48 protein-coding genes (2 of these 48 running past the window's edge) are annotated in these 57,358 nt (G+C 61.5%); 25 read left to right on the top strand and 23 right to left on the bottom strand.

What is annotated here, in order from left to right; translation table 11 throughout:
- Positions 1-608, top strand: the 3' portion of a protein-coding gene (locus HNR55_RS02600; RefSeq protein ID WP_166110878.1) for an aldo/keto reductase. It extends 247 nt beyond the left edge of the window; 608 of the gene's 855 nt are visible here — the last part of the coding sequence; its start codon lies off the left edge, out of view; it ends in the stop codon at positions 606-608.
- A 41-nt stretch (positions 609-649) separates the two neighbouring features.
- Here the strand turns inward: HNR55_RS02600 and HNR55_RS02595 are convergent, their stop codons facing one another.
- Entirely contained in the window at positions 650-1,768 is a 1,119-nt protein-coding gene (locus tag HNR55_RS02595) for a S1C family serine protease (RefSeq protein WP_166110875.1), read from the bottom strand.
- A gap of 209 nt (positions 1,769-1,977) precedes the next feature.
- Between HNR55_RS02595 and HNR55_RS02590 the strand changes: the two genes are divergently transcribed.
- Complete coding sequence (locus tag HNR55_RS02590; protein WP_242005386.1) at positions 1,978-2,655, top strand: Crp/Fnr family transcriptional regulator; 678 nt, start codon at positions 1,978-1,980, stop codon at positions 2,653-2,655.
- Positions 2,656-2,743: 88 nt separating this feature from the next.
- The gene (gene cowN / locus HNR55_RS02585) at positions 2,744-3,019 is read left to right on the top strand and encodes a N(2)-fixation sustaining protein CowN (RefSeq protein WP_166110872.1); all 276 of its coding nucleotides are present in this window, start codon (positions 2,744-2,746) and stop codon (positions 3,017-3,019) included.
- 35 nt (positions 3,020-3,054) lie between these two features.
- Here the strand turns inward: cowN and hrpB are convergent, their stop codons facing one another.
- The 6 genes from hrpB to HNR55_RS02555 form a co-directional block, all read right to left on the bottom strand.
- The gene (hrpB, locus tag HNR55_RS02580; RefSeq protein WP_166110869.1) at positions 3,055-5,634 is read right to left on the bottom strand and encodes an ATP-dependent helicase HrpB; all 2,580 of its coding nucleotides are present in this window, start codon (positions 5,632-5,634) and stop codon (positions 3,055-3,057) included.
- A gap of 105 nt (positions 5,635-5,739) precedes the next feature.
- Positions 5,740-6,690, bottom strand: coding sequence for a hypothetical protein (locus tag HNR55_RS02575; protein ID WP_166110866.1), 951 nt, complete (start codon positions 6,688-6,690; stop codon positions 5,740-5,742).
- An 86-nt stretch (positions 6,691-6,776) separates the two neighbouring features.
- Positions 6,777-7,745 carry an Hsp33 family molecular chaperone HslO gene (hslO, locus tag HNR55_RS02570; protein ID WP_166110863.1) on the bottom strand — a complete coding sequence of 323 codons (969 nt, stop codon included), beginning with the start codon at positions 7,743-7,745 and terminating at the stop codon, positions 6,777-6,779.
- An 89-nt stretch (positions 7,746-7,834) separates the two neighbouring features.
- Positions 7,835-8,152: a hypothetical protein gene (locus HNR55_RS02565; protein ID WP_166110860.1), complete on the bottom strand. Its 318-nt coding sequence runs from the start codon at positions 8,150-8,152 to the stop codon at positions 7,835-7,837.
- Positions 8,153-8,156: 4 nt separating this feature from the next.
- The gene (gene argF / locus HNR55_RS02560; protein ID WP_166110857.1) at positions 8,157-9,155 is read right to left on the bottom strand and encodes an ornithine carbamoyltransferase; all 999 of its coding nucleotides are present in this window, start codon (positions 9,153-9,155) and stop codon (positions 8,157-8,159) included.
- Positions 9,152-10,366, bottom strand: coding sequence for an aspartate aminotransferase family protein (locus HNR55_RS02555; protein WP_166110854.1), 1,215 nt, complete (start codon positions 10,364-10,366; stop codon positions 9,152-9,154). The genes argF and HNR55_RS02555 overlap by 4 nt, the downstream gene beginning before the upstream one ends.
- 231 nt (positions 10,367-10,597) lie before the next feature.
- On the opposite strand from HNR55_RS02555, the gene HNR55_RS02550 reads away from it, so the two are divergent.
- The 12 genes from HNR55_RS02550 (at position 10,598) to HNR55_RS02495 (ending at position 22,679) form a co-directional block, all read left to right on the top strand.
- A complete protein-coding gene (locus HNR55_RS02550; protein ID WP_373318127.1) occupies positions 10,598-11,260 on the top strand; it encodes a regulatory protein RecX in 663 nt (220 codons plus the stop codon).
- Entirely contained in the window at positions 11,257-11,715 is a 459-nt protein-coding gene (locus HNR55_RS02545; protein WP_166111274.1) for a CHAP domain-containing protein, read from the top strand. The genes HNR55_RS02550 and HNR55_RS02545 overlap by 4 nt, the downstream gene beginning before the upstream one ends.
- 127 nt (positions 11,716-11,842) lie before the next feature.
- The gene (locus HNR55_RS02540) at positions 11,843-12,094 is read left to right on the top strand and encodes a twin-arginine translocase TatA/TatE family subunit (RefSeq protein WP_166110851.1); all 252 of its coding nucleotides are present in this window, start codon (positions 11,843-11,845) and stop codon (positions 12,092-12,094) included.
- 27 nt (positions 12,095-12,121) lie between these two features.
- Positions 12,122-12,745 carry a methylthioribulose 1-phosphate dehydratase gene (locus HNR55_RS02535; protein WP_166110849.1) on the top strand — a complete coding sequence of 208 codons (624 nt, stop codon included), beginning with the start codon at positions 12,122-12,124 and terminating at the stop codon, positions 12,743-12,745.
- Positions 12,742-13,287, top strand: coding sequence for a 1,2-dihydroxy-3-keto-5-methylthiopentene dioxygenase (locus tag HNR55_RS02530; RefSeq protein WP_166110846.1), 546 nt, complete (start codon positions 12,742-12,744; stop codon positions 13,285-13,287). The genes HNR55_RS02535 and HNR55_RS02530 overlap by 4 nt, the downstream gene beginning before the upstream one ends.
- Positions 13,288-13,303: 16 nt before the next feature.
- Positions 13,304-14,014, top strand: coding sequence for an acireductone synthase (gene mtnC, locus HNR55_RS02525; protein WP_166110843.1), 711 nt, complete (start codon positions 13,304-13,306; stop codon positions 14,012-14,014).
- A 7-nt stretch (positions 14,015-14,021) separates the two neighbouring features.
- Positions 14,022-14,966 carry a bifunctional riboflavin kinase/FAD synthetase gene (locus tag HNR55_RS02520; RefSeq protein WP_166110841.1) on the top strand — a complete coding sequence of 315 codons (945 nt, stop codon included), beginning with the start codon at positions 14,022-14,024 and terminating at the stop codon, positions 14,964-14,966.
- Positions 14,967-15,122: 156 nt separating this feature from the next.
- Entirely contained in the window at positions 15,123-18,041 is a 2,919-nt protein-coding gene (gene ileS / locus HNR55_RS02515; protein WP_166110838.1) for an isoleucine--tRNA ligase, read from the top strand.
- Positions 18,038-18,535, top strand: a complete 498-nt coding sequence (lspA, locus tag HNR55_RS02510; RefSeq protein WP_166110835.1) for a signal peptidase II — start codon at positions 18,038-18,040, stop codon at positions 18,533-18,535. The genes ileS and lspA overlap by 4 nt, the downstream gene beginning before the upstream one ends.
- 56 nt (positions 18,536-18,591) lie before the next feature.
- Entirely contained in the window at positions 18,592-19,113 is a 522-nt protein-coding gene (locus HNR55_RS02505; protein WP_166111271.1) for a DUF3035 domain-containing protein, read from the top strand.
- 15 nt (positions 19,114-19,128) lie between these two features.
- Positions 19,129-21,042, top strand: a complete 1,914-nt coding sequence (mutL, locus tag HNR55_RS02500; protein ID WP_242005385.1) for a DNA mismatch repair endonuclease MutL — start codon at positions 19,129-19,131, stop codon at positions 21,040-21,042.
- Between the two features lie 116 nt (positions 21,043-21,158).
- Positions 21,159-22,679: a complex I subunit 4 family protein gene (locus tag HNR55_RS02495; protein ID WP_166110832.1), complete on the top strand. Its 1,521-nt coding sequence runs from the start codon at positions 21,159-21,161 to the stop codon at positions 22,677-22,679.
- A 19-nt stretch (positions 22,680-22,698) separates the two neighbouring features.
- Here the strand turns inward: HNR55_RS02495 and HNR55_RS02490 are convergent, their stop codons facing one another.
- From HNR55_RS02490 to HNR55_RS02480, 3 genes are all read right to left on the bottom strand, one after another.
- The gene (locus tag HNR55_RS02490) at positions 22,699-23,598 is read right to left on the bottom strand and encodes an EamA family transporter (RefSeq protein WP_166110829.1); all 900 of its coding nucleotides are present in this window, start codon (positions 23,596-23,598) and stop codon (positions 22,699-22,701) included.
- Positions 23,599-23,609: 11 nt separating this feature from the next.
- Positions 23,610-25,634 carry a DNA topoisomerase IV subunit B gene (gene parE, locus HNR55_RS02485; protein ID WP_166110825.1) on the bottom strand — a complete coding sequence of 675 codons (2,025 nt, stop codon included), beginning with the start codon at positions 25,632-25,634 and terminating at the stop codon, positions 23,610-23,612.
- 94 nt (positions 25,635-25,728) lie between these two features.
- Complete coding sequence (locus HNR55_RS02480) at positions 25,729-26,247, bottom strand: hypothetical protein (RefSeq protein WP_166110822.1); 519 nt, start codon at positions 26,245-26,247, stop codon at positions 25,729-25,731.
- Between the two features lie 390 nt (positions 26,248-26,637).
- Here HNR55_RS02480 and HNR55_RS02475 point away from each other — a divergent pair, with 390 nt between their 5' ends.
- Entirely contained in the window at positions 26,638-27,183 is a 546-nt protein-coding gene (locus tag HNR55_RS02475) for an Ig-like domain-containing protein (RefSeq protein WP_253545049.1), read from the top strand.
- Between the two features lie 84 nt (positions 27,184-27,267).
- Here the strand turns inward: HNR55_RS02475 and HNR55_RS02470 are convergent, their stop codons facing one another.
- A complete protein-coding gene (locus tag HNR55_RS02470; RefSeq protein ID WP_166110819.1) occupies positions 27,268-27,717 on the bottom strand; it encodes an RrF2 family transcriptional regulator in 450 nt (149 codons plus the stop codon).
- 152 nt (positions 27,718-27,869) lie between these two features.
- On the opposite strand from HNR55_RS02470, the gene cysK reads away from it, so the two are divergent.
- Positions 27,870-28,856, top strand: a complete 987-nt coding sequence (gene cysK, locus HNR55_RS02465; RefSeq protein ID WP_166110816.1) for a cysteine synthase A — start codon at positions 27,870-27,872, stop codon at positions 28,854-28,856.
- Between the two features lie 93 nt (positions 28,857-28,949).
- On the opposite strand, the gene HNR55_RS02460 is transcribed toward cysK, so the two are convergent.
- The 10 genes from HNR55_RS02460 to gltX form a co-directional block, all read right to left on the bottom strand.
- Positions 28,950-30,182 (bottom strand): OmpA family protein, encoded by a 1,233-nt coding sequence (locus HNR55_RS02460; protein WP_184382524.1) that lies wholly within the window; start codon positions 30,180-30,182, stop codon positions 28,950-28,952.
- Between the two features lie 130 nt (positions 30,183-30,312).
- The gene (locus HNR55_RS02455) at positions 30,313-30,654 is read right to left on the bottom strand and encodes a DUF1491 family protein (protein ID WP_166110810.1); all 342 of its coding nucleotides are present in this window, start codon (positions 30,652-30,654) and stop codon (positions 30,313-30,315) included.
- A gap of 8 nt (positions 30,655-30,662) precedes the next feature.
- Positions 30,663-32,357 carry a S41 family peptidase gene (locus tag HNR55_RS02450; protein ID WP_242005420.1) on the bottom strand — a complete coding sequence of 565 codons (1,695 nt, stop codon included), beginning with the start codon at positions 32,355-32,357 and terminating at the stop codon, positions 30,663-30,665.
- Between the two features lie 61 nt (positions 32,358-32,418).
- Positions 32,419-34,473, bottom strand: a complete 2,055-nt coding sequence (locus HNR55_RS02445; protein WP_166110804.1) for an RNB domain-containing ribonuclease — start codon at positions 34,471-34,473, stop codon at positions 32,419-32,421.
- 3 nt (positions 34,474-34,476) lie between these two features.
- Positions 34,477-37,224, bottom strand: coding sequence for a type I DNA topoisomerase (topA, locus tag HNR55_RS02440; RefSeq protein WP_166110801.1), 2,748 nt, complete (start codon positions 37,222-37,224; stop codon positions 34,477-34,479).
- 29 nt (positions 37,225-37,253) lie between these two features.
- A complete protein-coding gene (dprA, locus tag HNR55_RS02435; RefSeq protein WP_166110798.1) occupies positions 37,254-38,468 on the bottom strand; it encodes a DNA-processing protein DprA in 1,215 nt (404 codons plus the stop codon).
- 33 nt (positions 38,469-38,501) lie between these two features.
- Positions 38,502-39,146, bottom strand: coding sequence for a glycerol-3-phosphate 1-O-acyltransferase PlsY (gene plsY / locus HNR55_RS02430; RefSeq protein WP_166110795.1), 645 nt, complete (start codon positions 39,144-39,146; stop codon positions 38,502-38,504).
- Positions 39,143-40,435: a dihydroorotase gene (locus HNR55_RS02425; RefSeq protein WP_086645282.1), complete on the bottom strand. Its 1,293-nt coding sequence runs from the start codon at positions 40,433-40,435 to the stop codon at positions 39,143-39,145. Before HNR55_RS02425 ends, plsY begins: the two co-directional genes overlap by 4 nt.
- Positions 40,432-41,373 carry an aspartate carbamoyltransferase catalytic subunit gene (locus HNR55_RS02420; protein WP_166110792.1) on the bottom strand — a complete coding sequence of 314 codons (942 nt, stop codon included), beginning with the start codon at positions 41,371-41,373 and terminating at the stop codon, positions 40,432-40,434. Before HNR55_RS02420 ends, HNR55_RS02425 begins: the two co-directional genes overlap by 4 nt.
- Entirely contained in the window at positions 41,366-42,772 is a 1,407-nt protein-coding gene (gene gltX / locus HNR55_RS02415; RefSeq protein WP_166110789.1) for a glutamate--tRNA ligase, read from the bottom strand. Before gltX ends, HNR55_RS02420 begins: the two co-directional genes overlap by 8 nt.
- Positions 42,773-42,810: 38 nt before the next feature.
- Here gltX and HNR55_RS02410 point away from each other — a divergent pair, with 38 nt between their 5' ends.
- Positions 42,811-45,006, top strand: a complete 2,196-nt coding sequence (locus HNR55_RS02410; protein WP_166110786.1) for a ComEC/Rec2 family competence protein — start codon at positions 42,811-42,813, stop codon at positions 45,004-45,006.
- 46 nt (positions 45,007-45,052) lie between these two features.
- Here the strand turns inward: HNR55_RS02410 and HNR55_RS02405 are convergent, their stop codons facing one another.
- On the bottom strand, positions 45,053-45,391 hold the full coding sequence (locus HNR55_RS02405; protein ID WP_166110783.1) for a carboxymuconolactone decarboxylase family protein: 339 nt from the start codon (positions 45,389-45,391) through the stop codon (positions 45,053-45,055).
- An 87-nt stretch (positions 45,392-45,478) separates the two neighbouring features.
- On the opposite strand from HNR55_RS02405, the gene zapE reads away from it, so the two are divergent.
- The 5 genes from zapE (at position 45,479) to HNR55_RS02380 (ending at position 54,059) form a co-directional block, all read left to right on the top strand.
- On the top strand, positions 45,479-46,744 hold the full coding sequence (gene zapE, locus HNR55_RS02400) for a cell division protein ZapE (protein ID WP_242005384.1): 1,266 nt from the start codon (positions 45,479-45,481) through the stop codon (positions 46,742-46,744).
- Between the two features lie 203 nt (positions 46,745-46,947).
- Positions 46,948-49,815, top strand: a complete 2,868-nt coding sequence (locus tag HNR55_RS02395) for a 2-oxoglutarate dehydrogenase E1 component (protein ID WP_166110777.1) — start codon at positions 46,948-46,950, stop codon at positions 49,813-49,815.
- 109 nt (positions 49,816-49,924) lie between these two features.
- On the top strand, positions 49,925-51,148 hold the full coding sequence (gene odhB, locus HNR55_RS02390) for a 2-oxoglutarate dehydrogenase complex dihydrolipoyllysine-residue succinyltransferase (RefSeq protein ID WP_165925099.1): 1,224 nt from the start codon (positions 49,925-49,927) through the stop codon (positions 51,146-51,148).
- Between the two features lie 89 nt (positions 51,149-51,237).
- The gene (lpdA, locus tag HNR55_RS02385) at positions 51,238-52,950 is read left to right on the top strand and encodes a dihydrolipoyl dehydrogenase (protein ID WP_166111265.1); all 1,713 of its coding nucleotides are present in this window, start codon (positions 51,238-51,240) and stop codon (positions 52,948-52,950) included.
- Positions 52,951-53,018: 68 nt separating this feature from the next.
- Positions 53,019-54,059 carry a L,D-transpeptidase gene (locus HNR55_RS02380; RefSeq protein ID WP_242005383.1) on the top strand — a complete coding sequence of 347 codons (1,041 nt, stop codon included), beginning with the start codon at positions 53,019-53,021 and terminating at the stop codon, positions 54,057-54,059.
- A 176-nt stretch (positions 54,060-54,235) separates the two neighbouring features.
- Here the strand turns inward: HNR55_RS02380 and ahcY are convergent, their stop codons facing one another.
- On the bottom strand, positions 54,236-55,525 hold the full coding sequence (gene ahcY, locus HNR55_RS02375) for an adenosylhomocysteinase (RefSeq protein WP_166110774.1): 1,290 nt from the start codon (positions 55,523-55,525) through the stop codon (positions 54,236-54,238).
- Between the two features lie 183 nt (positions 55,526-55,708).
- Here ahcY and HNR55_RS02370 point away from each other — a divergent pair, with 183 nt between their 5' ends.
- Together HNR55_RS02370 and HNR55_RS02365 are read left to right on the top strand one after the other, a co-directional pair.
- Positions 55,709-56,413, top strand: coding sequence for a lysophospholipid acyltransferase family protein (locus tag HNR55_RS02370; RefSeq protein WP_166110771.1), 705 nt, complete (start codon positions 55,709-55,711; stop codon positions 56,411-56,413).
- A 350-nt stretch (positions 56,414-56,763) separates the two neighbouring features.
- A protein-coding gene (locus HNR55_RS02365; RefSeq protein ID WP_166110768.1) for a DUF2125 domain-containing protein crosses the window boundary here: on the top strand, positions 56,764-57,358 show its 5' portion. 467 nt of this gene lie beyond the right edge of the window; 595 of the gene's 1,062 nt are visible here — the first part of the coding sequence; it begins with the start codon at positions 56,764-56,766; the stop codon falls past the right edge of the window.

Raw genomic sequence — 57,358 nt, 5'->3', positions numbered from 1 at the left:
GCAATGCTTCCGCCCAAGGGGTTGCGCAAAGCTGCCGCCGTTCGCTCACACATCTGGGCACAGACAGGCTGGACCTGTACCTCCTGCACTGGCGCGGCAGCGTGCCACTGGCCGAAACCGTGGAGGCCTTCCGCACCCTCCAGCGTGAAGGGCTGATCCGCTACTGGGGCGTTTCCAACTTTGATACCGACGATATGCGCGACCTTGAAGGCTGCTCCGGACCCGGGGAGTGCGCGGCCAATCAGGTGCTGTACAGTCTGGAACACCGGGGCGTGGAGTATGACCTGCTACAGGCGGACAGGCAGCGCAAGGTTGTCACCATGGCTTATTCCCCCATAGGGCAGGGGGGTGCGCTGCTGGCCCATCCTGCGCTGGCGCGGGTGGCGGCGCGGCATACAACATCACTTGGTGCGGCAACGCCTGCGCAGGTTGCACTGGCCTGGGTGCTGCGCCAGCCCAATGTGCTCGCCATTCCCAAGGCAGGCAGCCCTGCGCATATGCGCCTGAATGTGGCTGTGGCGGACCTCAGGCTGGAGCCGCAGGATCTGGCGGAACTGGATGCCGCCTTTGCGCCCCCTGCCAGCAAGGAGCCACTGGCCATGATCTGACGATCATGCCCAACCCTGTGCTGCACGGCCTGATTGCGGGTCTAGTGGAACCCGCCATCCTCTGACAAAGGGCGCAGGCCGACATGGATGGTCAGCGTTTGCGGGCGGGTATTGCGCATGATGGCCAAGGCGGCCTCGCTCCCCGGTCTGGCGGCAGCAATGGCGCGGATCATGGCGCGGGCGGTATCCACATGCTCCCCGTTGAGCATGGTAATAACATCGCCTTTGCGGAGCCCGCCATGCGCTGCGGGGCTGTTGCGGTCCACCTCGGTAACCTTGGCGCCATTATGGGTCAGAACATCATCCAGCGTTGCGCCCAGCCAGCCGCGGTCTATGTGCCCGGTCTGGCGCAGGGTTTCCACAATGGGAATCACAATTTCGGACGGAATGGAAAACCCGAGCCCCACAGACCCCCCGGTGGGGGAAACAATGGCGGTGTTGAGTGCGACAACCTGCCCCGCAAGGTTAAAGGTCGGGCCGCCGGAATTGCCGGGGTTTATGGGCGCATCAAGCTGTAAAAAGTCATCAAACGGGCTGCTGCCTATATCGCGCCCGCGGGCGGAGACTATGCCAGCCGTTACGGAGGACCCCAGACCAAACGGGTTGCCCGCCGCCATAATCCAGTCTCCTACCTGTACCTGTCGGCTATCCCCCCATTCCACATAGGGCAGGGCCTCGGCGCTGGTAATCTTGATAACGGCAATATCCGTCAGCGGGTCCATGCCCACCAGCGTTGCGGTAAACTCCTTGCCACTGACGAGTGAGACGGTAATGGTGTCCGCATCTTCCACCACATGGCCGTTGGTTACGATAAAACCGCTGGGGTCGATCAAGAAGCCGGACCCGGCCTCCAGTAGTTCATCCCCATGGTGGCGCATGCGTTCGCGGTAACGCCGCTCCAGTGGCGTGCCCTTGACGGAGGAAGGCAGCTTGTGGTGGCTGTCTGCGGCAGAATCATCGCGTGTGACGGCAATATTGACCACTGCGGGCACAACCTTGCGCACAAGTGGGGCAAAGCTGACCGGGCCAGAGGTCACAAGGGGTGTTGCGGGCGCAAAAGATGGCAGCGTGCCAGCCCACGCGTCTCCAGCGCACAGGGGGGATGTGCAGCACAGGTAGATCACGGCCACACAGGGCAGGCCTTGCAACAGTCTGTTCATAAGGTGCGGTGCCTTGGAGCCAAGCATATGAACTTTAGGCCATGTTTGGCGCGGTTGCGCAACCATGCTGCTGGGTCGAACCCTGTTTTCCTCTTCTTTTTCATGTTGTGGGGCGCAAAGGCGGGTTGAACACGCCCTTTCTCCGGTTGTGGCATGTTCATGGGAGAGTGGGCCGGGGATGTGGCATGGTCTTTGCGACATGGGTCTGAATGATGCCACCACACAGTCCTGCTCACTCCTCTATTTTGGCACTGCTGGAAACAGAAGGGTCACACCTGCCGCGCGGGGTGTTCCAGAAGATGGCGTTCGAGCGCGGGCAACTGCTCACGCACCCGGATGATGCGGATTATATTCTTATTATCAAAACCGGATGCCTGCGTGCGTTCTGGCTGGCGTTTGATCGGGAGTTGAGTCTTGCCTATCTGCGGCCGGGCGACATGTTCAGCACCCATACACGGTTGCACATGCAGGCGAGTGAACCCACCAGACTTTTTATTGCCCAACGGACCGCCGTGGAGCAGGTGCTGGCGGTCCACCCTGCATTCCAGCAGGCTCTTGTTCGTGGTCTGGCAAAAGTGCTGGGCCAGACCATGACCTTGCTGGAAGACCTTGCCTTCCATCATGCCAGAGGGCGGATTGCCCGCTATGTTGTCCGCAGCGCGGCTCAGGCCGGTATTGCATTGCAACCGGGCCAGATGGTGCCGCTTGCATTGGGTATGGAGGAAATGGCGGCGCTACTGGGTACAACCCGGCAGACTGTTTCCACCGAATTCAATGCCATGATCCGCGAGGGCGCATTTGCGCGCGAACGCCGGGGTTATCTGCGGCTGAAGGATGTCTCCCTGCTTGAAAACTGGGCCAGCGGAGATGGCATAAGGAACACCTGAAAGCGTTTTATGTCGGGCATCTGACAGACAGCGCCTGCGTGGTGTTTCACACTTCCCTTTCCGGTCTGGCAGATATGGGGGGAGAGACATGGCCGAAGAGTTTGACCGTTACGTGAGTTTCAGGAATGTGGAGTGGGAAAGCAGGACCGCCGAGGTGTTTGGCCTGCTGCAAATACATTTTGAGACAAGGAGCAGCCCGTTCTGGGATTACTTTCTCAAACAGCGCAGCATAGCCCATGCGCAGGGGCTGGACGATCTGCGGGTTTTGCATAATTTCCTGCCGACCCTGAAGGATATTCTGGAAGACCTGAAGGATGCACATACGCTGCACAAGCTCGAAGAGCTTGAGGACAGGTGCATGTAACCCTTGCTGCCTCGTGCTGTTCTGCAAATTTTGCTTCAGCTTGGGCGCGGGCGTGGTTTTGCCGGGGCAAGGGCCGGGTTTTCGGGCCAGTCGTGGCGCGGGTAGCGGCCGCGCATGTCCCTGCGCATATCCGCCCATCCGCCCTGCCAGAACCCGCCAAGGTCCGCCGTAATGGCCTGTGGCCGCCCGGCGGGGGACAGCAGAGCCAGCCGCAGGGGTACCCGCCCGCCTGCCAGGAGGGGTGTCTGCTCCGTGCCATAAAAAACCTGCGCACGGGCCGAGGCCACGGGTACGGGCTGGGTGTAATCCACCTCTGCCCGTCCACCGGGGAAGGGCAGATGGGTTGGCAGTTCCCGCTCCAGCCACTGGGACTGGGTGTATGTCAGCAGGTTGCGCAGCAGGGTGGGCACATCCAGTTCCTTCATGGCGGCAACGGAGTTGCGGCCCTCCATATAAGGGGCCAGCCAGTCCGTCACAGTCTGCGCCAGAGCGGGGGAGGAAAAATCAGGCCAGACCGGTTCTTCCTCCTGCGTGCCGCCAGCGGATTCAGGCGTGGTGTGCACACTCCGGGCCAGAGCAACACGGGCCTGCAACTGCCTGACGGTTTCTGTCCAGTTCAGGGCGTTTTCCAGGTTATCGCGTACATGGACCAGCAGAAGGGTTGCGGCTTCCTCCGGCTTGACTTTTTCGGTTCTGTCCTTGAGCACAAGGCAGCCAATGCGCGTGCGCCTGCGGGCCAGAATATTGCCAGATACGGGGTCGAGCGTGGTTTCAACCTGTTCTTGCGTACGCGCCAGCAGGGAGGGGGGCAGGTCGTTCAGGTCCAGCGGTGCTGCCAGCCGTATTTCGGCTGCGGTGCGCAGGTGCAGCCCGGCCACGGCCAGCAGGCGGTGGGGGCTTAGCCCATCATCACGCCTGAGGCGCGCATTGCTGCCATTGGCCAGCCGGTAGCTGCCCGGTTCGCCCCGGCACAGGGCAATCCGATCTGGGAACCCGGCTGCCAGCAGGGCGGCGGGGTTGCCCTGTGCAGGCAGGTGCTGGGGAACATGCAGCCGGGAGCGGAACCGCTTTGCCGCTAGCCGTATGCGGCTCAGGGCGGCGCGGTCCGCATCAGGGTGGTCTTCGCCTGCGATCAGGTCCAGCCTTAACCCGATATCGGCAGGGGGTGTTATGGGAGGCTTGCCGTGTGCTGCATGGCGTGGGCGCAGGGGGTCGCGCTCTTCAAGCAGGGCGGCAAGGTCGGCTGCCATGGCGGCCTCCTCCCCCGTGCGCGCCGCCAAAAGCATGGCGGCAAGGCGCGGGTGTGTGCCAAGCTGGGCCATGCGTTTGCCAAGCAAGGTAATATGCCCTGCCTGATCCAGCGCTCCCAGATGTTCCAGCAGCTCCCGCGCGGCGGCAACTGCGCTGCCGGGGGGCTGGTCGGGCAGGGGTAACGGCTCACTTGTTCCAACCGTATCAGCCCACAGGGCTGTGGCCAGAACATAATCTGCCAGATCAGCTTCCAGAATTTCGGGGCGGTCATGCTGGGGCATGGCGCGCTGTGTGCTGGCGCTCCACAGGCAATAGGCCGTGCCCGGTGCCTCACGCCCCGCGCGGCCTGCCCGCTGGCGTGCCGCTGCCCGGGAAATACGCAGTGTATCCAGACGGGAAAGCCCGGCCCCGGCATCAAACCGTGGCGCGCGGCGGTAACCGCAATCCACCACCACACGTACACCCGGTACGGTCAGCGATGTTTCCGCAATGGATGTGGCCAAAATAACGCGGCGCTCCCCGTTATCGGCCGGGCGCAGCACACGGGCCTGTTCTGCGGGGTGCAACTCTCCATGCAGGGGCAGGACAGTCGCACTGATGCCGTCCAGCAACTGGGCCGTGCGCCGGATTTCCCCCGTGCCGGGCAAAAAGGCCAGAATATCCCCCGTGGTTTCCGCTAGCGCCTGCCGTATGCCCGCAGCCGTGGCGGGGGCTATGTCGCGCAGGGTGGGAATGTCCGTTTTGGCATGGTGGACTTCCAGCGCGAACATGCGGCCCTCGCTGGTCAGCACGGGGGCGTTCATCAGGCTGGCCAGCCGTTCGGTTTCGGCGGTGGCGGACATGGCAACAAGCCGCAGGTCGGGCCGCAAGGTACGTTGCAGGTCCAGACAGAACGCAAGGGCGAGATCCGCCTCCAGGGAACGTTCATGCACCTCGTCCAGAATAACGCAGGCGACATCCTCCAGCATGGGGTCTCCCAGCAGGCGGCGCAGGAACAGTCCTTCGGTCAGCACCTCAATCCGGGTGCGGGCAGAAACGGCACTGTCTATGCGGGTGCGGTAGCCTACAAACCCGCCTGCCTCCTCCCCCATAAGGCTGGCAATGCGCTGGGCGGCGGCGCGGGCGGCCAGCCTGCGGGGTTCGAGCATGATAATCCGTCCGCTCTCGCCCCGCCACGCGCTGGCGGCCAGCACGGGGGGAATGGACGTGGTTTTGCCAGCCCCCGGAGGTGCCACCACAATGGCGCTGGCAGGGCGCTCGGCTGTGGGCTCTGCCGCCAGAACCGCGCGGAGCTGGGGGAGAATCTCCTTGACCGGCAGTCCGTTTGCAATGTCATCAGGGTCGGAAAAAAAGGTCTGGGGCATCGTGCCGCCTTTTATGTTGCTCTGGCGGGCTGGCTGCACGGTTGCTCACATCCCCCATGACCTCTGCGGTGCATGGGGGCAGGCCAGATGCCGGTGGAGCCGGAGTTAGCGTGTTTTTTTGCTGGCGGGCAGGGTTAGAAAACCCGCTTTAGGGGAAAGGGTTTTGGCCGGAGCCGGAGTGTCATCCACGCCTGCGGGGAAGATGACGCTGGGTTCACTCTCCTGTGGCGCTGCCTGTGTGGGCGCTGGCATGGCGGGTGCTGCCGCGCTGGATGAGGTGCCTGTGCTGGCGGCGTCCACACCCGTATTTGCAGAGGTGGCCCCTGCGGATGGCAGTTCGGTCAGGCTTCTGGTGTCAGACATTGTGCCTGCCGCAGGGGAGGGTACGGCAGGAGAGAGTGCTTCAGGGGAAGCGGCCGCAGGGGCCGTGGCATCGGGTGCGCCAGTCAGGGGCTGGGTCTGGATGGCGTTGTTCATGGGGGTGCCCCCTGCATCCACCAGCCATTTGTTCAGGGAACGCCGGATCTGGTACTCGAATTCGACATTGATGGTCTGCATCATGGCTTTTGTAATTTCGTACAGGTTGGCCGGGCTTTCCACAGTCTGCGAAGGATCGGGGTGGAGGGTCTGGGTCGCCTGTGCGGAGGCGGTGGCCACGCGCCTGCCTTCGGGGTTGAGGATGTCCAGATGAATATCCATCTGCCCGTCCAGCGTGCCGCCGGGCTGGTGCAGGATAAATGCACGGTCAATAACAAAATGGGCGGTGCTGGTAGCTGTCGCATTACCCGTTGCGATCAGCCGGTCTGCCGCCATCTGCCGTAGCGTGTGGTCGGGCGGAGAGGGGGATTTGTAACCGATATCCCCCGGCTCGGGGTTGGCTACGGAATTGTCCACCACATCCAGCGTGGCCACGTTCAGGTGAATCTGGCCCAGATACTCATAGCTCAGCGGCGCAAACCGGGTTGGCTTGGGCTGGTCCGCACACCCGGCAAGTGCTGCTGGCAGAACAAAAGCGGCAACCAGATGGGAAAGGCGCATACGGGGGAACGGCATCATGCACAACCTCTTGAACAGCCGACTGAAATAAGCCAACGCGGGCCCCGGCATGGGGCTGCGTCAACCGTGCGTTACGGGCAGGGCGCTCAGCTTGTAGCGGAGGCGATGTCCCTGCGTGGAAAATGAAAATCCTTGTTACAGAACTCACAGGTCATAACGATGGTGTCATTGTTCACGCACATGTGGTCCAGATCATCTTCAGGGAAGTGCTGGAGCACCTCCACCAGCCGTGCGCGCGAGCAGCGGCAGCCAAACGCCAGAGCGCGGGAGTGGCTGACACGCAGATCTTCTTCATGGAACAGGCGGTGCAGAAGCTGGGGGGCGGGCAGAGTGTCATCAAGCAGTTCGCCCACACTGAGCGTGGTTGCCAGAATGGTCGCTGTCTCCCATGCCGTGTCGCCACGGGTTGTGCCGTCAGGCGTGGTCAGTTCGGCTTCGGCTGTGCCTCCTTCCCCCGCAATGCGTTCAAGCACGAGCGCGCCAGAACGCCAGCCCGCATCGGTCATTTTGCACGCCAGCATGATCCAGCAGGCATGTTGCTCGCTGGTGGCAAAGTAATGGGTGGCCATGGCGGACAGGTCATCACCCGCAATTTCCACAATACCTTGATGGCGCTCCATGTCCGCCCCCTGGTCAACAGTCAGGGCAAGGTAGCCATTCCCCAGCAGTTCCCTGTCCGTGGGGGTGGGGTTCCGGGCCAGCAGGGCGTTCAGTACATCTTCATCCGGGCGGGCATAAAAGCGCAGGGCGCCATCATGCGTGCAGTCTGCCACCAGCATGGAAACCGGGCCATCGCCCTTGATCTGGAGGGAGAATGATCCCTGAAACTTAAGGGCGGAGGCCAGTGCCGCCACCAGAGCCAGCGCCTTGCCCGCAAGGGCGGTAACCTGATCGGGGTTGTCATGGCGGGTCAGCATGGCGTCGGCCAGCACGCCAAGGCGGATCAGCCGCCCACGGACCGGACGGCCTGCCAGATAGAAGGGCGTTACACCGCCCGGAACCACCAGACCGGGCACATCGGGGCGGTCACGGTCGAGAAAAGCCGGTTTTTCCATAAAAACGTTCTATCCTGCCAACATAAACATCAAGGTCCTGCCTCTCCCTGCCGCAGGGTGGGGCCTGCGGCAGGGAGCATAGGGGCGGCTCAGACCTGAGCGGAAATATCCAGTTCGAGTTTTTCAAGCTGCTGTTCAAGCGTGCGGGTCGCATCGGGAGCCAGACCCAGCGTGTCAACCAAGGCGCGCAGGAAGCCCTTGCGGCATGCGTCGTGCTCCATATCCAGATCCCCCGCGCGGCCACACCCGGCCAGACAGTCCAGATACGACGCGCGCAAAGGGGCCAGCTTGTCCGCAGCAAAGGGAAGGGTGGCCAGAATGGCGTCCAGCGCCGGTTCAACCCAGCCGGGAACGGAGGGGGTTTCTTCCGTTGTTGTGGGGGTTACGGGTTTTTCCGTATCGCACATCTGCTTATTCCTTGCCAAAGGAGGTCCAGTTCGCCCCCCCCATTGTCCATGCCAGAATGCCCTTCTGGGCGTGCAGGCGGTTTTCGGCCTCGTCAAACACAACGGAATGCGGGCCTTCAAACACATCCTGCGTCACTTCCTCCCCAATATGGGCAGGCAGGCAGTGCATGAACAGGGCGTCGGAGGCTGCCAGCGCCATCAATTTTGCATCCACGCGGTAAGGTTCAAGCCGCGCCATGCGGGAAGCCGCTTCCTCGTGCGAGTCGGACATGCTGACCCACGTATCTGTTACAATGCAGTCTGCCTTTTCCACCGCAGCGCGGGGGTCTTCCATCCATTCCACATCGCCGCCTTCCTGCCGGGCCCAGTCCAGCACGGCCTGCGGGGGCTTCATTTTGGCAGGAGTTGCTGCCCGGAGTTTGAAGCCAAAGCGCACGGCCCCTTCGATCAGGGAGACCAGAACGTTGTTGCCGTCTCCCGTCCAGGCAAACGTGCGGCCACGCACGGGGCCGCGATGTTCCTCAAAGGTCATGATGTCGGCCAGAATCTGCACAGGGTGGGAGTGCGGGGTCAGCCCGTTAATGACCGGGCTTGTGCTCCAGCGTGCCAGTTCGTGCAGGTTTGTGGTGTTGCCCGTCCGCAGCACAATGGCATCCACAAAGCGGGAGAGCACGCGGGCTGTATCGGCCAGTGTTTCCCCCCGCCCGATCTGCATGTCCTGCGGGCTGAGCACAACGGCATCCCCCCCAAGCTGGCGCATGCCCACTTCAAAGGAGACACGGGTACGGGTGGAAGGCTTGGAGAGGATCAGCCCAAGCTGCCGCCCCGCCAGAGGCTGGCGGGGGTGGAGCGGGAAGCGGCGGTTCTGCTGCATCCGCTTCATGCTGCTGGCAACGTCCAGAATCTGGCGCAGGGTTGCCCCGTCCAGATCCCTGAGGTCGAGGAAGTGGCGGAGCCCCGTCTGTACCGGCGTAATGGAGGAGGTGGAAAGAGCCGCACTCATGGGGTTGTCTCCAGAACTGTCTTGTTTTTGTTATCAGGATGGGCGCGCAGCGTTGTTACGGCCTGCACCAGCATGGCTACGGCCTTGCGGCAGTCTTCTTCCGTTACGGTCAGGGGCGGCACAAGGCGCAGGACGTTGTCTCCTGCTGTGACGCACAGGAGCCCCGCATTCTGGGCAGCAGCCTGAACATCGCCCACTGCGGGTACGCAGCGCAGGCCAATCAGCAGGCCAAGGCCACGGCGCTGTTCAAACACGTCGGGCGCATCGGCCACCAGACTGTCCAGCAGTTCGTCCAGCAGGGCGGCACGGGCACAGACCTGATCCATAAAGCCGGGGGCGAGCAGCACGTCCAGCACCGCGTTGGCGGCAGCGCAGGCCAGCGGGTTGCCGCCAAAGGTGGTGCCGTGTGTGCCTGCGGTCATGGCTTTGGCCACAGTCTCGGTCGCCAGAATGGCCCCGATGGGAAAACCCCCGCCAAGCCCCTTGGCCGTGCTCATGACATCGGGCGTAATACCGGCCCACTGGTGGGCAAACAGGCGGCCTGTACGGCCAACACCACTTTGCACCTCATCAAGGGCAAGCAGCACGCCTGTCTGGTCGCACAGGGCGCGCAGGGCACGCAGATATTCCACGCTGGCACGCTTGATGCCGCTTTCCCCCTGAATGGGCTCCAGCATAACCGCTGCGGTGCGCGGGGTAATGGCGGCCTTTACGGCTTCGAGGTCATTAAAGGGCACATGCACAAAGTCAGTGACCGGCGTGCCAAACCCTTCCAGATATTTCGGGTTGCCGGTGGCGGAGAGCATGGCCAGTGTCCGGCCATGGAATGCACCATCCATGCAGATGATCTGGGTCCGCTCGGGGTGGCCTGCCAGCATCTGGGCGCGGCGGGCCATCTTGACCATGCCTTCGTTGGCTTCCGCGCCGGAATTGCAGAAGAACACGCTATCGGCAAACGTGTTGGCCACAAGCCGTTCGGCCAGTTTTTCCGCCTGCGGAATGCGGAACAGGTTGGACACATGCATAACCCGCCCGGCCTGCTGGCTTATGGTTTCCACCAGATGTGGGTGCGCGTGACCAATGGAGCAGGTGGCAATGCCCGCCGCAAAGTCCAGGAATCGTCGCCCGTCCGATGCGTACAGCCAGGAGCCTTCGCCCCGCTCAAAGGCGAGGTCGGCACGCTTATAGGTCGGCATCAGGGGAGGAATCATGGAATCCGGTCTTTACGTTGGTGGTTATCAAACCTGAATGAGGGAATCTGGAACAGCGCAAAACAGAAAACGCCCGCTACCGTACAAGGGTGGAGCGGGCGGCCCGTTGCGCATGGCGGCATAATGCCGTGTTCATGTTGCGGGTGTCAAACTTCTGTATTGAATACTTTGCATGTCAAGTATGCAGCATGGCAATTTAAGCGCGAGCGCGTAGTGGCGCAAAGGTGCGACATGGGCATACTATCTTCCGTAATGGACAAGACCGTGCCTCCTTCCTTTACCTGCCCACCTCCGCAGCGTTCTACTCTGCGGGAGGCCGCCTTGGCGCATCTGGCCCGGTTTGGCACGACCCGGCAGGGGCTGGAGCAGGTTCTGCTGCGCCGCGTTGCCCGCTGGGCACAAAAAGCCCAGAGGGCAGGGGACTGCGCGGAGAGCGTGGCAGAACACGCCGCCGGGCTGCACTCCGTTGTGAGCGCGGTGGTGGAGGATATGGTGCGCCTTGGTGCGGTGGATGATGCGGTGTTTGCCCGCTCACGCGTGCGCAGGCTTGTGCGCTCGGGGCGTTCGGCCCGTGCGGTGCAGGCGCATCTGGCCGCAAAAGGTGTGGCGCCACAGGTGCGGGGTGAAGCGCTGGATATGGCCGTAGGCACCCTGAGTGCAGCCGAGCAGGAGCTCTGTGCCGCACTGGTGCTGTCGCGCAAGCGCAGGCTTGGCCCCTTTGCCACCGAACCCGCCACGGAAGATGAGGACGACGCCACAGGCACGGCCCGGCGGAACAGGGCGCTGGGTGTGCTCGCCCGGGCAGGTTTTGCGCGCGATGTGGCCCAGCGTGTGCTGGAAATGCAGCATGAGGAAGCGGAGGAGTGGATGGACCGCCTGAGGGCCGAGTCGTGAAGGCGGGCTGGTCATGCCTTGCCCTGCTGCCGCTGCTGGCGGCCTGCGCGGGGGGCGGCAACTGGCATGGAGCCGTGCAGTGTGCGCCCTATGCGCGGGAACATTCGGACATCAACCTGCGCGGAGATGCCGCAACATGGTGGTGGGAGGCGCGGGGGCAGTACGTGCGCGCCTCCAGCCCCAGAGCGGGGGATGTGCTTGTGTTCCGCTCCACCCGCAGGCTGCCTTCGGGTCATGTGTCGGTGGTCAGGGAGGTGCGGAGCAGCCGTCTGGTACTGGTGGACCACGCCAACTGGGAGCCGGGTGAGGTCACACGCCACGCCCCGGTACAGGACGTATCTCCCCGCAATGACTGGACACGTGTGCGCGTGTGGTGGTCCCCCACGCATGCCTATGGCAAGACGGTTTACCCAACCTACGGATTTATAGAACCGTATGCCCCCGGAAATAGCTGAACAGGGCGTTTGCGCGGGGTTAAAAAGGAAAAACTTGCATCACGGCGTGTTCGCCCTCATGTACAAGGCCAATTACGGCAAGCAGACTGGCCGCATGTGCGTGCCATCAGGTTTAAGGAAGAGTAGAATGGGCAGCTTGAGCATCTGGCACTGGCTTATTGTTCTGGTGGTCGTGCTGGTGTTGTTTGGTGGTGGCGGCAAGATCAGCACCATCATGGGGGATATGGCCAAGGGTATCAAATCCTTCAAGAAACACATGGCCGATGACGAACCGATGGATGACGCCCCCCCCCGTGCGGGCTCCGGCCATATTGCGCCCCCCCCTGCCGCTGCTGCCGAGCGCACCGCCGCCCCGGCAGACAAGGCCCCCCAGCCCTGACCAACGCCGAGGAAGGCCAGCAGTATCATGACGGATAACGCCACCACGGATTTTGTCCGCGGCGCGCAGGATATTGTGCATGCGGGACAGCGGCTGGATGCGCGCGGCTGGGTGCCCGCCACGGCAGGTAACATCAGTTGCAGGCTGCCCGATGGGCGCATAGCCATTACACGCTCTGGCTGTCACAAGGGTTTTTTAACCCGGAATGACGTGATTACCGTGGATCTGGCGGGTCAGCCCCACCAGCCGGATAACAGACCGAGCGCGGAAACGCTTCTGCACTGTCAGGTTTACCGCCTGCTGCCCGATGTGGGGGCCGTGCTGCACGGCCATTCCGTTGCCTCCACCGTTCTGTCCATGACCGAGCCTTCCCCAGCCCTTGTTGTGGAAGGGTACGAGGTTCAGAAAGTGTTTGAGGGGCAGGACACGCATGATGCGGCCGTGCGCATACCGCTTTTTGCCAATGATCAGGATATTGCCCGTCTGGCGCGTGAGGTAGAGCCGTTTTTTGCCGACATGCCCGCAGGCTACATTATCCGTGGCCATGGTGTGTATGTGTGGGGCAGGGACATGGCCGCAGCCCTTGCCCGGCTGGAAGGGTTGGAGTTCCTGCTCGCCTGTGTTCTGGAAAGAAGGAAGCTGGGGATATGAGCAGCCTGAGTGTGTTTGAGGATACCCGTCCCGGCGTGCCCCTGTTGCAGACGCACGATGCAACGGAAATTGCCACGGCCCTTGCCCCGTTTGGCATCCGCTTTGAGCGGTGGGATGCCGTGCAGCCCCCGCCCAAGGATGCGGATGAAGCCACCGTGCTGGCAACCTACCGCCCCTGGCTGGACAGGCTGATGGGGGAAACCGGGGCAGGCTCGGCCGATGTGCTGCGCGTAAACGCCCAGACCCCCAATAAGGAAGCCCTGCGCAGCAGGTTCCTGTCCGAACATACGCATAGTGAGGATGAGGTCCGGTTTTTTGTGCATGGGGGAGGTCACTTCCTCATGCATATCATGGACCGGGTGTATGACGTGGAATGCACGCAGGGAGACCTGATTTCCGTGCCGGAAGGGTATAAGCACTGGTTTGATGCAGGCCCGCAGCCCGATATGGTGACCCTGCGCATCTTTACCCATAAGGAAGGCTGGGTGGCCCAGTACACGGGGGCGGATATTGCCCTCCAGTTTCCCTCCTTTTCCAGCTAGGCAAGAGTTCAGGATCATGATTCAGAATACGGGCCTGAGCACGCCGCGCGTGGTGCTGCTGGATATTGAAGGCACCACCCTGCCTGTGGCTTTTGTGCACAAAGTCCTCTTTCCCTACGCGCGCAAACACCTGCCTGCGCTGCTTGCCCGGCACGATAACCCCGTGGTGGCGCAGGCACTGGCCCAGACGGCGGAACTGGCCCCCGGTGTGCCTGCCGCCGAACAGCTTGAACGCTGGATGGATACGGACGCCAAGGTAGCCCCCCTTAAAAGCCTGCAGGGGCTATGCTGGGAACAGGGCTACCGCGAGGGCGAACTGGTGGCTGACCTCTACCCCGATGTTGTGCCGACCCTAAAGGCATGGAAAGCGGCAGGGCTGACACTGGCCGTGTATTCCTCCGGCTCTCAGGCCGCGCAGAAGCTGATTTACGGCTACACGGAGCAGGGTGACGTCACACCCCTGTTCAGCGCGTTCTTTGATCTGGAAATGGGGGGCAAAAGGGAAAGTGCCAGCTACAGCGCCATTGTGCGCAAGGCTGGCTGGGCTCCGGCGGATGTGCTGTTCCTGTCCGATGTGGTGGCCGAGCTGGAAGCCGCCGAACAGGCCGGGTTGCAGGTCTGCCAGATTGCCCGCCCCGAGGACAGAACGGCACCCGGTGTCCGCCACCGTGTTGCAGCCTCCCTGCAGCAGGCCGCCAGCCTGTTTGGTCTGCCACAAGGAGCGTAATGGGTCGATGACAATCAGCCTGCACACCAACTGGCGGAACATTCCCGCAGAAGCCTATGGCTGCGCTGCGGCGTTGGGTAATTTTGATGGTGTGCATCTTGGGCATGCCCATCTGCTCCGGTCCGTTTTTGCTGCCCGGCCGGACCTGCCGCCTGCCGTTGTAACCTTTGAGCCGCATCCGCGTGAACTCTTCCGGCCGCAGGACCCGCCATTCCGGCTGACCCTGAGCACCGAGCGGCTGGCCGCGCTGCGCGCACTGGGTGTGCGCCATGTGTTCCAGATCGGGTTTGACAAGACCTTTTCCGAACTGGGTGCTGAACAGTTTGTGGAAGATGTGCTGCACAACGCCCTGCGCCTGCACCATGTCGGTTGCGGCCCGGACTTTGCCTTCGGGCACCGCCGGGGGGGTAATGTGGCGTTTCTGGCTGAACGGACCCACCAACTGGGCATGGGCTTTACTGCCGTGCAGGCGCTGGCTGATCAGGGCGGGCCTTTTTCCTCCACCCGTATCCGCCGCCTGTTGCAGGATGGCTATCCGGAGGAAGCCGCCAGAGAGCTTGGGCGGCTGTGGTGTATTCGCGGTGTTGTCCAGCACGGGGACAAGCGCGGCAGGTTGCTGGGCTTCCCCACCGCCAATATTCCGCTTGGCCGCCACCTTGAACCCGCGCGGGGTGTGTATGCGGTCACAATCCGCCTGCCAGATGGCAGAACACACCGTGGCGTGGCCAATATCGGCCGCCGCCCGACTATTAATGACGGGCAGGAAAGCAGGCTGGAAGCCCATCTGTTTGACTTTGAGGGCGACCTGTACGGGCAGGAACTCTCGGTTTCGCTCCATGCCCTGCTGCGTGAGGAAAAACGCTTTGACGGGCTGGATGCCCTTAAAGCCCAGATTGCGCAGGATGCTGCGCAGGCCCGGCTGGTGCTGGATACGCAACCCACCCCAAGTTAGGCCCACTGGCATGGTCGGGGGCCATGTTGGGCGTGCAGCCCGGTTTGGCGCTTGACCATGCGCTTTTCCTTTTTGATAAGACAGTAACGCCCAAGGTGGCGTGGGGGCCAAAAGCCCGCACGGCATGAACCCGAACCGAAGTGACCTCAGCCTCCCATGACCTCATCGAGCAGCGAACCCGACAAGACAACCCTGGCCGACCAGTATCGCAATACGGTGTTTCTGCCACGGACCTCTTTTCCCATGCGTGGCAACCTGCCCCAGCAGGAGCCTCAATGGCTTGAAAAATGGCGCGAAAGCGGGCTGGATGAACGGCTGAAGCAGCAGGCGGAAGGCCGCCCGGTCTTTACCCTGCATGATGGTCCGCCCTACGCCAACGGGCACCTGCACATTGGTCATGCGCTCAACAAGATCAACAAGGATGTCATCAACCGCGCCCACCGCATGGCGGGCTACGCGGTGCGTTACGTGCCGGGCTGGGACTGCCACGGCCTGCCGATTGAGTGGAAGGTTGAGGAAGGGTACCGCAAAGCCAAGCGGGACAAGGATTCCGTGCCTGTGCTGGAGTTCCGTGCCGAATGCCGCAACTATGCAGGCAACTGGCTGAATATCCAGATGGAGGAGTTCCAGCGTCTGGGTGTGCAGGCCGAATGGCGCAACCGTTATGCCACCATGGATTTTTCCTCCGAGGCGGCCATTGTGGAGGAAATCGGGCGTTTTCTGCTGAACGGCAAGCTGTACCGTGGCCTGCGCCCGGTCATGTGGAGCCCGGTGGAAAAAACCGCGCTGGCTGAAGCCGAAATCGAATATCACGACCACACGTCCACCACCATTCTGGTCGCGTTCCCCGTGGTCAGGGACCCCACGCCCGCCCATGCGCTGGCGGATGTGTCCGTGGTTATCTGGACTACAACGCCGTGGACCATTCCGGGCAACCGCGCTCTGGCTTACGGGCCGGAGATCACATACGTGGTCCTGCGTGTGGACGAAACGGGCGAGGGCGCTCTGTTGGAACCCGGTGCCCGCGTGCTGGTGGCCGAAGCCCTTGTGGAGTCCTTCTGCACCGAAGCGCATGTGACGGCGCACCACATTCTCTACACCCTGCCCGGCAGTGCGCTGGCGGGTGCGGTATGTGCTCATCCGCTGCGTGGCGCAGGGTATGATTTTGACGTGCCCATGCTGGCCGGTGAATTTGTAACCACCGATGCCGGGACCGGCCTCGTCCATCAGGCCCCCGCACATGGTGAGGACGACTTCATGCTCTGCCGCGCCAATGGCGTGGATGTGCCTGAAACCGTGCAGGATGATGGCACATACGCACCATGGGTGCCCGGTTTTGCCGGTGTGCATGTGTTCAAGGCGGCAGATGTGGTCTGCTCCACGCTGGCAAGCGTGATGGAGCGGGCCAACGCGGCGGGCACGCCTCCCGCAGGGCTGGTCGGGCGCGGGCAGATCGTACATTCCTACCCCCATTCGTGGCGTTCACGCGCACCCATTATCTATCGGGCTACGCCGCAATGGTTCATCCGCATGGACGGGGAAAACGCGCTGCGTGAAAACGCCCTCAAAGCGCTGGAAAACGTAACCTTTGTGCCCGCACAGGCCCGCAACCGCCTGACCTCCATGATCCGTACCCGCCCGGACTGGTGCATCAGCCGCCAGCGCGCATGGGGCGTGCCCATTGCCGTGTTCGTGGAAAAACGCACAGGCGAGGTGCTGCGCGACCCGGCCGTTATGCAGCGCGTGGTAGATGCCTTCCGCTCCGATGGGGCAGATGCCTGGTACACCTCCGAGCCTGCCCGTTTTCTGGGTGAAGGCCGCAACCCCGATGATTACGAACAGGTGTTCGACATCGTGGATGTCTGGTTTGAAAGTGGCTCGACCCACGCCTTTGTGCTGGGGCGTCCGGGGCTGAGCTTTCCCGCAGACCTGTATCTGGAAGGGTCGGACCAGCATCGTGGCTGGTTCCAGTCCTCCCTGCTCGAAAGTGTGGGCACGCGCGGTGTCTCACCCTACAAGGCGCTGGTGACCAACGGCTTTGTTCTGGACGAGCAGGGCCGCAAGATGTCCAAGTCCCTCGGCAACGTGATCGCCCCGCAGGACGTGAATGACAGCATGGGCGCTGACGTGCTGCGCCTGTGGGTCATGAACTCCGACACCAATGACGACCTGCGTATTGGCAAGGAAATCCTTAAGCAGCAGGGCGAGCTGTACCGCCGCCTGCGCAACACGCTGCGCTGGCTGCTGGGTGGGCTGGACGGGTTTACGGATGCGGAGGTGCTGCCCTATGCCGAACTGCCAGAGCTGGAACGCTGGGTTCTGCACCGCCTGAGCGAACTGGGCGGGCTGGTGGCCCGTGCGGTGGAAACACATGAGTGGGTTGGTGTTTACCCCGCCCTGCATGGTTTTTGCACAACGGACCTGTCGGCTTTCTACTTCGATATCCGCAAGGACGCGCTGTACTGCGATGCACCGTCCTCCCCCACGCGCCGTGCGGTACGTACGGTGCTGGATGTGCTGCACCGCTGCCTGAGCACGTGGCTGGCCCCCGTGCTGGTCTTTACGGCGGAAGAAGCATGGACCGCCCGCTTTGGTGATCAGGCCAGTGTGCACGAGCAGGCCTTCCCCGACCTGCCGGTGGAATGGACCGACACGGCACTGGAGGAACGCTGGGCGCGTATTCGCTCCGTGCGCCGGATTATTACAACCGAGATCGAAGGAGCACGCCGTGCGGGCACCATTGGCTCTTCGTTGCAGGCGCAGGTTGAACTGACTTTTTCGGAAGAGGAAGCCAGCATTTTTGCCGGTGTCAACTGGAGCGAACTGGCCATTGTCTCCCACGTGGAGGTGGTGATCGACCCCACATCTTCCTCCGTTTATGTGGACGGGGATGAAGGGGGAACCCTGCATGGTGCGCCCGTGGTCCGGGTGGCGGAGGGCGAAAAATGCGCCCGCTGCTGGAAGGTCCTGCCAGAAACCGGGTCGAATCCGGCATATGCTGGTGTGTGCCCACGCTGTGCGGATGTTGTGGCCCAGAGCGGCTTTGTCTGCACATCCGTGCAGGAGGGTGCATGAAAAAGCCGTTCATGCTCCGACCCGCAGGAATTGGCCTGCTTGTGCTGATGCTGGTTCTCTCTGCGGACCAGCTGAGCAAGTTCTGGATTTTATATGGGCTGGACCTGCCCGCCCGTGGTTCTGTCAGGGTATTGCCGTTCCTTAACTTTACCATGGTCTGGAACCACGCCGTAACATTTGGCATGTTTGGCGGGCTGGGTGGGGCCGGGCGGATTGTGTTTTCCGTGGTGGCAATGGTAGTAGCGTGTTGCCTGCTGGTGTGGATGGCCAGAACCTCCAGCTGGGTGACAGCAGCCTGTGTGGGTGCGGTAACCGGGGGCGCCATAGGTAACGTGATTGACCGTGTGCGTTATGGGGCCGTGGTGGATTTTTTGCATGCCCATGCATTCGGTTGGTCTTGGTATGTGTTCAATGTGGCTGACTCCGCTATAGTGTGCGCAGTATGCGTATTGCTGTTGCAGAATTTTCTGTCTGACCGACAGCAGACATCTTAGGCATTAGGCAGCCCGCGCCAGAGCGCGCGGTTTTCAGGATAAGTGGAAGGCAGATGATAGTGCGCCGTGTTTCGACCCTGATTTCTCCTGTGCTGCTGGTAGGCGGCTGCATGATGCTGACCGGCTGCTCCGGGCATGAGGCCGCTCAGGCCTTTGGTCTGGAACGCAGCATGCCAGATGAATATACGGTGACAACCCGCTCACCGCTGTCCATGCCCCCTTCGGAGGAGCTGGTTAAGCCCAGCAAAGGGGATGAACGCGCACGAGATGAGAGCGAACGCCTTCAGGCGCTCGAAACCCTCTCCCCCGATGTGGCTCTGCGCGGCACCAACGGGGACACCAGCGAAGGCCAGACCATTCTGGTCAACGAAGCCACCGCCGCGGCGGACGAACCCGATCAGGGCGAACTCGGTGCCGCAGGCACAGGCTTTGTGGAACAGCTGATGTTCTGGAAAGGTGGCAAGGCCGGAGGTGTGGTGAATGCGGATGAAGAAAACCGCAGGCTCAAAACCAACGCAGCCCTTGGCCTGCCCCCCACCAAGGGCGTTACGCCCACCCAACACCCCAAGAACAAGTAAGGCACGGGTCTGACCATGTCAGACCAGCCAGAACAGGCTGCCATGCTGGGGACTGTGCCTGATCGCCCGCATGTGCGGCGGTTGCCCGAAGTTATTGTCAACCGCATTGCCGCGGGCGAGGTGATTGAACGCCCCGCCGCTGCCGTTAAAGAACTGATAGAAAATGCCATAGACGCCGGAGCACGGCGGCTGGACATCTCGCTCGATGGGGGCGGGGTGGAGCGCATGATTGTGACGGATGACGGGGTTGGCATGTCCCCCGATGATCTGTCTCTTGCAGTCGAGCGGCACTGTACCTCCAAGCTGGGGGACGAAACGCTGGTGCATATCAACACCCTTGGTTTTCGGGGGGAGGCGCTGCCATCCATCGGGGCTGCGGCGCGGTTGAGCATTACCTCCCGCCCAAGGGGGGAAAGTGGCGCATGGCGTATTCGGGTCGAGGGGGGTAAAACCTACCCGCCGGAACCTGTTGCCGGGGCTTTCGGCACCAGCGTTGTGGTTGAAGACCTGTTTTTTGCCACGCCCGCCCGTCGCAAATTTCTAAAAAGTGCCCGTGTGGAAGGTCGCCATGTGGAAAGCGTGGTGCGCCGTCTGGCTCTGGCCGTACCCCAGACCGCCTTCCGCTTTGTGCTGGATGGGCGTGAAGTGCTGGACCTGCCCGCTCAGGATATGGCCGCCCGCGCAGCCGCCCTGCTGGATGCCAGCGAGGCCGATGGGTTTTTGACCATAGATGGCGCGCGTGAGGGCATGACCCTGAGCGGCTTTATCTGCCCGCCATCGGTGCATCGGTCCACGGCCAACGGGCAGTTCATGCTGGTTAATGGCCGTCCTGTGGTGGACCCGGTGCTTAAAACCGCCGTGCGTGTGGCTTACCGCCGGGTGATAGAGCCCGGCCGCCACCCGGTTGTGGCGCTTATGCTCACTGTTCCGCCTGAACAGGTGGATGTAAACGTACACCCCGCCAAAACCGAACTGCGCTTCGCGGACGAAGCCGCCGTGCGCTCACTGGTTATTGGCACGCTCCAGCGCGCGCTGGAACACGGGGCAGGGGTTGCGGGTGTGCGCCCGGTTCTGTCCTCCGCGCCACGAGCAAGCCGGATATGGTATCCGCCAGAACAGGGGCAGGCGGCCGTGCAGCCCGCTCCCGCTTACCCCGCCGCAGCGCAGGGCTCTGGCATGGCCGAACCACGCCTGATGTTTGGGGATGCTCCATCGGCCCGTACCCTGCCTACGGTATTTGCGACAGGCCAGACCGAGCCATGGCCGGAGGTCGCACAGGCTGGCCCGGCGACGGAAACAGCAGGTGGGGCGGGTGCGCTCCCTCCGCTGGACCACCCCTTGGGGGCGGCTGTCGCGCAGGTGCTGGATACGTATATTCTGGCTGTTGCGGCGGATGGGTCCCTGGTGCTGGTTGACCAGCATGCCGCCCATGAACGGCTGACGCATGAGCGCCTGCGCGAGCAGTATCTAAGCGGGCATGTGCAGGCCCAGCGCCTGCTTGTGCCCGATGTGGTGGAACTGCCCCGCGTACAGCAGGACCTGCTGCTGGCCCGCCAGCCCATGCTGGAAAGACTCGGGGTGGAAATAGAAGAGTTTGGTGGTGGCTCCATTCTGGTGCGCGCATTGCCCGCCATGCTGGGCAAAAGTGATGCTGTCAGCCTGCTGCGTGATCTGGCCGATGAACTGGAAGCCGATGACACAGGTGCCCCTGATGAAATGGCGTCCCTTGATGGCAAGCTGGATGCGGTGATTGCGCGCATGGCCTGCCACGGCAGTATCCGGGCGGGCAGGCGGCTTGCACCGGAGGAAATGAATGCCCTGCTACGGCAGATGGAGGCCACCCCCCGGGCAGGAACGTGCTCGCACGGGCGGCCAACATGGCTCAAACTCAGCCGCAATGATCTCGAAAAATTGTTTGGTCGCCGTTAGCCATCCCCTGTTCGGGAATGGCTGATCGGCGGAACGTGAACAGCCCCATGCTGGCCTCATGCGCTAAAAAGGCGCAGTCTTAAAAAAGTGTCATTAAACCCGGATGGTGTTAAGCCGTGCAGCCAATCCTGCTTTCGCTGATAACCTATCTTCCCCTTGCAGGCGCGGTTGCGGCCTTTCTTTGCCCCGGTCAGGGACCGGAGCGGGACCGCACGGCGCGCTGGCTGGGGTTGTGGACTACGCTCCTCACGTTTGGGCTGAGCGTGCTGATGTGGGTCGATTTTGACCCCGGCCAGCCCGGCCTGCAATTTGAAACCCGGCTAGGCTGGCTGAGCGATTATGGTATTTCCTACCATACCGGGGTGGATGGGATCAGTCTGGTCTTTATCCTGCTCACCGCCTTTCTCACGCCACTGGCGCTTGGGGCAGGCTGGCGGAGCGTGCAGACGCAGGGGCGCGACTTTGTTGCCGCCATGCTGCTGCTGGAAACAGCTCTGTTTGGCCTGTTTTCCGCGCAGGACCTTGTGCTGTTCTATGTTTTTTACGAGGCAACGCTTATTCCGGGCTGCCTGATGATTGGCATTTGGGGCGGGGCCAAGCGGGTCTGGGCATCGCTTCAGTTCTTCCTGTTTACCTTTGGTGGCTCGCTGTTCATGCTGATCGGGCTGATCACCATGTGGCTGCATGCGGGGACTACGGATATCCCGGCCCTTATGCATGCCGGTTTTTCGCACTCCCTTCAGGGCTGGCTGCTTCTGGCTTTTCTGCTGGCTTTTGGCGTCAAACTCCCTCTTTTCCCGCTTCATGCCTGGCTGCCTGACGCCTATACGGAAGCCCCCACACCGGCATCAGCCATGCTCTCTGGCGTGTTGTCCAAAACAGGGGCTTACGGGCTGCTACGCTTTGGGGTGCTGATGTTCCCCGACGCCGTGCGCCAGTTTGCACCCTATGTGCTTGCCCTTGGTGTGGTGGCCATTCTGTACGCAGCGTTTGTGGCTTTCGCCCAGACGGACATGAAGCGGCTTATCGCCTACTCCTCCTTCTCCCATATGGGCATGATCGCGGTTGGCCTGTTTACCCTGACGGCAGAGGGGATAGATGGCGCCATCTTCCAGATGCTCTCGCACGGTGTGGTGATTGCTGCCCTGTTCTTTTGTGTGGCGGCAGTGGCATGGCGGGCGGAAACGCGGGATATTGACGCTCTGGGCGGTGTTGCCCGGCAGATGCCTGTGCTGGCCCTGCTGGCCATGCTGTTCACCATGGCCAATGTGGGCCTGCCCGGTACCGGAGCCTTTGTAGGGGAACTGCTGGTGCTTATGGGGGCTGTTCACGTTTCCATCTGGGTGGCGCTGCTGGCGGGTGGCACCATGATTATGGGGGCGGTTTACATGCTCTCGCTGTATCGCCGGGTTCTGTTTGGCAGCGTGCGTGGCACGGTTGGCCTGCTGCGTGACCTGACAGTGGGTGAACTCGCCGTACTGGTGCCGCTGGCGGTGGTCACGTTGTGGATGGGGGTCCACCCTGGCACATTTACCCGGATTTTTGACCCGATGATCATGCAGGCCGTGCACGCAAACGCGGTTAACGTGGCGTCCTCCACCCTCCATGACCCGGTTTTGCATCTGGCCAGCCGGTAACGGCAGGCCACAGCATGGATTATTCCGGCAGGGTTGGGCCGTCTGGCACTGTGGTGCTGCTCCCCTGGGGCATCAGCACAGTGCCGAGGGACGCCAGAACCACACAAAAAATACCACATAAACGCAGCAGGGACGGAACCTCATGCAGCAATATGGCTCCGGCCAGCGCTGCGGAAACAGGCTCCAGACTACACAGCACCCCAAACTCGCGGGTTGAGAGCTTTTGCATGGCGCGCATTTCCAGAGCGTAGGGCAGGGCGGAGGAGCATAAGGCTACCACCATGCTCAGCCCCAGCAAAAGCGGTGCGTGCACCCCCACCCATAATGCGGGAACGGTGCAGGGTACAAAAACCACAGCGCTACCACACAGCATACCAAGCGAACACGCCTGACCAGATGGCAGTTTGCCAGCAATATTACGGGCAAAAATAATATAAAGCGCCCAGCAAACAGCGGCGAGCAGGGTAAACAGAACACCTACAAGGTCTGGCCGCACAGATGATTCGGGGCGAAGCAGCAAAACAAGCCCCAGCACGGTCAGGCTGGTCCACACAACATCGCTCCAGCGGCGGGTATGGATGAAGGACAGCGCAAGGGGGCCGGTAAATTCCAGCGCTACGGTTGTGCCCAAAGGCAGGCGGCCAAGGGAGAGGTAGAAAAAATAGTTCATGGCTGCGAGTGACAGCCCATAAGGCAGCACCAGCAGAATCACTCTGCGTGACAGGTTATGCCAGCTGCGGAAGAACAGCATCAGCATAATAGCGGCAAAAAAAGTGCGTAGTCCCACCATGCCCGCCGCCCCAAAAGTGGGGAACAGCATTTTGGCATAGGATGAGCCGAATTGCAGGAAGAGCATGCCCCCCACAACCTGCAGCAGGGCAGACAGGCGCTCCTTAACGGAAAAAGCGGGCTTACTCATGGGCTGTCCGCTCAGATGTCCAGTAACTCATCAACCGAGCGGGCATGTTCCTGAATAAAGGCAAAGCGGAGTTCGGGTTTACGGCCCATCAGGCTTTCCACCCGCTCACGCGTGGCAAGCCGGTCTTCCGGTGGGGCCACCACGCGCAGAAGGGTGCGGCTGCGCGGGTCCATTGTGGTTTCCTTCAGGTCCGCCGGGGGCATTTCCCCCAACCCTTTAAACCGGGAGACATCAATCTTGCCCCGTTTTTTGGTCAGGATCGCCATTTTGCGTTCCCGGTCCGCATCATCCATGGCGTACACGCTGTGTGCGCCCTGTGTAAGCCGGTAGAGCGGGGGCTGCGCCAGATACAGGTGCCCGTTGCGGATAAGCTCGGGGAGTTCACGGTAGAAGAACGTCATGAGCAGAGAGGCAATATGGGCGCCATCCACGTCTGCATCGGTCATGATGATGACGCGGCCATAGCGTAGCTTGGTCAGGTCAAACCGGTCGCCCGACCCGCAACCCAGTGCTTCTATCAGATCCCGGAGTTCCTGATTGGCGCGCAGTTTTTCGTTTGTCGCACTCGCCACGTTCAGGATTTTGCCGCGCAGGGGGAGCACGGCCTGTGTTTCACGGTTGCGGGCCTGCTTGGCGGACCCGCCTGCCGAATCCCCTTCCACCAGAAAAATTTCGGTGTCGGGGGCATGTTCCTTGGTGCAGTCGGTCAGCTTGCCGGGCAACCGCAGGCGGCGGGTGGCACTTTTGCGCGGCGTATCTTTTGATTCGCGGCGGCGCAGGCGCTCTTCCGCGCGGTCAATGGCAAAGCTGAGCAGCGAATCCGCCTGTGGGGGGTTCTGGGCCAGCCAGTGGTCAAACCGGTCACGCAGGGCGGTTTCCAGCAGTTTGCTGGCTTCGGCCGTGGTCAGCTTTTCCTTGGTCTGGCCCTGAAACTGCGGGTCCCGAATAAAGGCGGACAGGCGGGCGGCAATCATGCCCAGTATGTCTTCGGCTGTAATGCTGGCCGCTTTTTTGATGGAACGCTGGTCCCCCCATGCGCGCAGTCCCTTGAGCAGCGCGTTGCGGAACCCGGTCTCATGCGTGCCACCTTGTGGAGTCGGGATGGTGTTGCAGTAGGAGATCAGGGATGCCGGGCCACTTTCCAGAAAAGCAACGGCCCACTCCACCTTGCCATTATCCGTTCCGTCCGCCTGCGGGGGCAGGGGCGCTTCCCCCGACCAGAAGGGGGTAAGCAGGGGGGCATCGGGGCCAAGTTCGTCTGCCAGACTATCGGCCAGACCACCGGGGAAGTGCAGAACAGCTTCTGCCGGGGTTTCATCCCCCGCCTTGAGCAAAGAGGGATCGCACGACCAGCGGATGGTAACTCCACGGAACAGGAACGCCTTGGAGCGGCAGAGTTTGTACAGGCGGGAGGGCACAAAAACATGTGTGCCAAAAATTTCCGGGTCAGGCTGGAAGGTAATCTGGGTGCCGCGCCGGTTGGGGGCTGCCCCGGCTTCCTGCAGTGCGCTTACAGGTTTGCCCCGTTCGTAGGACTGCTGCCACAAGGTGCGGTCGCGCGCGATTTCCACATCCATGCGGGCGGAAAGGGCATTGACCACGGATGAGCCAACGCCATGCAACCCGCCAGAGGTAGCATAAGCCTTGCCCGAAAACTTACCCCCCGCGTGCAGCGTGGTCAGAATAACTTCCAGCGCCGAGCGATCGGGAAAGCGGGGGTGCGGGTCAACGGGAATACCCCGGCCATTATCCCGCACGGACAGCCAGTTATCGGGGGCCAGATGCACGTCAATGGTGTTGGCGTGGCCTGCCACGGCCTCATCCATCGAGTTATCAAGAATTTCTGCGGCCAGATGGTGCAGGGCACCCTCGTCTGTTCCGCCAATATACATGCCGGGCCTGCGGCGGACGGGTTCCAGCCCCTCAAGCACCTCAATGGCGCTGGCGTCATATGCCTGATTGTCCGGCGCTTTGGGGCGGGCGGAGGCGCTGGCGGACTTACGGGGCGGAGTGGGGGCGGAAAACAGATCGCTCATGCGGGAAGTCTGTCCCGCTTTGGCGTTGATTCGTCAAGCGCCAGAGGCAGCCCGGGCGCCTGAACCCCGGTATGCCGCCTGTGGCTGCGGGGCATTATGCGGCCTTGTGGGTGGTCCGGCGGCGCACAGGGGCGCGTGTGGTGGTGGGGGCTGCACATGTTTCAAACGACGCAGGCTGCGTAACATCCTTGGCGTCGGAATAATTGGAGAGGTCTTCTCCGTTATCCAGAGCGTTCACTTCATCAAACATGGCCATGCGCTGCTGGCAGAAGATGGTGCCCGACTGCAACCCGCGCTCGGACTGCACGTTGGCCAGCTGGGTAATATAATCGTCATGCTCGCGTTGCGCGCTACGACCATAGGTGGAACGGAAGTAACCGTTCAGCTTGTCTTCCTCGTTCAGCAGAATGGTGCGGAACTTGGCGATAAACGCGTTGTAGCGGTCCTGCGCGCTGCACGAGAGGGCGGTTACCATCAGCTCGCTTTTGAGGCCCTGCACGTTAAAGGCTTCATGTGCAGGGGAGTGGCCGCACGGACTGGCGGCAAAAGTAACGGAACCATGCAGAACGCCCGCGGCTAGAACACCCGCGGCAAAAAGACGGGAAAGGAACATACGGTAGGACCTCCGACAGATGCTGCACAACGCAATAGCCTATTCAGGCAGGAAAGAAACGGCCTAATTTGTCATACCGTCATTTCCCATCATGGGAGCACGTGGCAGGATCATGCATACATGGCCGTATACTGCCCTGCTGCGTTAGTGTGGTGTTGTGGCAAAACGATGTTTTTACTGCACCTGCCAGTCAGCAGAGAGGCAGGGGTGCCAAAAGGTGCGGGTTGTGCCTCTTCCTTCCTGCGGCGGGATGATTTAAAGGCAAGAGCGACTCATGCGGCGTTATGGCCTGCTGTGCTGTTAGCCCAGTGGGTAAGGCTTACCCCTTTAACCAGAATGGAACGCAGTGGGTTTATGGTTGATTTAACAAGAATGAAGCGGAGCTGTGGAGTGCGCTTACGAGGAATTGCCGGGCTGACGCTAACTGCTGGCATGCTTGCCGGCTGCGCGACAACCGTGGGCCCTGTCCATGTCGGATCTCCCAATCCGTTTGGGTATCTCAAAAAATCTGCCGTGTGCAGCACAACCCCTATCAAGAAAGAGGCCGACGGCCAGCTTTCCACCACCATGACGGTCCGCTCCGATGACGGGCTGTGCGAGGTGCTGGTCTCCCAGCCCGATGGTAAGCCTTACCTGTCCTTTGGGGCGTCTCCTGCTCCCGAGCATGGCAAGGCGTTCCTGTACACGCTGGATAACGACACACACGTAACCTACACGCCCACGCAGGGTTATGCGGGGCAGGACCAGTTTACGGTTATTCTTATCCCCGGTCCCGGCCAGCAGCGGACCCGCCTGACGGTTACCGCACAGGTTGATGCAACGGGTGTGTATATCCCCCACCCCGCAGTGACCGCGCCTGTACCCGCGGCAGCGGAAAAGAAGGTGGTGACAACAAAGCGGGCTGCGCGTCCTGCCAAAGCCGCTACCAAGAACTGAGCAGACCTCAACAAGTCTGCAAAAAGCGGTGCCGCGTAAGCAGCACCGCTTTTTTTATGCCCGGACCAACCGTGTGGCCAAAGCTCAGATGGAAAAGGTAATGGGTTCGCTTTGCGGGCGTTTAAGCCCAGCTTCCTCGGCCTGACGCACCAGCTCATCCAGTGTGGTCTGGCGCATCTGTTCTGTCAGCTTGGTGTCAAACCCGCTCCAGCAGGGTTCAATAACCTTGTGGAAGAGAGGGCCTTGCGGGCCATCGCTGCCTTCGGGGTCATCGTTCAGAACTGCTTCAATAATACTGACCAGAGTCACATCCCGCCGGGGGCGGCCCAGCCGGTAGCCCCCACGGGGGCCACGGATGCTCTCCAGCAGCCCTGAGCGCGAGAGAGCCTGAAGCAGTGGTTCAATCCCCCGGCGGGCCAGACCGGAACGTTCGGCAATATCTGCCGCACTTACCGCGTTGGAGCGGCCTGCGTGGAAAGCAACGTCCAGCATGATAAGAACAGCGGTCATTGCTCTGTCACGACGAAGAATCATCGCAAGGTCCTTCCTGCTTGGCTTACGGTCTGGCGTATGATGTGCCAGCCTTGCTGTGTTGGGTGCTTATAGCAGGGGAATGGCTGTTTATCTACGTTGTAAATTCGTATTATAAGACAGTTGAACATATAAACAGTTCAGGTAGGGACAAAATGTCATCAACAACGCACAATAACGAGGGTTACGGCTTTGCAGCGCCTCGTGGGAGAGTTTACGACTCGGTTTTGAATGTGGTGGGTGGAACCCCTCTGGTCGCCCTGCCGCGCATCATGCGCGAAGACAAGCTGAAAAGCCGGATTCTGCTCAAGCTAGAATTTTTTAATCCGCTAGGCTCCGTCAAGGACAGAATCGGTACAGCCATGGTGCTTGACGCCGAACGCAGGGGTGAAATTACACCCGGCCGCACCCTGCTGGTGGAACCCACATCGGGGAATACGGGTATCTCCTTGGCGTTTGTGGCTGCGGCACGGGGTTACAGGCTGATTGTGACCATGCCTGAGGGAGCCTCCATCGAGCGGCGTCGCATGGTGCGGTTGATGGATGCTCAGGTAGAACTGACGCCCGCACGCCTTGGTATGGCAGGCGCCATTGCCCGCGCGAACGAGATTCTGGCTGAAACGCCCGATGCCTGGATGCCTGATCAGTTTGACAATCCCGCAAACCCCGCAGTGCATGCCGCCACCACAGCGGAGGAAATCTGGGAAGATACGGCAGGCAAGGTCGATATTGTTGTTGCCGGTGTTGGCACGGGTGGAACCGCAACCGGGATTGCAGAATCGCTCAAGCACCGGCGCAAGGGCATACAGGTCTTTGGTGTGGAACCGGCGGAAAGTGCCGTCCTGAACGGGGATGAACCCGGGCCCCACGGTATTCAGGGGATCGGCCCGGGTTTTTGCCCGGCAACGCTCCACCTTAAATCGCTTGATGGGGTGCTGACTGTTTCTGAACGTGAGGCCATTGCCGCTGCCAGACGATGCGCACGTATTGACGGTATTCCCGTTGGTATTTCCTCCGGTGCTGCGCTGCATGCTGCTTTGCAGCTTGCTCATAAAAAGGAAAACGCAGGCAAAACCATTGTTGTCATAGCGCCCTCTTTTGCCGAGCGTTACCTTTCCACTTCCCTGTTTTCGGGACTGTAAGCATCCCTCTGCTCAGGTCATGCTGTCCGGGGTATAAAAAAGCCCGCCTCATATCGGGGCGGGCTTTTTTAGGACAGGGAAGAAACCTGCCGGTTAGCGGAAGATAATTTCCACGCGGCGATTCTGGGCTTCCTTGGTATTGGGGCCTGTCTGCACCAGCGGGTGCGTGTCCCCATAACCATGAATATCAATGGTGGAGCCTGCAATGCCATCGCGCATCAATTCGGCCTTAACAACCGTTGCGCGGCGGATGGAGAGCTTCATGTTGTAGTCTTCGCCCGCTTTCTGGCCCGGATGGGCAGAGGAATTATCCGTATAGCCCGAGACGGTAATGCGGGTCAGGGCAATATGGGTTGCGGCCTGTGCGGCTTCGCTCACAATGGAACGCGCCCTGTCTGTCAGGTCAGCTTTATCCCAGTCAAAGAAAATCAGGTAGCTGCGCGCGGCCTGCGGGGCCGGAGCCGGGGCATTGGCAATGGGTGGGGGCGGCGGGGGTGCGGGGTTAAACTCGTACCGCAGGCCCAGCATCATGGAATGGTTGAAGTCCGTTGCCGTCTTGTGGGTGCCGTTAAAGGTGGTGCTTCCGCCAAGAACAGCCTGTGTGCCACCAATATCCCCCGTGGAGGTCACGCCATGGGATTGTGGGCCAAACATGGTCCAGAACCGGTATTCCGCTGTGGCCGACAGGCCGACAACCCAGGGAACAGGAAAGGACAGACCAAAAATACCCTGATAGGTGGCGTTACCGTAAGTGCCACCCATACGCTGTATGGTGGTGCCACCCGAGGCATTATGCCCCACGAGCGATGCCGTGGTGGAGGTCCAGCCGTAGCCAACGCCAGCCCCGAAATAGGGGAACAGCCACGGCTTGCCGATATCAAGGTCAAACAGGGCATTGACCATAACGCCATAGGTCTGGCGGCGGCCGTCCCCTTTTGTGGTCACGTTGCTGTTCACAAGGCGGTTATAATCCATGCTGCGGTAGTTACCTTCGACCTCAACACGGAAACCGTTGCCAAGACCCCAGCCTACGGAGCCGATTCCAACCGCGCCAGCTTTCCAGCGGTCACGACCATCGGGGAAGTTGGGTGTACTTCTGACGCGCTGGTCCTGATTGAGGGTTCCACCCCCTTCACCGGCAATATACAGGCCCTGAACAGGCTGCGCATGCGCTGAAAAGGCGGACAGCAGGAGGCCAGCCGCAAGCGGCGCAGAAAGCAGCGTTTGCGCAAGCAGTATACAGCGCGGCTTCATGGTCTTCTCCCTGCTGTGGCAAAGGTTGTGCGATACGTCACGTATGGCGTTGGATGGTACGAGGGCACACATGCCTGCCTTCTTTGCTGTAAAGTTGTGTATGACGCAACAGGCAGAAGCCAGAGTTTTCCCAAACTTATGGATTTTATGCGTCATAAATACCGCAGGCGTGTGGGTTAAGCCACAATACCTACCTTTCTTGTCAGATCAGGATTGCTTCAAACGGAGGGCTGAAGTCCACGGTTTCAACTTCCAGCACCCACAGGTCCGGGTCGTATTTGAGTTGCCGGTCAACATAGGCCTGAATCTGCTCTGCGCCTACTGGTGCTGTGCCCGTGCCACGCAGCCAGGCTGCTTCTCCCGCTGGTGTGCGGGTCTGGGTGAGCACAATGCCCTCTCCAGTACGGCCGAGTAATATCACCAGAATACCGCCCGCATCCGGGTCGCCCCTGCGCAGCAGCATGGCCGAACGGCCATCCAGCCCGGACTGGCGGATGAGTGCTCTGGCAACCAGTTCGGTGCGCAGGCGTGGGGGAGGGAGCATGTCCTCCTTCATGGTGTGGCGGACATCTGGGGTGAGGCGGCTACATCATCGGGAATGGCGGTTACGGCGGTCTTGTACCATGTGGGGTGGTTGATAAGGTCACGCGCGACGCTGATATCGCGGTCATTGCCCAATGCGGCGGGGCATGCTTTGCGAATGGCCAGAATATCGGGAACACCCAACGGGTAACGCGCCGCGCGGGAGGCGGTGATGGCGGCCTGATTGGCCAGTTTGCCGCTGGCAAGCGTGTGGAGCGCGTGGTTTGTGTCCGCCTCTCCCAGACTGGTGCAGATCTGGGGCATAACGCCCAGCCCCTGCAACGGCCAGTGCAGGGGGGCTATGACGCGGCTCCACGTGACAAACAGTTCGCCTTCATCGGGGAGTTGCGCCACGGTCTGCACCAGTCCCTTGCCCAGAGTTGCGCTGCCGATCACCACGGCGCGCCGGTGGTCGGCCAGAGCCGCTGCCAGAATTTCCGCAGCACTGGCGGTGCGGCCATCTACCAGAACGGCAATGGGCAGCCCGTTGGTCATGTCCCCGCCCTGCACGGCCCAGATATGGTTGGATTGCGGGTCCCGCCCGCTGGTTACGGCGGCTACGCCGTGGTCAAGCAGCAGGGCTGCGGCGGTTACGGCCTGTTGCAGCACACCGCCCCGGTTGCCACGCAGGTCAATAATCAGACCGCGCAGGTTCTTGTCCTGTGTGGCCTGGTCCAGATACTGGCTCATTTCCTCCGCCGTGTCGGAGGAAAAAGCGGTTACGCGAAGCACTACAATCGGGCCGCTGGCAAAGGCGAATACGGTTTCGGGCGGCACTTTGGAGCGGCGCAGCGTAACCGTATGCGTGCGCCGCCGCCCGGGGGAGAGCAGGCGCAGCACAAGGGCGCTGTCTTCCGGCCCACGAATCCAGTCCGTAACGGTTGCAACGGATTGTCCGGCAGTTAACTGGCCATTCACGGCTATAACCCGGTCCCCTGTATCAATCTCGGAGGTCCATGCCGGGCCATTCGCGTTGATGGCGGATACAACAATATGCCGCCCGTTCTGGGCCAGTGTTATGCCTGCATCGGCTTCCCCGCCCGTACGGGTTTCGCGGTCCGTACTGGCGGAGGATGGGCCTATATAGCGGGAATAGGGGTCCAGATGATTGAACAGTTCATCAAAAAACGCCTGTAGCAGATCATCCCGCCCGGCTGAACGTACAGCGGCGGAATGGGCGCGGGCGGCTTCCAGAAAATCGGTGGCCAGTCTGGCCCAGTCATCCACGCTGTCCGCCGGTGGGGCCGGGCGGGAGAGCAGGGGTTGCGGACCGGCAAGGAGCTGGATGTTCGCTCCCCGGGAATCGAAGGTGAGCGTAGGGTCCAGTGCTGTCAGGCAGCCCAGCCCCCACAGGGTAAAATCCCGGCTGCTATGGGGGTCAAGCGTACGGGGGCCCAGAAACTCCAGTGCGGTGGCAATAACCGAATGTACGAGCTGCATATCCACCACAGGGGACGGGGGGGATGTGGGGACATCGGGCTGGGGTGGTGGAGCCGGTGCCGGGCTGGCTGCTGCCGGTCCTGCTCCCGCTGGTGCCTCCGCGGGTGTAGGCGCGCTGGGGGGGGCGGGCTGGGGTGTTGCTGGCGGCGGGCTGGGCACAGGTCCGCCACTACTGCTTTGGGCGTGCAGCGTGGCGGGCTGGCACAGGAGCAGAATGGCCAGCATAACGCCGGGCAGGAGCAACTGGTGCTGCACTATGGCCCGGACATAACAGCGGAAGGGAAGTTCAGCGCGCATGGGTATGGGACGCCAGTACGGACACGCCACGCGCCGGGCAGGTTGCCAGCAGAACTGCCACAGGCAGTGCCCCGTTCTGGACAGGGGGCGTGTAGCGGGCGGCAATGCCACCGTGCGGCGAGTCGTCATTCATCCTTACGCAATCCGGAAAAGCAGACCCGGCCAGCAAAGACGGAGTTCCCGTTTTCGTCAATCGCACGCAAAGGCCATGCCGTGTTGTTGTGATGACATGGATGTTCACGTTTTGCCCTATGTCGGGAACCAGAAAGGCCGCCGCCAGCCGATTCTGGCAGTCCTGAACACTTTTTCCGGCGCGGCGCTCTGTAAAATTAAGGTGCGATACCAAAGAGTAATCCTGCTCCCGTAGTGGCGTGCAGGCCACAGATGGAGGCGTTTTTGTGGGGGTGGTCTGCTCCGCGCACCAGGCACTTATGGCCCGGTGTACCAGCAGGTCGGCATAGCGCCGGATGGGGCTGGTAAAGTGGGTGTATAATGGCAGGCCCAGCCCATTATGGCGGCCAGCTACGGCACTGTAGCGTGCTGCCGGGCGTGGCTGTGTGGGCGTAGGGGCGGGATGCACCCGAAACGGGATCGCAAGCCGGTGTTCATGCGCAATCCGGGCGGCAAGCGTGTTTGCCGCGATCATGAAACTGGCGACCAGATCATGGGTTGCAAGGCGCTCGCGCGGTAAAAAGGCAGCGGGCTGCCCGTCGGGGTGGAAGGTGATGACCCAGACATCTTCTTCCAAACGCATGGCGTTGCGTTTGGTTGCGGCTTTATCGAGCGCAGCGCTTGCCGCCATAAGGGTGTGCAGCAATGTTGTGGGCAGGGTGTGGATGGGGTGCGCTGGGGGCAGGGTTTTGCCGTCCTGTGCATCCTGTGCATCGCGGTAGCTCAGTCGGGCTGCGCTGCGCATGATCCCGCGCCTGATTGTTCCATCCTGCATATGGCCGTCATGGGTGATGAGAATATCGGCAAACAGGCAGAGCCGGTCCTGCCCAGGCAGGAGCGAACACGCATTGGCCGACAGGTCCAGTGGTAGCATGGGTATGGTCTGGTCGGGCAGGTAAAGGGAGGTGCCCCGTATGCGGGCCTCCTCATCCAGCGCCGAACCGGTCGGTACGAAGTGGCTGACATCGGCAATGGCGATGACAAGATGAAAACCCGTGTCTGTCGGCTCTGCCCATATGGCGTCGTCATAATCCTGTGCGGTTTCATCATCCAGCGTAACCAGCGGGAGGGCGCGCAGGTCGTGCCGGTCGGCTGGGGCGGGCTGGTTGTGCAGGGCTGCGGCCTGTTCGGCTCCGCGCGTGGCCTCCTGCTCCGCTGCGGCGGAAAACCGGGTGGGAATGGCGTGTGTCAGCAGGCTGAGGGCGCTGGCCATGCCTGCGGTGTCTGCCCGGCCGTAAGGGGTGGGGTTATCCACGGCCAGTGTGCCATCTGGCATGGTGCGCAAGGTCGCCAGAACAACCTCCCCCGGTTCGGGCAGGGCATGCTGCTCTGGTGTGGCCAGCGCGAACGTGCCTGCAATCTGCGGGTTACAGGTCCATAGCCGTTCCACTGGTGCGCCATCCTCTCCAAGTGCGCGGGAAAAGGCGAGGCTCTCCCCCGTTCTGGCCAGTACACATTCGGCACGGGCCTCCCTGCGGCGGGCACCGCAGGCGGGGCGCAGGCGGGCCAGAACCAGATCACCGGGCAAGGGGAGGTGCAGGTCGGGGGCGCGGGTGTCGAGAACAACAGGCGTTGCCGCGGGGTCATCGGCCAGTATGCCGCAGGGGGTCCCGTCGGGGCGGATATGGGTTATGCGCGCCCGTGCGGTTTCTGGCAGCCCGATGGAGGCTTTCAGGCGTCCTGCGGGCAGGTCAAGCAGGCTGCCATCCAGCGCCATGGTGTGCAGTATGGCCTTCAGGCGTGCCTTGTCGCGGATCGGGCGGTCAAACGCGCGCAAAATGTCGCTCAGCCCAACGGGGGTAACCCCGCCAAGCAGGAAGGCCCGAAGTGCTGCGCTGGAAGGAAGGGCAGCAACTTCAGACCTGCCAGACATGGGTTATTCAGCCTTTTTTTTGCGCGTTGTGGTGGTGGCCTTGCGGGCCTTGGGCTTGGCTGGTGCGGCTTCGCCTTCTGGTGTGGCGGCCGCTTTGGCCTTTGTGGTTCTGGTCGTACTCTTGGTGGCTGTTTTGGCGCCAGTTTTGGCTGGCGCTTTGGTGGTGGTCTTGGCAGCTGCGGTTTTTGTGGCCGCTTTTTTCTTGGCTGGGGCTTTTTTGGCCCCGGCCTTGGCCTTGAGCGGCTTGCCCTTGTCTGCCAGCAGGGCCACAGCTTCGTCCAGCGTGACCTCGTCCATATCCGTGCCGCGTGGCAGGGTGGCGACCACCTGCCCGTGCTGGGCATATGGCCCAAACCGGCCCTTGCGCACCATAACCGGCTCGCCATCCTTGGGGTGGTTGCCCAGATTGCGGATGGAAGCCAGTTTTTTGGCCAGCGCATCAACCGCCCGGTTCAGCCCCACGGTCAGGACATCATCATCCTTGTCGAGCGAGCCATAAACCGCACCCATTTTGACGTATGGCCCAAAGCGGCCCAGACCGGCTTCTATCGGCTCGCCCGTTTCAGGGTGCAGGCCCACAAGGCGGGGGAGGGAGAGCAGGCCAACAGCCTGATCCAGCGTTATGCTGGCCCCATCCATCCCTTTTGGCAGGGATGCGCGGCGGGGTTTGGCTTTTTTGTCCGCCGGGTCGGGTTCGCCCTGCTGCACATACAGGCCCCACGGCCCCTGCCGTACTGTAATGTCCTCGCCGGTTTGCGGGTGCTGACCCAGCAGGCGCATACCGTCCTTGAGCGTGCTGCTGCCATCGCCATCTTCAGCGCTTTCGGCTGTCAGCCTGCGGGTAAACTGGCATTCGGGGTAGTTGGAGCAGCCAATAAATGCCCCATAACGCCCCAGCTTAAGGCCAAGCCGCCCCGAACCGCATGCAGCGCACTGCCTCGGGTCCGAACCATCTGCACGAGGGGGGAAGAAGAAGGGGCCAAGGTCCTTGTCCAGTGCGTTCAGCACATCGGTAATGGTCAGTTCCCTGGTGTCGCCCACCGCCTTGGAAAAATCATGCCAGAAGGAGGCCAGAACTTCCTTCCACTGGGCCTGCCCGTCCGAAATATCGTCCAGCAGTTCTTCCAGGCTGGCCGTAAAGCCCGTGTCCACATACCGCTCGAAAAAGGAAACAAGGAACGCAGTTACCAGCCGCCCACGGGCTTCGGGCACAAAGCGCCGGTTTTCCAGCTGAACGTAACTGCGGTCCTGAAGCACGGTCAGGATGGATGCATAGGTAGAAGGCCGACCAATGCCCAGCTCTTCCATTTTTTTGACCAGAGACGCCTCGGAATAGCGCGGGGGCGGCTGGGTGAAGTGCTGCTCTGCCTCTACGTCCTCACGCTTGAGGGGATCTTTCTCATGCATGGGCGGGAGCATGCGGGATTCATCATCCGCCGCAGCTTTTTCGGTATCATCACGGCCTTCGCGGTAGAGTTTGAGAAAACCGTCAAAGGTAATGATCGAGCCATTGGCGCGCAGCACGGTCTGAGCGGAGGGGCCAGCAATATCTACCGCTACCTGATCCAGCATTGCCGATTCCATCTGGCTGGCTACGGCGCGCTTCCACACCAGTTCGTACAGGCGGCGCTGATCGTTGTTGAGGTAGCGCGCCATGGATTCGGGGGTGCGGGAAATATCCGTGGGGCGAATGGCCTCATGCGCTTCCTGCGCGTTCTTGGCCTTGGAGGTGTAGTGGCGCGGCTGGGCGGGCACGTAGTCCGCGCCAATCTTGCTGCCAATATGCCCGCGAATGGCGTGGATGGCCTCCTGCGCCATGGTTACGCCATCGGTTCGCATATAGGTGATCAGGCCGACGGTTTCCCCCCCCAGTTCCATGCCTTCATAGAGCTGCTGGGCGGTGCGCATGGTGGTCTGGGCACTCATGCCCAGCTTGCGCGATGCCTCCTGCTGCAAGGTGGAGGTGGTAAAGGGGGGCTGCGGGTTGCGCCGGACCTTGCGCCGCTCAATGGAGCGGACACTCAGTTCCTCGGCTTCCACCGCGCGTTTGGCGGCTTCGGCCTGCTCGGCATTGCCAAGGTCAAACTGGTCGAGCTTTTTGCCGTTCAGGTGCGTCAGGCGCGCGGTAAAGGGTGCGTTGCCCGGCGTGAGCAGGGACGCGGTTACACTCCAGTATTCCCGCGGTTTAAACACCTCGATCTCGGCCTCACGCTCGCAGATCAGGCGCAGGGCAACGGATTGCACCCGGCCAGCACTGCGCGAGCCGGGCAGTTTGCGCCACAGAACGGGGGAGAGGGTAAAGCCCACCAGATAATCCAGCGCGCGGCGGGCCAGATAAGCCTCGATCAGCGGCAGATCAAGCTCGCGGGGGTGAGCCATGGCGTGCTTGATGGCGCTTTTGGTAATTTCGTTAAACGTGACACGCTGCACCTCCACGCCTTTGAGCGCGTTGCGCTCCTCCAGCATGGCGCGCACATGCCACGAAATGGCTTCCCCTTCCCGGTCCGGGTCAGTGGCGAGGTAGAGGTGCTTGGCACCCTTGAGCGCCTTGATAATGGCAGCAACCTGCTTTGTGCCGCGTTCATCGGCCTGCCACTTCATGGCAAAGCCGTCATCAGGCAGGACGGACCCATCTTTGGGGGGGAGGTCGCGCACATGTCCAAACGATGCAAGCACCGTGTAGCCATCGCCCAGATATTTGTTGATCGTTTTAGCCTTGGCTGGGCTCTCGACCACAACAACGTCAGTCATACTCTCTCCGACCTGCCCGGAAGCAGCACTTACCTACTCGTTTCTGCCTGCCCGTTAGTTAGCCCAACGCGACCATCCTGATAGGTGGTCACCTGACCTGACAGCTCAAGCTGGGTGAGCGCGGCCAGAACGACAGAAGCCGAGAACTGGCAGCGCCTTATAAGATCGTCAACAGCTATGGGTGTAAAGGACAGAAGATCAAGCAACTGTCTGGCAGGGGTGGGTGCTGTATGCTGCTGTGCTGGTAAGGTCGGCGCCGTGTGCGCAACACTTTGTTTTTGCAATGAATTTTTAAAATTCTTCCCCTCCGTGCCCGTGGTGGCGGAGGGGGGAAGAGATGCAAACAGGTCAGGCGTGGATTTTGTGCGGCTCAGGGCCAAAGGCGGGTTCTGGGGTGGGGTTATGGCAATATGGGGCAGAATATCGGACACACGCTCGACCAGAATGGCCCCCTTGCGCAGCAGATCGTTGCTACCTCTGCATCTTGGGTCCAGCGGGGAGCCGGGCACGGCAAAGACCTCCCGCCCGTAATCGGCGGCCATGCGTGCCGTAATCAGCGTGCCAGAGTGGGGGGCCGCCTCCACCACCACACAGCCAAGGGCCAGCCCTGCAATAAGTCTGTTCCGGCGCGGAAAATGGCGGCCTTGCGGGGTGGTGCCAAGGGGAGCCTCGGTAACAACCGCGCCCATTTGGGCAATGCGTGCCTGCAAATCGGTGTTCTGGGGCGGGTAGGGGCAGTCCAGCCCGCCTGCTATGGCGGCAATGGTCAGGCCCTGTTTGTAAAGCGCGCCATGATGGGCGGCACTGTCTATCCCCCGTGCCAGACCGGAAATCACGCTCAGGCCGGAGTCGGCTATCTCCGTGGCCAGGCTTTCGGCCAGCCGCAACCCCTGGGCCGAGGCATTGCGTGCTCCGACAATGCCAACGCCCGGCTGGCTCAGGTAGGCGGGGTCGCCCAGAATGCTCAGTACGGGTGGGGCATCGGGAATATGCCGCAAAAGGGGTGGGTAGTGCGGGTCCAGCAGGGTCAGGAACTGCCCGCCGAGGGCCAGCGTGTTCTCAATTTCGCGCTCAATGCTGTCCCGCGGGGGAATGCCGGGGCGTGTGCGCCCTCTGGCGGGCAGACCCGGCAGGGCATCCAGTGCCGCCTCTGGCGTGCCATACTGCGCGACCAGCCGCTGCCATGTGCGCGGGCCAACCTGCTCGGTCCGCGCAAGGCGCAGGGCTGCATACAGGCTGCTCATGCGAAGGGGTGGAGCAACCGGCGCAAAGGCCGGTCAGTCCTTTTTCTGACCAATGCGGGACTCGGTCCCCCGCAGGATACGGGCAATGTTTTCATGATGGCGGGCAATGACCAGCAGGCTGATCAGCAGCGTTGCCATGGGCTTTGGGCTCGCCTGAAAGGAAAACCCATACAGGGCCAGAATAACAACGGGCATGACCACAAAGGCAGCCAACGCCCCGGCGGAGGAAATGCGGGAGAGCTTGGCAACCCCCAGCCACACGGCACACCCGACCAGCCCGGTAATGGGGGAGAGTGCAAGTAGTGCCCCCAGCCCCGTGGCCACGCCCTTGCCCCCCCGAAAGCCCAGAAAAACGGGGAAACAGTGCCCCACCACCGCCGCAAGGGCCGCAAGAGATGCGGTGTAGTCGGAATAATCGGGCGAGGTCATGACCCATGCGATCAGAACCGCCAGAAACCCCTTGCCTGCATCCAGCCCCAGCGTTGCGGCGGCAAGGTCCTTGCGGCCGGTACGCAGCACGTTGGTTGCGCCAATATTGCCCGAGCCGATGCTGCGTAAATCCCCCGCACCGCCAAGGTTGGTCAGGATCAGCCCGAACGGAACACTCCCCAGTGCGTAACCCATGAACGCCATGGCCGCCATAAGCCACAGCACGTAGGAGGGAAGCTGCCCGCTCATGCCGCGTCTGCCTCATAAACGCGCTGGCCAGCCTTCCATGTGCCCAGTACGCGGCCTTCCAGCGGGCGGCGGTCAAATGGAGTGTTCTGCGCACGACCGGGGAGCTTGCCTGCCGTTACCAGCCAGCTCTGCTCCGGGGCAAACAGGCACAGGTCGGCCATGGCCCCTACGGCCAGTGTTCCGGCTTCCACGCCCAGCAGGCTGGCGGGGCGGTAGGTCAGCAGGCCAAGGGCCTGTGGCAGACCCAGCGTACCATCATGCACACGCGCAAGGGTTACGCCCAGCAGCGTCACCATGCCCGTGCCCCCGGTTGCGGCCTGCGCAAAGGGCAGGCGCTTGTCATCCGCATCACGCGGGTGGTGGTCGGAGGCAATGGCGTCAATCGTGCCATCGGCCAGCCCGGCACATACGGCCAGCCGGTCTTCCTCACTCCGCAGGGGGGGGGAGAACTTGGCATAGGTTCTGAAATCGCCAATCGCGTTTTCGTTCAGGTCAAAGTAGGGGGGGGCTGTATCGCATGTCACGTTCAGCCCGCGCGCCTTGGCCTGACGGATCAGGTCCAGCCCTTCTCCCGTGGAGACATGGCCAAAATGCAGGCGGCCCCCGGTCAGTTCCGCCAGACGGATGTCCCGCGCGATCATGATCGATTCGGCCGCTGTGGGAATGCCCGCAAGCCCAAGGCGGGTGGCCAGCGCGCCAGATGTGGCACACCCTGACCCGGCAAGGGATGGGTCTTCGGGGTGCTGCACCACCATGGCGTTAAACCCGCTGGCATAGGCCAGAGCAAGCCGCATAAGGCGGGAAGGGTCTATGGCGCGGTTACCATCGGTAAAGGCCACGGCTCCGGCTTCGTGCAGCAGGCCAATTTCGGCCAGTTCCTTGCCTTCGCACCCTTTGGTCAGGGCCCCATAGGGCAGAATGGTTACAGCCCCGGTTTCCTCCCCCCGGGCGCGGAGCATCCGGACCAAGGCAGGGTTATCTATGGCGGGTTTGCAGGTGGGGAGTACTGCAATGGTGGTAATCCCCCCGGCAGAGGCAGCACGGGTGGCGGAGGCTATGGTCTCACGGTATTCGTAGCCGGGTTCACCAATTTCCACGCGCATGTCCACAAGACCGGGGCAGAGCACGGCGCCTTGCCCATCCACATGGGCGGCACCTTCCGGCCTGCCTTCTGCACCGGGTTTGTCTATGCCAGCTATCTGCCCGTCGCGCACAAGCAGGCGGCCGGGCTGGTCCAGCCCGGAGGCGGGGTCGATCAGGCGAACATTTTCAAAAACAACGGTGGTCATGGAGTTTGCCTGCTGCGTGTAAGGCGGTCCAGAACGGCCATGCGTACGGCCACACCCATTTCCACCTGTTCCTGAATAACGCTCTGGTCGGAATCGGCAACGGAACTGTCAATTTCCACGCCCCGGTTCATGGGGCCGGGGTGCATGACCAGCGCGTTTTTGTGCGCCAGATCCAGCCGCCTGCGGTCCAGACCAAAAAAGCGGAAGTATTCGCGCGCACTGGGAATAAGCCCGGAGGACATGCGCTCGCGCTGCAGGCGCAGCATCATCACCACATCCACATCGCGCAGACCGTCTTCCATGCTGTGGTGGATGTCCACCCCAAGCTGGCCAAGGTTGCCCGGCACCAGTGTGGGCGGGCCTACAAGGCGCACGGAACTGCCCATTGTGGTAAGCAGATGAATATTGGAGCGCGCCACGCGGGAATGGGCGACATCCCCACAGATGGCGACTTTAAGCCCCCCCAGAGTGTCATGGTGGCGGCGGATGGTCAGCGCATCCAGCAAAGCCTGCGTGGGGTGCTCGTGCATGCCATCGCCCGCATTCACGACGGAGGCTTCCACCTTGCGGGCCAGTAGGGCAGGCGCACCGGACTGGGAGTGGCGGACCACCAGCAGGTCCGTGCGCATGGCATTAAGGGTGGCTGCGGTGTCCAGCAGGGTTTCCCCCTTGTTCACCGAGGACTGGGCGACGGACATATTGATCACGTCCGCCCCCAGCCGCTTGCCTGCCAGTTCGAAGGAGGTACGCGTGCGCGTACTGTCTTCAAAAAACAGGTTGATCAAGGTGCGCCCGCGCAGCACATCGCGCGGGACTTTGCGGGAGCGGTTGAGCAGGGCATAGCTCTCGGCCAGATCCAGCAGCGGCTCGATCTGGTCTGGCGTCATGCCCTCCAGCCCGAGCAGATGCCGGGTGTGGCGGCCGGGAAAGCTAGCCATGCAGAACGGCTCCTATTCTGGCCAGTGTTTCATCCCGGCCGAGTGCCTGCAACGTGGCATCAATCCCGGGGGAGGAGTTGGAGCCGGTTACAGCCGCGCGTAGTGGCTGGGCAACCTGACCAAGCTTGTGGCCGCCACGCTCGGCAAAGGCGCGCAGGGCGGCGTCTATGTTTTCGGGGCTGAAAGGTTCCACCACGGCCAGATCCCGCGCCAGTTCACCCAGCAGGGCGCGGCCCTCGGGGGTGAGCAGCTTTTCGGCCTTGGCGTTCATGGGCAGGGGCACATGGCGGCCAAGGAAGGCGGCGTTCTCGGTCAGTTCAACCAGTGTGCGCGCGCGTTCCTTAAGGCCGGGCATAAGGGACAGCACACGGGCACGGGTGGTTTCGTCCACATTAACGCCTTCAACTTTTTTCAGGCGTTCCATAACGTCATCCGTCAGGCGCACGTCATCCGCCTGACGCATCCATACGGCGTTGATGTGGTCGAGCTTGGCGTAATCCATGCGCGAGGGCGCACGGCCCACACCATCAATGTCGAACAGCTTGATCTGTTCTTCGCGCGAGAGGATTTCCGCATCCCCATGCCCCCAGCCCAGACGGAGCAGGTAGTTGCAAAGGGCTTCGGGCAGATAGCCCATGTCGCGGAATTCCACCACGGACTGCGCGCCATGGCGTTTGGAAAGCTTGGCACCATCAGGGCCATGAATAAGGGGCAGGTGGCCAAAGCGCGGCAGATCCCAGCCCATGGCGCGGTAGATCATGGCCTGACGGAAGGTGTTGGTCAGGTGGTCATCACCACGGATCACGTGGGTAATGGCCATGTCGTGGTCATCCACCACCACGGCGTGCTGGTAGGTGGGGGTGCCATCGGAACGCAGGATGATCATGTCATCCAGTTCCACATTGGCCACGCGGACTTCGCCTTGCACCAGATCATCAATAACCGCATCCCCTTCACGCGGGGCCTTGATGCGGATGGCGTAGGGGGCACCTGCGGGCGCGTCTGCCGGGTCGCGGTCGCGCCACAGGCCGTTATAGCGCGGGGGCAGGCCATTTTTTGTGGCGTCTTCGCGCATCTGCCTGAGTTCTTCTGGCGTGCAGTAGCACTTGTAGGCCAGACCTTTTTCAAGCAGTTCCAGTGCAACCTCGCGGTGGCGTGCCTCCCGCGAGGACTGGAAGACGGGTTCCTCATCCGGCGTAATGCCCATCCAGTCCAGACCCGCAAAAATAACATCTACGGCCTGTTGGGTGGAGCGTTCGCGGTCGGTATCTTCAATACGCAGGAGGAACTGACCGCCATGGTGACGGGCAAAGAGGAAGTTGAACAGGGCTGCGCGGGCGTTGCCAATATGCAGCAGCCCTGTCGGACTCGGAGCAAAGCGTGTGCGGATGGTCGTCATGGGGCGCTTCTTTATCACGCGCGGGCGCAGGGAGCCATATGCTGAACCCGATGTCTGTCATGGTGTTGCTGGATGCGGAGTTCAGGCGGTTTGTGCTGTGGGTTCCGGTCCTGCTGGCGCTGGGGGCGCTCGCCTATTTTTTATGGCCGTATGAGCCGGGGCTACCCGGTGGCGTGGGCGTACCCGCAGGGGTAGCGGGTCTGTGCCTTGGAGCCTGTTTTTACTGGCGGCAGAGCCTTGTGGCGCGGCTGGCGGGTGGGGCTAGCATGGTGCTGGCCGTGGGGTTTGGGGCGGCATGGTGCGCGGCCCACCGCCAGCCGCCCATGCCTGAACTGCCCCGCCGGGGTACCGAAATTTCTGGCATTGTGCGCGATGTGGCCTTTTTTCCCGCGCCCGCAGGGCAGGGGGAGCCTGTGCGGCGCGTGATCCTTGCGCACGCGGTTCTACATGATTTTGTAGATGATGGCATGGCCCCCCTGCGCCGTACTCTGGATATACGGCTGGTTCAACACGATTCGACCCCGCTCGCACCGGGGGATGGCCTGCGGGTGCGGGCTATGGTGCAGCCTCCGCCTTTTCCCGCCCTGCCCGGTGGGCGGGACAGGCAGTTCGAGGCATGGTTTTCCGGGCAGGCAGGGAGCGGTTATGCGCTGGAGCCCGTGCAGGTGGAACCGGGGATACAGGGCAGGGTATCGGGTTTCTGGCAGGCGGTGGCTACCGTGCGCGGGCGGGTTAACGCGCGTGTGCGGGCTGTTCTGCCCGGCCCTTCCGGCGCAGTTGTCGCCACCCTGCTGGATGGCAGGGCAGAGGCCGTTCCGCAGGACGTTCGGGAAGATTTTGCCGCTTCCGGGCTGGCGCATCTGCTGGCGGTAGCGGGGTTGCACCTTGGCCTTGTCATGGGGGTGGCCATGCTGGTTTGCCGCATGGTGCTGGCCGCGTGGGAATATGCTGCCCTGCGGTGGCCCTGCAAGGCGCTTTCCGCCTTTGTGGCATGGGGCGTGGGCGGGGGGTATGTGCTGCTTACGGGCACGCACCTGCCCGCCATGCGGAGCTGGCTTATGGCCAGTGTTGTGGTGCTGGGGCTTATGGTGGGGCGCAGGGCTGTGTCCATGCGGGGGCTGGCGCTGGCGGCAACCCTTATGCTGCTGGTGGCGCCACAGGCTGTGCTGGATGTGGCTTTTCAGATGTCCATGGCCGCGGTTATGGCGCTCGTGGCGGGGTATGAGGTGCTGTACCCCCGTCTGATCCGTGGTTTGTCCGGGCTTGCGGGCACCCGGCGCGGGCTGGCCCGGCATGGCGTTATGCTGATGTTGACCAGTCTTCTGGCTGGCACGGCCACGCTGCCGGTGGTGATGGCCCATTTTGGGGTGGTGCAGCCGTTTTTTGTGTTGGCCAATCTGCTGGCCGTGCCGCTTATGGGCGTGTGGATTATGCCGCTGGGGCTGGCGGCGCTGGCGGCCATGCCCCTGCATGCGGATGCGCCTTTTTTATACCTTATGGATGCCGGTGTGCGTGTTGTGCTGTGGCTGGCGCGGAGTGTGGCGGGCTGGCCGGGTGCGCGCATGGGGGTGCCCGCCATGCCCGGCTGGGGGCTTGCCTGCGTGCTTCTGGGGCTGTGCTGGCTGTGTTTGTGGCGGGGGCGGCTGCGGTGGTGGGGGATGCCTGTTGTGCTGTGCGCGACCCTGAGCCCATGGCTGGTGCCCCGGCCTGACCTCCTGATCAGCCCGGATGGGCAGTTAATGGGGGTGCGCGACCACGCCGCCATACTGGTTATGGGCCATGCGCGGGATGAGCAGACCATAAAGGCTGCCTGGGCACAGGCGCTGGCCATGCCCGTAACCGACTTTTCCACCACGGCGGAGCAGGTGGCCGAAACACCTGATGGCAGCCTGATCTGTGGGGAGGGCGATGCCGGGGGCACCTGCATCCTGCTCCGCAACAAGCATGAAGTGGTGCTGCGTGTGCATGATCCCTCGGACGGGCGCAGCCTGCTCCCCCCGGACCTGTGCGCGCAGGCTGATCTGGTGGTGAGCGCGGCCCCCCTGAGGGCATCATGCCCCGATGTTGCGGTCCGGCTGGATCGTTTTTCCGCCTGGCGGGTGGGAGCGCAGGCGGTTTTTCTGGCCTCGGGCGTGCGGGTGGTCAGTGACCGGCAGACACGCAGGGAGCGGCTGTGGGTGCTTAAGCCCGGCGGCCACGGGATGCCCACCCTGCCTCTGGCTCAGGCGGAATGAGGCGTGCGGCGGCGTGGCACCCACGCCTGTTTACGGGCGGGGTGGGTCAGCTTTCCGTGCTGTCAAACGCTTCCATCACCCGGCTGGAATAGACAAGGGCGGCCCCTGCGTTCAGCGCCACGGCCACGCCAAGAGCCTCGGCTATTTCCTCCTTGCTGGCACCTGTCTTGCGGGCAGCGGCGGAGTGTACGGCAATGCAGCCATCACACCGTGTGGTTACGGCTACGGCCAGCGCGATCAGTTCGCGCGTTTTGGCGTCCAGATGCTTCAGTTCAGGCAGGGGAGTTTCCAGCGTTTGCAAACCCTTGAGCGTGTTGGGGGTTAGCTGCGCCAGTTCCTTGACGTTTTTCTGCATGTTGGCGCGATAGGCATTCCAGTCGGTCATGGCATGGACTCCGATATGGGTATTTTGGACTTTCCAACAGCACCAGAGCTCTCCGGCCTTGTCACGACACGGTTAGGAGAGGTGTTGATGCTTGCAGAAAGAGCCCCCAAGCCGTTATCGGGCAAACTTATGACAGACATGAACACGAGCGGGGCCTCCGCTGCGACCGCACAGGGGCCTCTGGCAGTTTACCGGCAGCGCATTGCAGCCGGGGACATCAAGAGCGATCCGGATCAGGCCCGTGTGGTCGAACGTCTGGACCAGTTGTGGCGTGAACTTGCCACCATGCGCGCGCGCGCGCCGCAGGCGGCCAGCCCTGCCAGCAGGAGCGGGGGTTTTCTGGCGGGGCTTGCCAGAAAGCTGATGAGCCAGCCCGCGCAGCCCACGCAGGACCGTCTGCGCGGACTTTATATTGTGGGGCGGGTCGGGCGTGGCAAAACCATGGTCATGGATCTGTTTTTTAGCTGTGCGCCTGTCAGGCTCAAGGAGCGCATCCATTTTCTGCGCTTCATGCAGGACGTGCACCAGAAGCTGCACGCCCTCAAGGCTGCCAATCCCGGCATGGCCGATCCCATTCCCCCGCTGGCTAAAGCCATTGCAGCCCGTGTGCAGCTTTTGTGCTTTGACGAGTTTCAGGTGAACGACATTGCCGATGCGATGATTCTGGGCCGCCTGTTCGAGGCCCTGTTTGCCGATGGCGTGGTGATTGTGGCCACCTCCAACACTGAACCCTCCCAACTGTTCCAGAACAGGCCGGGGGCGGACGCCTTCAAGCCGTTCATCGCCATTATCCGGCGTGAGATGGATACGATCGAGCTGGATTCCCCAAGGGATTACCGGCGTGGGCGCGAGCAGGACCGCCAGACATGGCTGGTCCCGGCCGACGCGCAGGCCCATGCCACGCTGGACCGTATTTTTGTCCATCAGGCTTGTGGGGCTAACCTCCAGCCCGTCACGCTGGAGTTTATTGGACGCAGTTTTGAGGTGGAGCAGGCGGCGGGGCCGGTCTGCCGGTTCGATTTCAACTCTTTGTGTGGAAAGCCGCTGGGACCGAACGATTATCTGGCGCTGGCGCGACGTTTTCCCGTTGTCGTGATCGACAACATCCCCTGCATGGGACAGGACGAAGCCAATCTGGCCCGGCGCTTCATTACCCTCATAGATGCCTTGTACGACAACGGAAACCTGCTGTTTGCCTCGGCTGCGGCCACACCTGACAAACTGTTTACCGAGGGCGAGGGGTCGGACGCATTTGCCCGTACAGCCTCCCGTCTGGCGGAAATGGGCAGTGAAAGCTGGCTTGAGCACGGCGCACAGGCGGCACAGGCGGCGCACAGCCTCGCTAGAGCGTGACAGGCGGTGCCCTTGTTCCGCTCCCATGGCCGGTCTAGCTCTTGAGACAGAAAGAGCCGGGGCTGTGTGCTTCCGGCAAGGGATATCAAGGGCACCCTGCCGTATGGGTGGGGTGAAGGAAAAGATGGTCCGGCTTACGTTGGAGTGTGACACAACATCTGGTCTGCGGCGCGTGATCACCCCGCGACAGGGAGGAATGTGAGATGGCGGTATCGGATATGCTGGCAACCGCTCTGAACGGTGCCAATATCGCGTACCTTGCGGATTTGTATGCCCGGTGGGCAAAGGATCCAAAAAGTGTAGATCCCTCCTTCGATATTCTCTTCAGCTCGCTGGGGGATGACGAGGCGGCCGTGCTGCATGATGCGCTTGGCGCATCATGGGCGCCGCGCCCGTCCATTATTACGGGGGAAGAGCCACCGCCGCCTGCCAAGGGTGGTCCGGCTGGCGGTCTGGCCGCGCAGGATAGTCTGGCTATTGCCCGGCTGGTCCGCGCCTACCGCGAATTTGGTCATCTGGAAGCAACGCTTGACCCGCTCGGGCTCAAGGTTCCCACCCAGCGTGAGGAACTGAACCCCCAGACCTACGGCTTTGGCCCCAAGGATCTGGACCGTGAGGTTTTTATCGGCTCCTTGCTGGACCCTCTGCTCAAGGGGCGCAACACAGCCAAGGTCAAGGACGTTATTGCGGCCCTGCGCACGGTATATTGTGGCAATATTGGTGCGGAATACCTGTACGCCCGGAATACCGAACAGCGCGAATGGTTCCGCAACCGGCTGGAAAGCGATAACTGGCAGCAGAATGTCAGCGTGGCCGAGCGCCGGAGCATTCTCAAAAATCTGGCTGAAGCGGAAGGGTTCGAAGCCTTCTGCCAGAAGCGTTATGTGGGTGCGAAGCGCTTTGGGCTGGAAGGGGGGGAAATCTCCATTCCTGCCCTGCATGCCATTGTGGACCAGTCCGCGGCGCAGGGTGTTGGCTCGGTGACAATCGGCATGGCCCATCGTGGCCGCCTGAACACGCTGGTCAACGTGGTGCGTAAGCCTTACGTGGCCATTTTTAACGAATTTGCCGGTGGTTCCTTCAAGCCCGACAATGTGGAAGGCTCGGGGGACGTCAAGTACCATCTGGGCTCTTCGGCGGATGTGGAGGTGAACGGGCGCACGGTTCATATTTCGCTTCTGCCTAACCCCTCACATCTTGAGGCGGTGGATCCCGTTGTGCTGGGCAAGGTGCGTGCCACGCAGGATGACGCGGGTGATACGCAGAACCGTACGGGCAGCATGGGCATCATCATTCATGGTGATGCGGCATTTGCCGGGCAGGGGATTGTTTACGAAACCTTCGCCATGTCCCAACTTCCCGGCTACCGCACGGGTGGGACCATCCATATGGTGGTCAACAATCAGGTTGGTTTTACCACCAACCCTGAATGCGGGCATTCTGGCGTGTATGGCACGGACCTTGCCAAATCCATTGAGGCACCGGTCCTGCATGTGAATGGGGATGATGCCGAGGCCGTCATCTACGCCTCGCGTCTTGCCGCGGATTACCGCCACGCATTTGCGAGCGACATTGTGCTCGACATTGTCTGCTACCGTCGCCATGGCCATAACGAAACGGATGAGCCGGTCTTTACCCAGCCCGTCATGTACAAGGCCATTGCCAGCCACGAAACGCCGCATACCCTGTATGCCCGCCGTGTTGTGGAAGCAGGGGTCATGACCGAGGCCGAAACGCAGGCCCAGTGGGATGCGTTTCAGGACCGGCTGGAAGCGGATTACAAAGCAGCCGAGTCCTACAAGGTCAACAAGGCAGACTGGCTGGAAGGCGGCTGGAAGGGGCTCACCGCACCGGGGCAGAAGCCCGAACAGGCCTGGCCCGATACGGGTGTGGCTCTGGATGCGCTGCAGAAAATCGGGGCCGCCATTACCAGGGTGCCCGAAGGCTTCAACCTCAATTCCAAGATTGCGCGCCAGCTCAAGGCCAAGGCGGCCATGTTCAGCTCGGGCGAAGGGTTCGACTGGGCAACGGGTGAAGCCATGGGCTTTGGCTCGCTCCTGCTGGAAGGCCACCGTGTGCGCCTGTCTGGCGAGGACTGCCAGCGCGGGACCTTCAGCCAGCGCCATGCAACATGGACCGATCAGGTCAACCAGACCCCCTGCACACCGCTGAACCATATTCAGGCGGATCAGGCCAAAATCGAAATCTGGAACTCGCTGCTGTCTGAATACGGCGTGCTGGGTTTTGAATACGGCTACTCCGTGCGCAACCCGCAGACGCTGGTGCTGTGGGAAGCGCAGTTCGGGGACTTCGCCAACTGTGCGCAGGTCATTATCGACCAGTTCATTGCATCGGGTGAGACCAAGTGGCTGCGCATGTCCGGTCTGGTGCTGCTTCTGCCCCATGGGTACGAAGGGCAGGGGCCGGAACACTCATCTGCACGTCTGGAGCGTTATCTCCAGCTCTGTGCGGAAGATAACATGTTTGTGTGCAACATCACCACGCCTGCAAACTACTTCCACGCGCTGCGCCGCCAGCTCAAGCTGGATTACCGCAAGCCGCTGGTGCTGATGGAGCCCAAATCCCTCCTGCGGCACAAGCTCGCGGTTTCCGCTCTGGCCGATTTCGGGCCGGGGACGCGCTTCAGCCCCGTTCTGCCCGAGGTGGATGCGCTGGGGCCGGATGCCAAGGTCCGCCGCGTGGTGGTCTGCTCGGGCAAGGTTTATTACGACCTGCTTGCCGCCCGACGCGAAAAGGACATCAAGGATGTCGCCATCGTGCGTGTGGAGCAACTCTACCCCTTCCCGGAAGCAGCACTCGCAGCCGAGCTCAAGCGTTATCCTGAGGCAGATATTGTCTGGTGTCAGGAAGAAACGGAAAATGGCGGTGCGTGGCACTTTGTGGACCGGCGGATTGAAAAGGCTCTGGTGCGTGCAGGCCACAAGGCGGGGCGCCCGCAGTATGTGGGGCGTGCCGCCGCCGCCAGCCCGGCGACGGGTCTTGCACGGATCCATGCCGCCGAGCAGGCGGACCTTGTGGACCGCGCACTTGGGTTGAAGGCGGCTCGCTGAGCAGGGTCTGGAATTTTAGAAAAATTGTCCGCCTTACGCGGAAGAAAAACCCTGTGTGGCAAAACCATTACCCCACACAGGGGCTTTCTTGAGAAGAATGGGGAACAGGATGTCAGTCGAGATCAAGGTGCCAACACTGGGCGAGAGCGTGACCACGGCAACCATTGCCAAATGGCTGAAGCAGCCGGGTGAGGCGGTCAAGGAAGACGAACCAGTCGTTGAACTTGAAACTGATAAGGTCAGTGTGGAAGTTGCCGCCCCGCAGGCTGGTGTGCTTGGCCCGCAGGCCGTCAAGGAAGGGGACGAGGTTGAAGTGGGTGCCCTGCTGGCAACCGTTGAACCCGGCAAGGCAGGTGCCGCCCCCGCAGCGCCCAAGGCTGTAGCGGCGGAAAAGAAGGTGGAAGCTCCAGCAACTCCCGCCCCCGCAGCGCAGCCCGCGGCCGGGGCAGTTGATTCCGCGGCTGCTCTGCCTGCTGCGCGCAAGATCATGGCCGAAAATGGCCTGAGTGCCGGGCAGGTTGGTCAGGGCACGGGCCTTGGCGGGCGGATTACCAAAGGCGATGTTCTGGGCTTTCTGTCCCAGCCGCAGGGGGCAGCCCCCGCCGCCGCACCCAAAGCCGCCCGCAAGGACGACCCGCGTGAAGAACGCGTAAAAATGACGCGCCTGCGCCGCACCATTGCCCGCCGCCTGAAGGAAGCACAGAACACGGCGGCCATGCTGACCACGTTTAACGAAATCGACATGTCCGGTGCCATGGCGCTGCGTGCCGAGTTCCAGGACAGCTTTGTTAAAAAGCATGGTGTGAAGCTGGGTTATATGTCCATCTTCTCCCGTGCTGTTATTGCGGCACTCAAGGAATTCCCGGCCATTAACGCCGAAATCGACGGTGAAGACGTAATTTACCGCGACTTCATCAACCTCGGTATTGCCGTGGGTGGCCCCAACGGTCTGGTGGTGCCGGTTATCCGCGATGCCGACAAAATGGGTTTTGCCCAGATTGAAAAAACCATTTCCGGGTTTGGCAAGGCCGCGCGGGAAGGTACGCTCAAGCTGGATGAACTCTCCGGCGGTACCTTCTCCATCACCAATGGCGGCATTTACGGTTCGCTGCTGTCCACCCCGATCCTGAACTCCCCGCAGTCCGGTATTCTGGGCATGCATTCCATTCAGGAGCGCCCGGTTGCCGTAAACGGTCAGGTGGTCATCCGCCCCATGATGTATGTGGCCCTGTCCTACGATCATCGTATTGTGGATGGTAAGGAGGCGGTCAGCTTCCTTGTCCGGCTCAAGCAGAATGTGGAAGACCCCCGCCGCCTGTTGATTGACGTCTGATCTGACACTGGCACAGGCCGGAGGCTGCCTAGGCGCTGCTCTCCGGCCTTTCCTTTTTTGCAGACCCTAACGTGAGCGAGACAATACCCATGCCGACCGAAATTAAAGTACCAACCCTTGGAGAAAGTGTGACCACCGCCACGGTAGGGAAGTGGCTGAAGCAGCCGGGCGAAGCGGTCAAAGAAGACGAACCGGTTGTGGAACTGGAAACGGACAAGGTGAGCGTGGAAGTGCCTGCTCCCGCCGCCGGTCGGCTGGAAAACCACGCGGTCAAGGAAGGGGACGAGGTTCAGGTTGGCGCCGTGCTGGCCCTGCTGGAAGCCGGAGCCGCAGGCAAGGCTGCTGCCCCGGCAGCGCAGGCTGCCCCCGCTCAGGCGGCACCTGCCCCCAAGGCCGAAGCGGCTCCCCCGGCCGAGACGGATTATGACGTTGTGGTTATTGGTGCGGGCCCGGGTGGGTATGTCTGCGCCATTCGTGCAGCGCAGCTTGGCTTCAAGGTTGCCTGCGTGGAAAAACGCGCAACTCTTGGTGGCACCTGCCTGAATGTCGGGTGCATTCCTTCCAAGGCTCTGCTCCAGTCTTCGGAAAACTATCATGCTGCGGGGCATGATTTTGCCGCCCATGGTGTGCTGATTGAGAGCGTAAAGCTCGATCTGGCCAAAATGCAGGCCCGCAAGGCCGATATTGTTGGTGCCAATGTGAAAGGGGTTGAATTCCTTTTCAAGAAAAACGGCATCACCTGGCTTAAAGGCCATGGCAAGGTTGAAGGCACAGGCCGCCTGAGTGTGGACGGCAAGCCGGTAACCGCCAAACACATCATTATTGCCAGCGGGAGCGACAGCGCAAACCTGCCGGGTATTGAGGTGGACGAAAAAGTTATTGTCACCTCCACAGGTGCGCTTGAACTGTCCGAAGTACCCAAGCGTCTGGTGGTTATTGGTGGTGGCGTTATCGGGCTGGAACTGGGGAGCGTATGGCACCGCCTTGGCGCGGAAGTTACCGTGGTTGAGTTCCTGGACCGTCTGGTGCCCGGTACCGATAATGAAGTGGCCGCACAGTTCCAGAAACTGCTGACCAAGCAGGGCTTCAAGATGAAGCTGGGCCACAAGGTGACCAAGGCCGAAAAAACCAAAAAAGGCGTTGTGCTCAGCATCGAACCATCGGCTGGTGGCGCGGTGGAAACGCTGGAAGCCGATGTGGTTCTGGTTGCGGTTGGCCGTACGGCAGCCAGCAAGAACATGGGACTGGAAGAAGCCGGTATTGCGCTGGACAAGCGCGGCCGTGTGGAAGTGGATGCCCATTACGCAACCAATGTGCCCGGCATTTACGCCATTGGGGACGTTATTGCGGGCCCCATGCTGGCCCACAAGGCGGAAGAGGAAGGTGTGGCGCTGGCCGAACTGCTGGCCGGGCAGGCCGGGCACGTCAATTACGATGCCATTCCCGGCGTGATTTACACATGGCCCGAAGTTGCCTCCGTGGGCTTTACGGAAGAGCAGCTCAAGGACAAGGGCGTTGCTTACAAGACCGGCAAGTTCCCCTTCCTTGCCAATGGCCGCGCACGCGCACTGGGCATGACCGATGGCTTTGTTAAGGTGCTGGCCGACAAGCAGACAGACCGCGTGCTGGGTGTGCACATTATTGGCCCCGCAGCAGGTGAGCTGATTGCCGAAGCCACCATGGCGATCGAGTTTGGTGCCTCGGCGGAAGATATTGGCCGCGTCTGCCACGCGCACCCAACTCTGAGCGAAGCCGTCAAGGAAGCAGCTCTGGGCGCTGACAACCGCGCGATCAATATCTGAGAAAATTTTCTTCTTGTTAGGACTAATGCCATACTCTCTTCCGTAGTTGCATACGGGAGAGAGTATGTATGTGTGTGGTAGGGAAGCTGGCAGTCTGCTTGACCGTGGCTGGCGGTTTTCTGGCCGGGACGAATATGGTGTGCGCTCAGGGTATGGTACGGCAGCCCGCTGGCCATGCCAGTCATGCCAGCGCTGGCACACAGACTGCCACGCAGCCGGGCACACCCCCTGCGGGTGTGGATGACCGGGCACTGGACCCCGCTTTTGCCGGGGTTACTGGTGCCACGCCCCCCTCTTCTTCCGTAAATGGTTCTCCCCCCGTTCTTGGGGAGGATGCCGCCCGGCAGGAAGCATGGGCGCTGACACTGGCTTTCAGGCGCGAGGTGCCTGTCGCTGTTTCTGTTTCTTCAGCCGATAAAGCAGCATGGGTGGCTTTGGCCCGGCAGCAGCTTGAACAGGCAGGCTATGTGCTGGACCGCCCACAGGTGCTTGTGGTGGTGGACCGCAACCCAAAGGTTCAGCGCCTGTGCCTGATTCTGGCTATTCCCGGTAGCGCGGACTGGCAGGTTATTGGCAGCGCCAAAGTCTCCACCGGCACAACCGGGCGGCAGTATTATTATATTACTCCCACCGGCGTTTTTCCCAATTCAGCAACCCGGCTTGGCTACCGGGCCTTGGGTACCAAAAACGAAAACGGCATTATGGGGAACGGCACTACGGGGATGCGCGTCTGGGATTTTGGCTGGCAATGGGCTGAAAAAGGCTGGCTACCAAACCGGGATAAAGTGCAGATCCGTCTGGAAATGCACGCAACAGACCCGGTTTATCTGGAGCAGCGGCTGGGCCATACGGCGTCCGAGGGGTGCATCCGTATTCCGTCCTCACTCAATGTGTTCATTGACCGCCACGGGCTGCTGGATACGGAGTATGAGCAACGCGCCACCGTGGACCGCAGGTTTGCTGCCCTCTTACGCAAGGACAGGGTTGCTTCCCCCATAGCCGGGCTGCTGGTTGTGGTGGTGGATACAGCAGGGCAGGTTATACCCCCGGCTGCTGCGGCTTTTAAAAACGAGGTTACTCCGCACAGGCAGAAACCCAGTGTAGGGTAATGCCCGGAGCCGGGGCAGGTCAGTCCGGGTTTAAAAACCGCGACCAGTCAGGAGTTTTTTTAAGGGAGAGGTGGTAGGCCACGGCATGGCATGCGTGGTGTACCGGCTGGGCCAAGGCCCGAAAAAGGGCAGGGCGCTCCGTAAGGAGCAACTCCCCACCCTTCGTTCAGGATATTTTAGTAACGGTATTCTTCGTGCTTGAAGGGACCGTTAACCGGAACGTCAATGTACTTGGCCTGTGTTTCGCTCAGCTTGCTCAGCTGCGCGCCAACTTTGGCCAGATGCAGGGCTGCAACTTTTTCGTCCAGCTTTTTGGGCAGGGTGTAAACGGCAACGTCATACTTGCCTTCAGGTGCCGTCCACAGTTCGATCTGGGCCAGCGTCTGGTTGGTGAAGGAAGCAGACATCACAAAGGACGGGTGGCCGGTTGCGTTGCCCAGATTGACCAGACGGCCTTCGGACAGAACAATCAGGCGCTTGCCATCGGGGAACACCACTTCATCAACCTGCGGCTTGATGTTTTCCCACGTGAAGTTGCGCAGCCCGCCGATCTGGATTTCGGAGTCAAAGTGGCCGATGTTGCACACGATTGCGCGGTTTTTCATGGCGCGCATGTGGTCAACGGTAATGACGTCCACGTTGCCGGTTGCGGTTACAAAAATGTCCCCACGCGGTGCAGCGGCTTCCATGGTGACCACTTCGTAGCCTTCCATGGCGGCCTGCAGGGCGCAGATCGGGTCCACTTCCGTTACCAGCACGCGGCAGCCAGCATTACGCAGGGAGGCAGCGGAGCCTTTGCCCACGTCACCATAACCGGCAACAACGGCAACCTTGCCTGCCATCATGACATCGGTACCACGGCGGATGGCGTCCACCAGGCTTTCACGGCAGCCATACAGGTTATCAAATTTGGATTTGGTAACGCTGTCGTTCACGTTGATGGCGGGAACCTTCAGCGTGCCTTTTTTCTGCATTTCCCACAGACGGTGCACACCCGTTGTGGTTTCTTCCGACAGGCCCTTAACCTTGGCCAGCAGTTCGGGGTACTGCTCGTGCATCATCACGGTCAGGTCGCCGCCGTCATCGAGGATCATGTTCGGGGTCCAGCCATCGGGGCCCTGAATGGTCTGCTCGATACACCAGTTGAATTCGTCTTCCGTCAGGCCTTTCCATGCGAACACCGGAACGCCAGCAGCGGCAATGGCTGCGGCAGCGTGGTCCTGCGTGGAGAAAATGTTGCAAGAAGACCAGCGCACGGTTGCGCCCAGAGCGATCAGTGTTTCAATCAGAACAGCGGTCTGAATGGTCATGTGCAGGCAGCCGGCAATACGTGCGCCCTTAAGGGGCTGGCTTGCGCCGTATTCTTCGCGCAGCGCCATCAGACCCGGCATTTCGCCTTCAGCAATGGAAATTTCCTTGCGACCCCAATCGGCCAGCGAGAGGTCCTTTACCTTATAGTCGCTCATATTATCCTGTCTTTCTATGCAAAGTGCTGCTTTGCTATACAGCCATAGAGGGCCATAAGCCAGACGGAACAGGTATGGCAGGTCTGGTTTTATGTGGTTTTGCTTGCCACAACGGCGGTTTTCTGGTGTCCAGCACCTGTTAATCAAAGACTAAATCATGCGGGTTGTAACGGGTTTGTTGTAATGGCTGTTGTGCGTTCCGTCGTGTTTAATATTGTGGCTTTTGTGCTGACCGGGGTCATGGGGGTTGGCGCATTGCCAATCCGCTGGTTTATGCCCGGGCGTGCGCTGGCCTACGCCAAACTGTGGTCGCGGCTGGTCCTGTGGCTGTTCCGTGCCATTTGCGGGGTGCAGGTGCGTGTAAGCGGGCTGGAGCATCTGCCACAATCCGGCCCGGCCCTTATTGCCTCGCAGCATCAGTCTGCGTTCGATACGCTGGTCTGGATGCTGCTTCTGCCACGGCCATGCTATGTCATGAAAGGCGAACTCACCCGCATTCCCCTGCTCGGTCCCATGCTGGTCCTTACGGGCATGATGCCAGTCGAGCGCGCGGCAGGTGCGCGTGCCCTGCGGCTGCTGTTGCAGGGCACGGACAAGGCGGTGGCCGATAACCGGCAGATTATCATTTTCCCTGAAGGAACGCGCACCATGCCGGGTGAGCACGTTGCGCTCAAGCCCGGTATTGCCGCCATGTCCAGCCATACGGGGTTGCCGGTTATTCCTGTTGCCACCAATTCGGGCCTGTTCTGGGGGCGTAATGCATTTGTCAAACGGTCGGGCGTGCTGCATGTGTGCATTGGCCCCAGCATTGGCCCGACCAGAAGAGCGGCCCTGCTGGAAGAGATTGAAAAAAGCTGGCGCGCGCTTGAACCCGACTGTGGTCTGTAGCTTCAGGTAGGACTTGGCGGACAGGGGATAAACCACCCATCGCTGTGGATAACTTTGTGGAGTATGATCCATGTCATAAAAGGGTCATACCAGTATTACCGCCTGATTTACTGCATCCCCTTAAGTAAATCAGGAGAAGGTATTTTGTGTGCGTCAGGGTTCGCATGGGGCTATGTTAAAAAAACCCATTTCATAAAAAGGGGTTTTTAAATCCTATGTATTCGGTGCATTTGCTGTGGAATTGGGTTGAGGCATAGGCTAGGTTGCCGCAGGGCAAGGCGCTGCCGGGGAGGAAGTCAGGCTGTGGATAATTTTGCGCCGCAGGCGGAATACAGCCATTTGAGGTGGGGATGACGGGTTTTGTAAAAACGACCCTTGTAACGCTCGCGGCTGGTGTTGTGCTGCTTGGTGGCGGAGCTGGCGCGTTCCGCTGGAAGAGCCAGCAGTATCTGGACCAGCTTGTTACGCACCCTGCCGGGCTGTGCCAGATAACCTATCAGGGCAGGCAGCAAACCGGGGGGCTGTTCCGGGCCGGTCTGGCGTTGCAGGGCGTGCGTGTAGCCTGCACCCCCACCACGCATGGCGGGCCAGCCAGAGGGGCGGTGGAATACGCGGTCAGCCGTGTCTGGCTGGAGGTGGTGCCGTGGCATCCCATGCAGGTGCATATGCGGCTGGACGGGCCGCAGTCCTTTGCCGTGCCGTATGAACATGATGGCGTGGAGGATACACGCGCATTTATGCTTGAAGGCAGCCCGGTAGATGTATTCTGGCCAGCGCGCTCCCTGCCTGCGGGGCGTGCTGCGTTTACCGCTCCGTTTGTGCATGTGCGCGCATCGGGTGTGAGCATGACCAACGTGCAGGGCGAATGGCTGTGGAACACGCAGGCTACATTTCAGGCCAGCGTGCTCGGTCTTTCCCTGTCGGTGGAGCAGATGACTGTTCCTG

The organism is Acetobacter lovaniensis (assembly GCF_014207635.1).
GTDB lineage: Bacteria > Pseudomonadota > Alphaproteobacteria > Acetobacterales > Acetobacteraceae > Acetobacter > Acetobacter lovaniensis.
The sequence above is the reverse complement of the archived record's forward strand: the minus strand, read 5'-3'. Positions and strand labels throughout refer to the sequence as shown.

What these genes read in the sequence shown, in the direction of transcription:
- HNR55_RS02595 (WP_166110875.1), bottom strand. Translation starts at nt 1,768, where the DNA reads ATGAACAGACTGTTGCAAGGCCTGCCCTGTGTGGCCGTGATCTACCTG.
- HNR55_RS02590 (WP_242005386.1), top strand. Translation starts at nt 1,978, where the DNA reads ATGATGCCACCACACAGTCCTGCTCACTCCTCTATTTTGGCACTGCTG.
- cowN (WP_166110872.1), top strand. Translation starts at nt 2,744, where the DNA reads ATGGCCGAAGAGTTTGACCGTTACGTGAGTTTCAGGAATGTGGAGTGG.
- hrpB (WP_166110869.1), bottom strand. Translation starts at nt 5,634, where the DNA reads ATGCCCCAGACCTTTTTTTCCGACCCTGATGACATTGCAAACGGACTG.
- HNR55_RS02575 (WP_166110866.1), bottom strand. Translation starts at nt 6,690, where the DNA reads ATGATGCCGTTCCCCCGTATGCGCCTTTCCCATCTGGTTGCCGCTTTT.
- hslO (WP_166110863.1), bottom strand. Translation starts at nt 7,745, where the DNA reads ATGGAAAAACCGGCTTTTCTCGACCGTGACCGCCCCGATGTGCCCGGT.
- HNR55_RS02565 (WP_166110860.1), bottom strand. Translation starts at nt 8,152, where the DNA reads ATGTGCGATACGGAAAAACCCGTAACCCCCACAACAACGGAAGAAACC.
- argF (WP_166110857.1), bottom strand. Translation starts at nt 9,155, where the DNA reads ATGAGTGCGGCTCTTTCCACCTCCTCCATTACGCCGGTACAGACGGGG.
- HNR55_RS02555 (WP_166110854.1), bottom strand. Translation starts at nt 10,366, where the DNA reads ATGATTCCTCCCCTGATGCCGACCTATAAGCGTGCCGACCTCGCCTTT.
- HNR55_RS02550 (WP_373318127.1), top strand. Translation starts at nt 10,598, where the DNA reads ATGGGCATACTATCTTCCGTAATGGACAAGACCGTGCCTCCTTCCTTT.
- HNR55_RS02540 (WP_166110851.1), top strand. Translation starts at nt 11,843, where the DNA reads ATGGGCAGCTTGAGCATCTGGCACTGGCTTATTGTTCTGGTGGTCGTG.
- HNR55_RS02535 (WP_166110849.1), top strand. Translation starts at nt 12,122, where the DNA reads ATGACGGATAACGCCACCACGGATTTTGTCCGCGGCGCGCAGGATATT.
- HNR55_RS02530 (WP_166110846.1), top strand. Translation starts at nt 12,742, where the DNA reads ATGAGCAGCCTGAGTGTGTTTGAGGATACCCGTCCCGGCGTGCCCCTG.
- mtnC (WP_166110843.1), top strand. Translation starts at nt 13,304, where the DNA reads ATGATTCAGAATACGGGCCTGAGCACGCCGCGCGTGGTGCTGCTGGAT.
- HNR55_RS02520 (WP_166110841.1), top strand. Translation starts at nt 14,022, where the DNA reads ATGACAATCAGCCTGCACACCAACTGGCGGAACATTCCCGCAGAAGCC.
- ileS (WP_166110838.1), top strand. Translation starts at nt 15,123, where the DNA reads ATGACCTCATCGAGCAGCGAACCCGACAAGACAACCCTGGCCGACCAG.
- lspA (WP_166110835.1), top strand. Translation starts at nt 18,038, where the DNA reads ATGAAAAAGCCGTTCATGCTCCGACCCGCAGGAATTGGCCTGCTTGTG.
- mutL (WP_242005385.1), top strand. Translation starts at nt 19,129, where the DNA reads ATGTCAGACCAGCCAGAACAGGCTGCCATGCTGGGGACTGTGCCTGAT.
- HNR55_RS02490 (WP_166110829.1), bottom strand. Translation starts at nt 23,598, where the DNA reads ATGAGTAAGCCCGCTTTTTCCGTTAAGGAGCGCCTGTCTGCCCTGCTG.
- parE (WP_166110825.1), bottom strand. Translation starts at nt 25,634, where the DNA reads ATGAGCGATCTGTTTTCCGCCCCCACTCCGCCCCGTAAGTCCGCCAGC.
- HNR55_RS02480 (WP_166110822.1), bottom strand. Translation starts at nt 26,247, where the DNA reads ATGTTCCTTTCCCGTCTTTTTGCCGCGGGTGTTCTAGCCGCGGGCGTT.
- HNR55_RS02470 (WP_166110819.1), bottom strand. Translation starts at nt 27,717, where the DNA reads ATGATTCTTCGTCGTGACAGAGCAATGACCGCTGTTCTTATCATGCTG.
- cysK (WP_166110816.1), top strand. Translation starts at nt 27,870, where the DNA reads ATGTCATCAACAACGCACAATAACGAGGGTTACGGCTTTGCAGCGCCT.
- HNR55_RS02460 (WP_184382524.1), bottom strand. Translation starts at nt 30,182, where the DNA reads ATGTGTGCCCTCGTACCATCCAACGCCATACGTGACGTATCGCACAAC.
- HNR55_RS02455 (WP_166110810.1), bottom strand. Translation starts at nt 30,654, where the DNA reads ATGCTCCCTCCCCCACGCCTGCGCACCGAACTGGTTGCCAGAGCACTC.
- HNR55_RS02450 (WP_242005420.1), bottom strand. Translation starts at nt 32,357, where the DNA reads ATGCTGGCCATTCTGCTCCTGTGCCAGCCCGCCACGCTGCACGCCCAA.
- HNR55_RS02445 (WP_166110804.1), bottom strand. Translation starts at nt 34,473, where the DNA reads ATGTCTGGCAGGTCTGAAGTTGCTGCCCTTCCTTCCAGCGCAGCACTT.
- topA (WP_166110801.1), bottom strand. Translation starts at nt 37,224, where the DNA reads ATGACTGACGTTGTTGTGGTCGAGAGCCCAGCCAAGGCTAAAACGATC.
- dprA (WP_166110798.1), bottom strand. Translation starts at nt 38,468, where the DNA reads ATGAGCAGCCTGTATGCAGCCCTGCGCCTTGCGCGGACCGAGCAGGTT.
- plsY (WP_166110795.1), bottom strand. Translation starts at nt 39,146, where the DNA reads ATGAGCGGGCAGCTTCCCTCCTACGTGCTGTGGCTTATGGCGGCCATG.
- HNR55_RS02425 (WP_086645282.1), bottom strand. Translation starts at nt 40,435, where the DNA reads ATGACCACCGTTGTTTTTGAAAATGTTCGCCTGATCGACCCCGCCTCC.
- HNR55_RS02420 (WP_166110792.1), bottom strand. Translation starts at nt 41,373, where the DNA reads ATGGCTAGCTTTCCCGGCCGCCACACCCGGCATCTGCTCGGGCTGGAG.
- gltX (WP_166110789.1), bottom strand. Translation starts at nt 42,772, where the DNA reads ATGACGACCATCCGCACACGCTTTGCTCCGAGTCCGACAGGGCTGCTG.
- HNR55_RS02410 (WP_166110786.1), top strand. Translation starts at nt 42,811, where the DNA reads ATGCTGAACCCGATGTCTGTCATGGTGTTGCTGGATGCGGAGTTCAGG.
- HNR55_RS02405 (WP_166110783.1), bottom strand. Translation starts at nt 45,391, where the DNA reads ATGACCGACTGGAATGCCTATCGCGCCAACATGCAGAAAAACGTCAAG.
- zapE (WP_242005384.1), top strand. Translation starts at nt 45,479, where the DNA reads ATGCTTGCAGAAAGAGCCCCCAAGCCGTTATCGGGCAAACTTATGACA.
- HNR55_RS02395 (WP_166110777.1), top strand. Translation starts at nt 46,948, where the DNA reads ATGGCGGTATCGGATATGCTGGCAACCGCTCTGAACGGTGCCAATATC.
- odhB (WP_165925099.1), top strand. Translation starts at nt 49,925, where the DNA reads ATGTCAGTCGAGATCAAGGTGCCAACACTGGGCGAGAGCGTGACCACG.
- lpdA (WP_166111265.1), top strand. Translation starts at nt 51,238, where the DNA reads ATGCCGACCGAAATTAAAGTACCAACCCTTGGAGAAAGTGTGACCACC.
- HNR55_RS02380 (WP_242005383.1), top strand. Translation starts at nt 53,019, where the DNA reads ATGTGTGTGGTAGGGAAGCTGGCAGTCTGCTTGACCGTGGCTGGCGGT.
- ahcY (WP_166110774.1), bottom strand. Translation starts at nt 55,525, where the DNA reads ATGAGCGACTATAAGGTAAAGGACCTCTCGCTGGCCGATTGGGGTCGC.
- HNR55_RS02370 (WP_166110771.1), top strand. Translation starts at nt 55,709, where the DNA reads ATGGCTGTTGTGCGTTCCGTCGTGTTTAATATTGTGGCTTTTGTGCTG.